A 51962-nucleotide genomic window follows, 5' to 3' on the forward strand; every position below is an offset into this window, starting at 1 on the left:
CGTACCTCTGGGCACCGTCCGGGTCCGCAGGTTGTTCGTGGCTGGTCGCGCAGTTCCCCGCGCCCCTTGCGGGGGCGCGGGGAACTGCGCGAGGTCAGCTGGTCGCGTCGACCAGTGCCAGGTCGTGCAGCCGGTCCGGGGGGCCAGGCCGGGCGTAGTACCAGCCCTGGGCCGTGTCACAGCCCAGTATCCGCAGCTGCTCGGCCTGGGCGCCGGTTTCCACCCCCTCGACCGTGACCGCGAGGTCGAGGCTGTGGGCCAGGGTGACGATGCCCTCGACGATCTTCAGGTCGGTCGGGTCCGCGGGGAACTGCTGCATGCTCTGGGTGAAGGACCGGTCCAGCTTGAGGACACTGACCGGCAGACGGCGCAGGTTGGCGAGGTTGGAGTAGCCCGTGCCGAAGTCGTCGAGGGCGATGTCGACACCCATCTCGGCCAGCCGGCGCAGCGGCTTGAGGAGATCGTCGTCCGCGCCGATCAGCGCGGACTCGGTCACCTCCAGGCACAGCCCGTCGGGGTCCAGCCCGGAGCGCTCCAGGATGTCGACCGTGTCCTGGACCAGGCCCGGGTGGGTCAGCTGGCACGGCGACAGGTTGACGTTGATGCGCAACGAGCCCGCGTCGGCGTGCCGTTCCTGCCAGAGCCGGGCCTGCCGGACCGACTGCTCCAGGACCCAGCGGCCGAGCGGCACGATCAGGCCGGTGTGCTCGGCGAGCGGGATGAACTGGTCGGGGCCGAGGACGCCGTGCTGCGGGTGCAGCCAGCGGACCAGCGCCTCGGCGCCCCGCACGCTGCCGTCGCCGAGGTGGACCAGGGGTTGGTACTCGATGAAGAACTCGCCCCGTTCCAGGGCGGTCGGAAGGGCCGTGGTGAGCCCGTGCCGCGTGATGGCGCGGGCGTCGGCCTCGGGGTCGGCGAGCTCGAAGCGGTTGCCGCCCGCGGACTTGGCCCGGTACATGGTGATGTCCGCGCTGCGCAGCACCTCCGCGGGGCCGCGTTCGCCTGCGGGGCCCTCGACGACGCCGATGCTGCCGCGCACGGTCAGGTCACGCCCGTCGATGCTGATCGGGGTGACCAGCGCGTTCATGATGCGTCCGGCGAGTTCGTCCACCTCGCGCTCGGTGTCGGGTCCGGTGGTCAGCGCCACGAACTCGTCGCCGCCGAGCCGGGCGACCATCTCGCCCGAGGCCGTCGCGCAGGACTGCAGGCGGTCGGCGACCTCGACGAGCAGCCGGTCGCCGGCCGCGTGCCCGAGGCTGTCGTTGATGGTCTTGAAACCGTCGAGGTCGAGATAGCAGAGCCCGAAGCGCTGACCCTCGCCCGCGGACAGCGCCTTCTCCAGGCGCTCGAAGAACAGGGTCCGGTTGGGCAACCCGGTGAGCGCGTCATGGGTGGCCTCGTAGCGCAGCCGCAGATTGAGCAGCCGCCGCTCGGTGGTGTCCTCCATGAGCGCGAGCTGGTACTGCGGTGTGCCGTCCGCGTCACGCAGCAAGGAGACCGTCAGGTTGGTCCACAGAGCCGTGCCGTCGGGGCGGTAGAAGGCCTTTTCGACGTGGTAGTGCTCGCGCTCACCACGGACCAACTCCTCATACAGCGGCCACACTTGAGGAGCGTCGTCGGGGTGCGTCCACTCCTGGACCCGGCGGCCGCGCATCGACTGCTCGGAGCCGCCGAACATGCGCAGCAGCGCTCCGTTGACCTGGAGGATGTTGCCTTCGAGGTCGGCGATGCCGATCCCTATGGCCGCGCCCTCGAACACCGCGCGGAAACGGGCCTCGCTCGCGTGCAGCGCCTCCGCCACCAGGCTGCGAGCGTTCAGGGCGGCCCGGGAGATGGCTTCCTGCTCGGCCAGCGTCCGCTCCCGCAGCGCCTGCGCGAACCCGGCGGCCATGGCGTGCTGCAACCGCGCCGAGCGGGTCCGCAGCGCCTCCTGGGGCCCGTCCTCGCCGCAGTAGAGCACCAGATAGGCGTCGACACAGTCGAGGGCGCGGCTGAGTGCCTCCGGGTCGGTGCAGTGCGCCTCGACAAGCGCGGCGCCCACCGCCTGGCCCTCGGCGGCCTCGAAGGTCCTTGCCAGCAGCGCGTCGCTCAACCGCCTGGCGAGCGGCAGCAGTTGGACCTCGAACTCGAGCCTGGTCAGCGACGTCGAGGTGACCGGAAAGACCGCCCGACTCCAGATCGTCGCGAATCTGCGGAGCCTGTCCTCCGGCCCGTCCGATTCGGCGGTCACGCTGTGCGCCCCACGCCGGCGAAACCGGCGAAGGAGTACGGATCCTCGTCCTCTGGTGCCGTGTCGGGCCGCCAGTCCGGCATCGGCACCAGTCCCGGTTCCACCATGTCGTACCCCTCGAAGAACCGCGCGATGTCCTCGCGCGAGCGCATGATCAGCGGGTTGCGGATGTTCTTGTACACATCGACCGTGCCCTCGGCCTGCTCCTGAAAAAGTGGGATTCCCTCGTACGAGGCGTGCGTGACGACGAGCAGGCTGCCTGGCGCGAGCGCGTCGCGCAGCTCGGCCACCGCTTTGTAAGGGTCGTCCGCGTCCTCCACGAAGTGAAGTATGGCAACGAGCAGGAGGGCGACCGGCCGGTTCAGGTCGATCAGACGCTGAACCTGGGAACTCGCCAGGATTTCCCCGGGTTTGAGCAGATCGGCGGCGAGGACGTCCGCGTCCTCGTTGCCCTCCAGTACGGCCTGGCTGTGCGCGACGGCCACGGGGTCGTTGTCGACGTACACGACGTGCGCGCCGGGTCTGGACTCCTGAGCGATCTCATGGACGTTGCCGAAGGTCGGGATGCCGGAACCGATGTCGAGGAACTGGGTGATGCCCTCGCCGGTCGCGAAGCGCACCGCGCGGCGCATGAACGCCCGGTTCGCCTGCATGATCTTGGGAAGTCCCGGCATGAACTCCATCGCCCTGCGGGCCGCGTCCCGGTCGACTTCGAAGTTGTGCGAACCGCCCAGGTAGTAGTCGTATATGCGGGACACGCTCGGCACTGAGATGTCAATGCTGCGGGGGGCCCAGGCGGGACGCTCCATCTATCTCTCCAAGGCGTAGTCGACGGCGTAGGCGCTCCGGTGTTCGAGCTGAGGCTACTGATCGCCCGCCAAAGGAGCGAGCCAAAACGGAAATTGACCGTCCGTTCCCGGTCACTGCCTCCGGCAAGTGCCGAATTGGCGCCCTGTGAACAGCCTTCGAACACGCCCCCGCCGTAACCGTGAAATCGCTCCGAAGCATTCCAAAAGGCCCCGGGGAGTTACGAAGAGTGGCCAGGGATTACCTCACCCGGGCACGCCAAGTGGCCCGCTCCCTCCGTGCGGTACGGAGGGAGCGGACCTGGGTCGCGGGCGCTTTTCTTCTCTTCCGGCACTCCAGCCTGTCGGTGTGCACTCCCTTCCACGTTCCTCGGGTGCCCGGGTGAGGCGATCGAACCCCTGGGAGGTGATCTACTGCGCGGGCGCGCCGACCAGCTTTCCTTCGGGCGACACGGCGTACCAAGTGCCGCCTACGCCCTGGCCGTTGGTGTCTCCGGGAGCCTCGTCACCGGAGAAGGTGTAGATGGGCCAGCAGTCGAGGGCCATCTGCTTGGCGCCGTCCGACCGGGTGAAGGGCATCAGGCCGTCCGAGTCGATGTCGAGGCCCTCGGTGTCGGCCTCCTCGACGGGCGCAACCGCCGGCCACTTCTCCAGGCAGGCGCCGGTGCACGCCGAGATCGAGTCGGGCCATGCCGTGTCCTTGGTGAAGCGGTAGACCGTCAGGCCGTTCTTGTCGACGACGATCTCGCCGAGCTTGGCGTCCTTACGGGTCGACAGGCCGGGCAGGTCGGCCAGGGTCGCCTTCTTGCCGGTGGGCGCCGACGCGAACCAAGTGCCGCCCACGGCCTGGCCGAGGGTGTCACCTGCTTTCGTGTCCTTGGCGTACCGGTACATCGGCCAGCCGCCCACGGTCAGCTGCTTGCTGCCGTCGGGCCGGGTGACCTCGCCGAGAAGCGCCGCGTCCACACCGGTGGCGGCAGTGGCACCGTCCGCCGGAACCGGCGGCCAAGCGGTGGCGCAGTCGCCCTCACAGGTCGACTTCGGCGGCTCGGCAGTGTCCTTGTCGAAGCGGTAAAGGGTGAGCCCGGCACTGTCGGTGAGGACCTCGCCGAGCGTCGCGTTCTCCGCAATGGTGAGCGCACCCGCGGACTTCGCCTGGGTAGCGGCTGCGCCGACTCCCGCCGGGCTCGGGCTGGACAGTCCGTAGTCGCCCGCGGCCGCGGTGGCGCCAACGTTCTGGCCCACGGTCGACTGGGTGCCCTGTTCCTGACCGCACGCCGTCGTGAGCGCCAGCATGGCCGCAGCTGTCGCTACGAGCGAGGCGCTCCGCCAGGAGGTCTTCATTTGGTAACTCCCGCTGTTGGCATAGATGTTGCGGCGCACTGCAGCGCCGCGCATGGCCATAGGTACGGGCCGGAGTGGCGGGTATGTTCAACCACCTCTCAAATTTCTTTCCGAACCCTGTGCCCCGGCCGCCTCTCGCCCCGAGATCGCACACGCGTTCCTCTCCGGTGGCGTTTCCCGCTCAGTCCGTCAAACCGCATGGACCGGGACGTCCTCCATTCGGGGTAACCCTTCTCGGCCAGCTCCTGCGCGGCCCCGGAGCGATCGATGATCGCCGTCGTGCATGGACCCAAGCGGACATGGTCCGCCCTCGTCATACGGGCATCGGCGCTGCTGACGCTCGCCTGGATGCTCAGCGGAACCGCGGGGAGCCCCGCGGTCGCCGACTCCTGTGCGTACGCGTCCGTCGGCCCCGACGGCACCGGAGCGGTGGCAGTCGCCGGCAGCAACACCTGCCCGACCCCGACGCCTCCCCCGCCGTGCCCCACCCCCACCCCGACCCCGCCCCCGACCCCCGAACTTCCGCCACCTCCCGAACCACCACCACCCCCCGAACCCACGCCCACGCGGACACCCACACTCACACCAGCGCCCGAACCGCCACCGCCACCACCACCGCCACCCACACCGCCTCCTCCGACGCCACGACCCGCCGCGCCGGAGCCGGTACCGGCACCCACGCCCACGCCCACGCCGACGCCCACGCCCACGCCGAAGCCAACACCCACTACGAGCGCCCGCCCCAAGCCCTCACCGACTCCGGTGAGTTACCCGGCGTACCACGCCCAGACGCGGCGGCACCTGCCCCGCGGCGGACCGTCCCTGGTCTCGCTCACCCTGCTGATCACCGCGCCCGCGGTGCTCGCCGTCGCGGCGCTGCGCCCGCGCTGATTTCTGGAGGCATTCTTGTCGGAATGGCTTGTTCTCGCCCTCGCGATGGGCGCCGCATGTGTCGTCGTCCTCATCGTGGCCCTCGTACGCCATCGCACGGCCCGCGAGGACGAGGATCCGTCCGAGACCCCGGACGTCATCGAGTACATGACGATGATGATCGGCGTGGTTTACGCCATCGTCCTCGGTCTGGCCATCGCCGGTGTCTGGGAGGCCCGTGGCATCGCCCAGGACCATGTGCAGACGGAGGCCCAGGCGCTGCACGAGATCTCGGAGAGGGTCCGCGTCTACCCGCCCGACGTGCGTGACCGCATCCGCGGCGACGTCGACTCGTATGTCGGCCATGTGGTCACCACCGAGTGGAAGACCATGGCGGACCAGGGCCGGGTGACCGAGCAGGGCGGCCGGCTCTTCGATCGCATCCGTGCCGACGTCACCGACTACCAGCCGGAGACCGACTTCGAGGCCCAGGCCTACCAGCCCCTCGTCGACCAGGTCACCGTGGCCGCCGCCGCACGGAACTCCCGCGCCGACTCGACGGGGGCGACCATGCCGGGCGTGGTGTGGTTCGGGCTGATCACCGGCGGCGTGGTCACCGTGGGGATGGTCTTCGCGCTGCAGATCCGGCGCACCCTGCGCGAGCTGATCCTCGCCGGGCTGTTCTCCTCGCTGATCGCCTTCCTGCTCTTCCTGATCTGGGACTTCGACGCGCCCTACAGCAGGGGCATCACGGCCTCGGCCGAACCGTTCGCCCAGCTGTTCCCGAACCTTCCCGGTTGACGGACCCTCAACAAGGGCTCCGGAACCTGGTCGCCGGGCGGGGGGACGGACGCCACGCCGCGACCGTCCCCCTGTCGCGCGCACCGCGTCCCCTGTGCGGCCCACACGGTTGCCCCATTCGCGCGACAGCGATCGCGCGCAGGCTCGGCCTTTCCTAGCGTTTCGATCATCGAGGTGCATTTCTGGCGCAAGCGGAAAAGGTCCGCAGCAAGGCTCCTCGGGGACCTGGAGGCTCACCATGCGCGCGATACGCGTCGCTTCGGCCGCACTGCTGGGCGTCACCGCCCTGACCTTCACCGCACCCGCCGCCTTCGCGGGCGACGAGAACAACAACATCACCCCGTTCGGATTCAGCGTGCAGCCCTCGACCGTCGCCGCCGGCGGCCAGGTCTCACTGCTCCTGAAGAGAGACGGGGGCTGCCGCGGACGCGCCACGGTCACCTCGGGTGTCTTCGACACCGTCACCATCCCGCAGGGTCAGTCCTCGGCCACGGCCAAGGTCGACTGGGACGCCAAACCCGGTGCCGTGTACGAGGTCACCTTCACCTGTGACGGCGTCAGCGGTCACACCGATCTCACCATCGCCACCGGCCGTTCCGGCGACTCGACCCACTACCCGGTCCCGGTGCAACGCGGCGTCAGGGCCGGCGTCGGCGGCACTGTCGGCGGCTTCGACCTGAAGGAGGTCGGCCTGGGAGCCGCGCTCATCGCCGGTTCTGTCGGCGCGGCGTGGTACATGTCGCGCCGCCGCACCTCGGCCGACGACTCCTGACGGAACGGCACAGCACAGCCCTTCGCCCCGGACCCTTGAGAGGGTCCGGGGCGAAGGGCTGCCACGTGCGGTTGCTGCCACGTGCGGATTCCGAGACGGCGATCTGGTCAGATCCTCTTCTCTGACCTGCGGCGCATCCAGAACACCCCGCCGCCGACGGCAGCAGCGGCCACGAGGGCGCCACCGATCGCCATGTCGGTGGGCGTGGCACCGCTGGAGTTGCTGCCACCGAGACCGCCGCGGACGCCGCCGATGACGGTGAAGGCCGCGGGACGGGTCAGGGTGCCCGTCCCGATGCAGTTGACCGAGATGTCGTACGAGCCGGGGCGTGCGTTCCGGTCGATGGTCGCCGTTCCGCTCGACGTCTCGTTGCTGCCGTTGATGCTGGAGAGCGTCGCCTGCCGGAAGGCGGGCGAGGTCATGGTGCCCCCCTTGGGGCACCCGTCGACGGTCACGGTCAGCTGGCCGCCGCTGGCGATGACGCTGGGCATGGCGACGATGTTGCTCGGGTTGTTCCACGCCGCGGCCATCGGAGCGGCGAGCCCCACCGCGGCGACCGCGGCGGCACTGACCGCCAGGGCACGAGTAGTACGCATGTGATCCTCCGCGGAAGACGCCCCGGGAACCGTCCCCGGTCGATCGGCGAGAAAGCGCCTCCCAGACAGACCCTCAGATGCCGTGCACAGAGCCGCATTTCGAGAATGGTCCGTCCTGGTGAGAGGACACGCCGAGAGAATTCCACACAATCGGATATTGCCGCAGGTCACGGACCGTCAGAAAATTCCTGGCCACGGCAACTCGGATGGCTCACGAAGTGCGTACTCCACCACCCGTTCGCCTTTGCCCCGTCGCCCGCCGGGCGTGCAGCACTTAGCGTTCTCATATGCGCGACGGACGCGGCGACGGCCGCGTCGAGAGGGGATTGCAAATGTCTGCGTCCGAGCTGGTCGAAGAGGAGGAGCAGCGGCAGAAGAAGCGCGCCCCGTGGGGCGTGATAGCGCTTGTTCTGCTGACCGGCCTCGCTCTGATTCGCAATGGTTCCGGTGAGTTCGACGTGGGCCCGCCGCAGCCCGCTTCCGCGGCGGCGGCGAACAGCAACCGCACCCCGGGCGGCACCTTCTCGAATCAGCCTGCCCCGCTGCCGTACTCCGTGGTCGACCGGGTCAGGATCCCGTCGATCCGGGTGGACGCGCCGGTCATGCCGGTGGGCCTGGACCTGGACGGGTGGGTCGACGCGCCGCCGCCCGACGACCCGAACCTCGCGGGCTGGTTCACCGGCGCGGTCTCGCCCGGCGAGAAGGGCACGGCCGTGATCGACGGCCATGTGGACAACATGCGCGGACCCGCCGTCTTCTACGGGCTCGGGGCGCTCAAAAAGGGGAACCGGATCGAGGTGCAGCGCAAGGACGGGAAGACCGCCGTATTCGAGATCTACGGCATCGAGGTCTTCGAGAAGAACAACTTCCCGGGTGACCGTGTGTACGGAAGCAAGGGTGCCCCCGAATTGCGGGTCATCACCTGCGGGGGCGGTTTCTCCAAGCAGCACGGCTACGACGGAAACGTCGTCGTGTTCGCCCGCCTGGCCGAGGTTCGCTGAGCTTCCCCGGCCGGGCGGGCGAAAGCCCGTGGAGGGGGTGGGGGGCTAGGCGTACTGCCGTCTCGGCACGGTGATGTGGTAGCCGGAATCCAGCAGGTGCGGCAGATAGTCGCGCAGCGCCCGTACGCTCTGCGAGCGGTCGCCGCCCGCGTCGTGCGAGAGCACCACGACGCCCGGGGCGGCACCGCGCTCGACCCGGCCGACGATGGTGCGGGTGCCGGGGGACGTCCAGTCGAGTGTGTCGACCGTCCAGGCCAGCGGCTCCATACCCAGGTCGGCGCCGAGCTGGAAGGCCGCCCGGTTCCAGGCCCCGTAGGGCGCGCGGAACCAGGTGGGCGGTTCACCGCAGGTGTCGTCGATGACCTCGCAGGTGCGCTCCATCTCGGAGCGGATCCCCGAGCGGGAGAGCTTGGTCAGCAGCGGATGGGACCAGGTGTGGTTGCCGACGGTGTGTCCGTCGTCGGCCATCTCGCGCAGCAGGTCCTTGTTGTCGGCGGCCATCTCCCCGCACACGAAGAACATCGCCCGCACGTCGTAGTCGCGCAGAGTGCTGAGGATGTCCGGGGTGTAGCGCGGATCAGGGCCGTCGTCGAAGGTCAGCACCATGCTGCGGCCGCGCCCGGACATGCGCAGGAACGGCTCGTGGCGGACCTGGGTCCGCCCGGCCGTGGCGCGCGGCGGGCCGTGGCCGGTCATGGGCTGGAGCCGGTAGGCGGAGGGCTTGAGGGCACGGCGTGCCTGCGGGCCCGGGGCGGGCGGGGCACTGCCTGCCGGGTGCGTGGCCGGTTCGGCGGTAAGGACGTGGGCCGTGCCCGCCGCACCGGCCGCTCCCAGGACGGCGGCACCGGCGATCAACGCACGACGCCGGGTAAGCAGCTGATCCTTTTTCATGACTCATCAGTCACCCAGTTGAGGGGCGCCGCTGTTCAGCAACACCGGTGCGGGCCCACGAAAGCACCCGCCTGGACCATTTCGGCGGCGGCGCCACCGACGTCGCCAAGAATTCGGGTTCGCCCTGGCCACATGTGCCCGTGTGCGCTACGGAGCTGGGGGTTCCGATAACCTCACAGCCGTGACGGAACAGCAGCCCTCGCAGCGGTTCGAACGGGGCACGGACGGTCCCAAGGTCATCGTCGTCGGAGTGGACGGCTCCGACTCCTCGCTGCGCGCGGCGTCGTACGCGGGAGGCCTGGCCCGGCGACAGCACGCGCTGCTCGCCGTCGTCTATGTCCAGCCCGTGATGGCGGCGGGCGCGGCGCTCGGGGTGCCGATCGCCGACACGACCGACGAGATCGCCGAGAGTCTCGTCGCGCAGATCCGGTACGCCGCGGAGCAGGTCAAGGGCATATTCGATGTGCGCTGGGAGTTCCACACCTTCCGCGGCGACCCGTACAACGGCCTGGTGAGCGCGGCGGACCAGCTCAAGGCGGACGCCGTGGTGGTGGGTGCCTCCGAGCAGGCGGGGCACCGGATCGTCGGGTCCGTGGCAATCCGGCTGGTCAAGGCGGGGCGCTGGCCTGTCACTGTCGTGCCGTAACAGCCCGTCGGCACCGGTCACCGCCCCCGATGAACCGCTCACCGCACCGTTCACCGACTGCTTCGACCGCCCACCGCACAACCGTGTGCCGACCCTGTCCTCACGGAGCGGCACCGGCTGGCATACACGCCATGACGGCCGGACCCACCACCATCACCCGCGGAACAACCGCCGAGCACGAGCTGGCCGAACTCCAGCGCGAGCACGGCCGGCCCCTCTTCGCGCTGCTCCTGCGACTCTCCGACGGCGACCGGCAGCGCGCCGAGGACCTGGTGCAGGAGACCTTCGTACGGGCCTGGCAGAACCCCGAGGCGTTGCGTGCCGACGCCTTCGACTCCGTACGCCCCTGGCTGCTCACCGTCGCGAGGCGGCTGGCGATCGACGCGCGGCGGGCCCGCCAGGCGCGGCCCGCCGAGGTCGGGGACGCGGTGCTGGAGAGTGCGCGCGTCTGTGCCGATCACGCCGAAAGGTCCGCGGCGATGCTCGATGTACGGGAGGCTGTGAAGACACTCACTCCCGAGCACCGTGAAGTCCTGGTGCAGGTGTACTTCCAGGGGGCGAGTGTGGCGGAGGCCGCCGCGGCGCTCGGAATTCCGCCCGGTACGGTGAAGTCCCGCGCTTACTACGCGCTTCGCGCCCTGCGCCGGGTACTTCCGGGATACGCGGCCGACCTGCGGTGAAACCAAAGGTCGAGTCAAGCCTCGGTAAAGCGCCTGCCGAGGACCATGGTTGAGCAATCTGCTGTCTTCATCCGTGTTCCGCACTGGGGCCCGGGCTCGGGCCACGCGCACGCACCGGAGGAAGGCAGGAAGGGATGCTGCACAGAGGTCAAGAGAGTACGGACGGCACCGGAGGCGGCGAACTCACCGTCCCCATGGCGTGGTTGTACGCCGAGTACATCGCTGACGAGCTGCTGCGGACCGGCGACCTGATGCCGCCCACATCCTTCGAGTTCCGCGCGGGGCGGGATGCCCTGGCGCTGACCATCTTCCTGTCCGACGCCGGTGGTGAGCTCTCCGGCATCAGGGTCATCACGCAGCTGGAGACCTGGCTTTCGCTGACGGCGTACGACCAGCCGTGGCGGGACTGGGTGCGTGAGCACATGGCTCGGCTCGCGGCCCGGGCCGTCGACTCGGGCGCGCCGGACCCCGACCTGGAGCTGGCCTCGGCGGCCTGGCGGTGGCTGGAGGAGACCGAACTGCTCGCTCCCGACCTGGACGCCGTGCCCGGTGGCGGGCCTGTCCCGGGCGAGGACGACGGTCCGAAGGTGTGGACGCCGGCCTGGCGGCTGGGGCTGCCACTGGGGCATCTGGCGATCCATCTCTTCTGACCCTCCGCTCCGTTCGCCGAACTTTTCCGTCCCGCACCAATCCGCGGGCCCTCTCGCTCCGAACGTCCTGGTCGCCATTCCGAACGAGTCTTGAGTGATTCGGCGGTCCGGTGCGTACCGGTGGGCAACAGCAACACCACCCCACCCCGCGCCATCACCACCATCGCCACGAGGATTCGGTAATCGGTATGAGGTCCCTGGAACGGCATCGCGACGTCGGCGCATACGCGCTCGGCGTGCTGAACGAGGCGGACGCCTTCCGCTTCGAGGATCACCTCATGGAGTGCCCTCAGTGCGCCGCCCATGTGAGTGAATTCCGGCCCGCGGCACGGCAGTTGATGCTGTACCGGCGTGCCACCCCGCGCTCGGTCCACCCCTTCGCCGCCCCTGGCCCCCGGCTTCTGGACCGGCTGCTCGGCGAGGTGGCGAACCGTCACAAGGCCGGGCGCCGACGGTGGCTGTACGCCGTGGCCGCCTCCGTGGTGTTCGCGGCGGGCGGGCCCGCGATCGCGATCGTCACGGCGGACGGCGCCCCGACCGCCCAGGTCGCCGCGACGGACGCGGAGACCGGTGTGTGGGCCCAGGTCACCTCCGAGGACCGGGCGTGGGGCAGCCAGGTCGATGTGCTGGTCAAGGACTCGGCCGGACCGCGCCCCTGTCAGCTCGTCGCGATCGGCAAGGACGGCTCCGAACAGACGGTGACGAGCTGGATGGGGCAGGGGGAGAGCGGCCGGACCACCAGCATGCAGGGCGGCGCCGCGTTGCAGTCCAAGGAGATCAGTCGGTTCGAGGTGCGCACGACGGACGGCGAGCACCTGGTGACACTCGATGCGGGCACCGGCAGTTGACGTCGGGACCGGCCGGTGCGGGGCTACTTCAGGAGCCTTGACATCCGGCGGTCCGCGAGCGGCTTCCCGCCCGTCTGGCAGGTCGGGCAGTACTGCAGCGAGGAGTCGCTGAAGGACACCTCACGGATGGTGTCGCCGCACACCGGGCAGGGCTCACCCGTTCTGCCGTGCACCCGCAGCCCGCTTTTCTTCTCCTTCTTCAAGCGGCCGGCGGCCAGGCCGCGGGAACGCTCCACGGCCTCGGTGAGCGTGGCGCGCAGCGCCTCGTACAGCCGGCCGGTCTCCTCGGCGTTCAGCGTGGCGGCGAGCTTGAAGGGCGACATCCTGGCGGCGTGCAGGATCTCGTCGCTGTACGCGTTCCCCACGCCCGCGATCAGGCTCTGGTCGCGCAGCGCGCCCTTCAACTGGCGCCGCTCGCCCGACAGCAGCTCGGCGAACCGCACCTCGTCGAAGTCGTCGGCGAGCGGGTCGGGGCCCAGGCGCGCGACACCGGGGATCTCCGCCGGGTCCCGTACGACGTACACGGCGAGCTTCTTCTGGGTACCGGCCTCGGTGAGGTCGAAGCCCTCGCCGGTCTCCAGGGCGACCCGCAGCGCGAGAGGGCCCTTGCCGGGGCGCGGCGGACCGTCCGGCAGCGTGTCCTTCCAGTGCAGCCAGCCCGCGCGGGCCAGGTGGGTCACGAAGTGCAGCCCCCCGGCCTCGATGTCGAGGAACTTGCCGTGCCGGTGCACGGCGGTGACCTCGCGGCCCTCGAAGGCACTGACCGGAGGGTCGTACGTCTTCAGGACACTGATGGCGACGGGCAGCACGCGCACGACCGCACGGCCGACGAGGTGGTCGGCCAGGAAGTCCTTCAGCGCTTCGACCTCGGGCAGTTCCGGCATACGTCCAGAATGCCACCCGGCACCGACATCACGATGTGGACCGTTGGTCAGTCCCGTTCCTCAACGGTGAACTCGCACCACACGCACTTGCCGCCGCCGCGGGCCTCCACGCCCCAGACGTCGGTGAGCCGGTCGACGAGGAGGAGGCCGCGGCCCGAGACGCCGGACTCGCCGGCCTCGCGGCGGCGTGGCAGGGCGCTGGAGGAGTCCTCGATCTCGACGCGCAGTCGGTGTTCGGTGCCCGCCAGGGCGCGCAGAGTGACGATCGCCGGGCCCTCGGTGTGGATCAGGGCGTTGGTGATCAGTTCGTCGGCGACCAGCTCGATCTCGTCGGCGCGCTCGGCCGCGCCCCAGGAGGTGACGGCGGCCCGGATCATGTGCCGGGCCCCGGCGAGCGCCTCGGGGTCACCTGCCGCGACATGCTGCTGAACGCGCCCGCCGGCCTGCTGGGCGGTGAGGGTGCGGCGGCGCAGGAGCAGCAACGCGACATCGTCGTCGCCGCCGCGGTCCTCGGCGACGTCGATGAGCCGGTCCGCGAGGTCGTGGACGTCGGCCGGGCCCGTGCGGACGAGCCTCTGGAGGGTGCGCATTCCTTCGCCGAGGTCGATCCCCGGCTGCTCGACCAGGCCGTCGGTGTACATCAGCAGGGTCTGGCCCGGGTCCAGCTCGAAGGTGCCGACCGGGTATTCGAGGCGCCCGAACTCGGCGGACAGGCCGAGCGGCAGGCCTCCTGCCACGGGCAGCCGGTAGCAGCTGCCGTCGAGCTGCCGGACCAGCGGGTCGATGTGGCCGGCCCGGACCAGCTGGACGACACCGGTGGACGGGTCGGCCTCCGCGTACAGGCAGGTCGCGAAGCGCTGGGTGTCGAGTTCCTTCAGGAAGACCGAGGCGCGGGCCATCACGGTGGCCGGTGTGTGGCCCTCGGCGGCGTAGGCGCGCAGCACGATGCGGAGCTGGCCCATGACGGCGGCGGCGTGCGTGTCGTGGCCCTGGACGTCGCCGATGACGGCGCCGACGCGACCGCCGGGCAGCGGAATCACGTCGTACCAGTCGCCGCCGATGTCCCTGCCGAGGGAGGCGGAGCGGTAGCGGACGGCGATGTCGGCGCCGGGCACGCCCGGGATGGAGCGCGGCAGCATGGCCTGCTGGAGGCCCTGGGCGAGGTCCTTCTCCTGCTCGTAGAACATGGCCCGCTGGAGGCTCTGCGCGATGCTGCTGCCGAGCGCGAGGAGGACATTGCGGTCCTCCTCCGAGAAGCCGTGCCGGTCGTCGTAGAGCAGGCCGATCGCGCCGATGGGCCTGGCCTGCACGATGAGCGGCAGATAGGCGGCCGAGGTGATCTTCAGATCGGTGATGTGCGGCCACAGCAGCGGGTACGCCTCGGCGAACTCCTCCGGTGACTCGATGAAGTGCGGTACGAGGGTCCGTACGACCTCGTTCATCGGGTACTGCGCGTCCATGCGCGTGATCCGGGTGCCCTGCACGTAGCTGTCCTCGGGGCCCGCGGCGACCATGTTGATGCGGCCCGCCTCCACCAGGCCCATGACCAGGCTCGTCGCCCCGAGGTGGGTGATGCCGTGGGTGTCGTCCAGCACGTCGATGACGTCCTGGACGGTGCGGGCGTGGGCCAGTGCCGCCGTGGTGATCTGCACGACGCTCGTCTGCTGGCGGCGGAACCGGTCCTGGGCGGCCTGCTCACGGCGCGCCGCGCGCTCGCTCAGCTCCTGTGTGGCGTCCCGGAGGATGCCGATGATCCGGCGGGGTCTGCCGGTCTGGTCGCGGCGGATGTAGCCCTGGGTGTGGGTCCAGCGCAGGCTGCCGTCCCGGGTGCGGATGCGGAAGTAGACGCCGTAGTTCTCGCTGCCGTCCTTGAGCGCCTGGGAGACCAGGGTGTCCAGGCGTATGCCCTCGGCCGGAGGCACGCGTACGGACAGGGTCTCCGGGTTCCCGTCGAATTCCTCGGGAAGCACGTCGAAGACCTCGTGCGCCTGGGCGTCCATCTGGAGCAGACCCGTGTCCAGGTCCCAGTCGAAGCTGCCCATGCGGTTGAGCGCCAGGATCGGATCCGGGTGGGCGGGCCAGTCGTCCGGGAGTGACTGGGCGCTCGCTCCCCGATCAACCATGTGGCCACTTTGCCAGGATTTACCAGATTATTCGACCTCTGCATACAAAGTCCGGCTCGGGCACGCAAGCGGAGGCAGTCACCCAGCGTCACACTGAGAGGGAGAGGAGCGCGCGTCGTGGAGTGGTTCGTCGCACCCGAGTACTGGCTGAGCCGGCTGGTCTTCCAGCGGGCGCTCGCCGTGCTGTACCTCGTCGCGTTCCTGGGCGCGGCGCTGCAGTTCCGCGCGCTGATCGGGGAGCGCGGGATGCTGCCGGTCCCCCGCTTCGTGGCACGGACGCCGTTTGGCCGGGCGCCCAGTGTGTTCCAACTGCGCTACTCGGACCGCTTCTTCGCGGCCTGGTGCTGGACGGGCTGCGCGGTCTCGGTGGCGCTGATCGCGGGCCTGGACTCACACCTTCCGCTCTGGGGCGGCATGTTGCTGTGGCTGGTCCCGTGGGTGCTGTACCTGTCCGTCGTCAACGTCGGTCAGACCTGGTACGCGTTCGGCTGGGAGTCGCTGCTCCTGGAGGTGGGATTCCTCGCCGTCTTCCTCGGCAACGACGAGGTGGCTCCGCCCGTCGTCGTCCTCTTCCTGCTGCGCTGGGTGCTGTTCCGTGTCGAGTTCGGCGCCGGGCTGATCAAGATGCGGGGCGACGAGTGCTGGCGGAAGCTGACCTGCCTCGACCACCACCACGAGACCCAGCCGATGCCGGGCCCGCTGAGCTGGTTCTTCCACCACCTCCCCAAGGCGTTCCACCGGGTCGAGGTGGCGGCCAACCACGTCACCCAACTGGTCGTGCCCGTGCTGCTGTTCACCCCGCAGCCGATCGCCACGGCCGCCGCCTCGCTGATGATCCTCACCCAGTTGTGGCTGATCCTGTCCGGCAACTTCTCCTGGCTGAACTGGATCACGATCGTGCTGGCCCTGGCGGCCGTCGAGTTCCCGAGCACCGCACCGGACGTTTCCGGGACCCCGCTCTGGTACGAGGTCGTGGTCCTCGCCGTGGCCGCCGCGCTGCTGGCGCTCAGCTACCGCCCGGTCCGCAACATGCTGTCCCGGCGCCAGGTCATGAACCGCTCCTTCGACCCGCTCCATCTGGTCAACACCTACGGAGCGTTCGGCAGTGTCAGCAGAGTGCGCCACGAGGTGATCGTCGAGGGCACGGCGGACGAGCTGCCACGGAAGGACTCGGACTGGCGGGAGTACGAGTTCAGGGGCAAGCCGGGCGATCCTCGCCACTGGCCGCGCCAGTTCGCGCCGTACCATCTGCGGCTCGACTGGATGATGTGGTTCGCGGCGCTCTCCCCCGCGTACGCGGACGCCTGGTTCGGCGGTCTCGTGGAGCGGCTTCTGGAGAACGACCGGGACACGCTACGGCTGCTGCGCCGCTCCCCGTTCCCCGCCGACGCCCCGCCCCGCCATGTCCGCGCGAGCCTCTACCGTTACCGCTACACGACCTGGCACGAACTGCGCGAGTCGGGTGCGTGCTGGCACCGGACGTACGTACGCGAGTTCCTGCCGCCGACCCGGCTCGATTCGGTGGCTCAGAGGCGGTAGACGCGGGTGGCGGTGTCCGTGAAGACCTGCGCACGCTCGGCAGCGCTCAGACCGGTGGTCAACTCCTGTGCGGTGTCGGCCACTTGTTCGTAGGTCGCCGCCAGGATGCACACCGGCCAGTCGGAGCCGAACATCAGGCGGTGGGGTCCGAAGGCGTCCAGGACGGTGTCCGCGTACGGGCGCAGGTCCTCGGTCGTCCACTTCGCGTGGTCCGCCTCCGTCACCATGCCCGAGAGCTTGCACACCGTGTTGGGCCGGGCGGCGAGGGCGCGGACGTCGGATGACCACGGTTCGAACTCGCCCGCGGCGATGGGCGGCTTGCCCACGTGGTCCAGTACGAAGGTGAGTTCGGGCAGCAGCGCCGCCACCTCCGCGCAGGAGGGCAGCTGGTGGGGCTGGACGATCAGGTCATAGACGAGCCCCGCCTCCGCGATGGCCGAAAGTCCGCGCCGCACGTCCGGGCGCAGCAGCCACTGGGGGTCCGGCTCCCCCTGGACCTGATGGCGGATGCCCTTGAGATACCGGCCGCCCGGCAACTCCCGCAGCCGCGCGAGCTCGTCGGCGACATCGGGGGCGGTCAGGTCGGTCCAGCCGACCACTCCCCCGATCAGCTCGCTCTGCGCCGCGAGGGCGAGGAACTCCGGGGTCTCCGCCGCAACGGTGATCGTCTGCACGAGAACGGTGCGGTCGACTCCGGCGGCCCGCGCTTGAGGTTCGAGGTCGGCGATGGTGAAGTTCCGCCGCAGGGGCTGGAGTTCGGGTCCGGTGATCCAGTCCTGGTCCCGTACGGAGAGGTCCCAGACGTGGTGGTGGGCGTCGACGGTCATGGCAGCTCCCATACGACGGGCAGGGCTGCCTCCGCGCCCTGGCCCGAGTAGTCGTGTACGGCGTCGAGAAGTTGCGTCATTCTCGCCTGCCAGGCGATGTTGACGGGCAGCTTCTCCAGTTCGGCGAGCATCTTGCCGTAGTCCTCGCACTCCACGAGGTGGAAGAGGTCGGTGCCGCTGCGCCAGATGGTCCAGGAGGTGGCCCCCGCGGCCCGGATCGCCCTGGTCAGTTCGGCCGGGACCTTGAGATGGGCGGCTTCGTACTCGGCAATGCGGTCCGCGCGGACCTTGGTGTGCAGCGCGACTCTCATGACGGCTCCTGTACGGGTACGGGGGCATCGGAGGGCAGCAGGTTCTCGGCGCGCAGTTCCTGCCAGAAGGCCGCGGGTACCGGCGCAGCGAACTGCTCGGCACAGTCGCGGACTTCGTACGGTGAGCGGGCGCCGACGAGGACGCTGGCCACCGTCGGGTGGGCGGCCGGGAAAGCCAGGGCGGCGGCGCGCAGGGTCGTGCCGTGCCGTTCGGCGATCTCCTTCAGCCGCAGGGCGCGGTCCAGCAACTCGGGTGACGCTGCGGCGTAGTTGTATGTCGCCCCCGGTCGCGGGTCGGCCAGCAGGCCGGAGTTGAAGGCGCCGCCGATGACGACGGAGGTGCCGCGCTCCTCGGCGGCAGGCAGCAGGTCGGTGAGCGCGCGGTGGTCGAGCAGGGTGTACCGGCCCGCGCACAGGACCACGTCGACGTCCGTGTCGCGTACGAAGCGGGTCAGCATCTCGGTCTGGTTCATGCCGGCGCCGATCGCGCCCAGCACGCCTTCCGCGCGCAGCTTCTCCAGGGCCGGGTAGGCCTCGCGGAATGCCTGCTCGGCGTGGTCGTCCGGGTCGTGGAGGTAGACGGCGTCCACGTGGTCGAGGCCGAGCCGTTCGAGGCTGGCGTCCAGGCTCCGCCTGATGCCGTCCGCGCTGAAGTCCCAGACACGACGGTGGGTGGCGGGCACGGCGAAGCCGTTGTCCAGGTCGTCGCCGCCGGAACCCGCGGACGCGGGTTCCAGGCGGCGGCCCACCTTGGTGGAGACGGTGTACTCGGAGCGCGGCCGGTCGCGCAGGGCCCCGCCGAGACGCCGCTCTGCGAGGCCGAGGCCGTAGTGCGGGGCCGTGTCGAAGTAGCGGATGCCGCCCGACCAGGCGGCGTCCACAGCCTCGTACGCCTGCTCGTCGCTCACGGCGGTGAACAGGTTGCCGATGGCCGCGGCACCGAAGGACAGGGGGCTGACCTCGACGCCGCTCTTCCCGAGCATGCTCACTGGCCCGCCGGGCGCAGCCGCAGGCCCTGCATACCGCCGTCGACGGCCAGTGACGTACCCGTGGTGGAGCCGGCCAGCGGGCTCGCCAAGTAGGCGATGGCGCCCGCGACTTCGGCTGCCGAGACGAGGCGGCCGGAGGGCTGGCGGGCCTCCAGGGCGGCGCGTTCGGCGGCGGGGTCGGGGGCCGCGTCCAGGAGGCGGCTGACCCAAGGCGTGTCCGCCGTGCCGGGGTTGACGCAGTTGACGCGAATGCCTTCGCGGAGGTGGTCGGCGGCCATCGCGAGGGTGAGGGAGAGGACGGCGCCCTTGCTGGCGGAGTACAGGGCGCGCTGCGGGAGTCCCGCGGTGGCCGCGATGGAGCAGGTGTTCACGATCGCGGCGTGCGCGGAGGCACGCAGGTGGGGCAGGGCCGCGCGGGTCGTGCGGACGATGCCGAGGACGTTGACGTCCAGGACCCGGTGCCACTGCTCGTCGTCGTTGTCCTCCACGGTGCCCGCGGCGCCGATGCCCGCGTTGTTGACCAGAATGTCGAGTCCGCCCAGCTCCGCGACGGCGGCGGCAACCGCCTCGCGCACGGACGCGTCGACGGAGACGTCGGCGCGGTAGCCGAGGAGCGGCTTCTCGACGGACGACGGGTCCAGGTCGAGGACGGCGACCTGGGCGCCGCGGTCGGCGAGGAGGTCGGCGGCGGCCCGGCCGATTCCGGAGGCGCCACCTGTGACGAGTGCCTTGAGTCCTTCGAAGTCGGTCATGCCGCTGCTCCCTTCGGGTCGGTGAGTGACTGCTGGGCGAGGTCGGCGGCCCAGAAGGTGCCGTGGGGGAAGGTGAACTCCGCGATGGACTCGGGCCGCATGGTGGCCGAGAAGCCGGGTGCGGCGGGCGCCGCGTAGTGACCTTCGCGTATCACCACCGGGTCCAGGAAGTGACCGTGCAGGTGGTCGACGTACTCGATGACCCGGTCCTCGGTGGTCCCGGAGAGGGCCACGAAGTCGAACATCGAGAGGTGCTGGACGAGTTCACACAGGCCGACCCCGCCCGCGTGCGGGCAGACCGGCACGCCGAACTTGGCGGCGAGCAGCATGATGGCGAGGTTCTCGTTGACGCCGCCGACGCGGGCGGCGTCGATCTGCAGGACGTCGATGGCGCCGGCCTGGAGGAGCTGCTTGAAGATGATGCGGTTCTGGACGTGCTCGCCGGTGGCGATCTTGACCGGTGCGACGGCCTTGCGGATGGCGGCGTGGCCGAGGACGTCGTCGGGGCTGGTGGGCTCCTCGACCCAGTAGGGCTCGTACTCGGCGAGGGCCTTGGTCCAGGCGATGGCCTCGTCCACGTTCCAGCGCTGGTTGGCGTCGACCGCGATGCGGATGTCCGGGCCGACCACGGAGCGGGCGACCCGGCAGCGGCGTACGTCGTCCGCCAGGTCGGCGCCCACCTTCAGCTTGATCTGGGTGAAGCCGTCGGCGACGGCCTGGGCGGCGAGGCGGGTGAGCTTCTCGTCGCTGTAGCCGAGCCAGCCGGGTGAGGTGGTGTAGGCGGGGAAGCCGCGCTCGACGAGCCGGGCCTGCCGGTCCTGGGCGCCTTGTTTGCCGCGCCGCAGCAGGTCCAGCGCCTCGTCGGGGGTGAGCGCGTCCGTGATGTAGCGGAAGTCGACCTGCCCCACCAGCCACTCGGGTTCGGCGTCGGCGAGCAGCTGCCACAGCGGTTTGCCCGCGCGCTTGGCCACCAGATCCCATACGGCGTTGACGACGGCGCCGATCGCCATGTGCATCACGCCCTTCTCGGGACCGAGCCAGCGCAGCTGGCTGTCGCCGATCAGGTCGCGGCCCAGGGAGCCCGGGTCGGCGCACAGCTCGTCGACGGACCGCCCGACCACATGCCCGCGCAGCGCGTCGATCGCGGCGACCTGGACATCGTTGCCCCGCCCGATGGTGAAGGTGAAACCGTGCCCCTCGATGCCGTCGGCAGCGTCGGTGCGCAGGACGACGTACGCCGCCGAATAGTCGGGGTCCGGGTTCATCGCGTCGGAGCCGTCGAGCTCGCGCGAGGTGGGGAAGCGGATGTCGTAGGTGTCGACCGCGGTGACGCGGGCGGGGATCGGGGACACGGAAGGCCTTTCGATCGGTGACAGGGGATCCTCGGTGACCGTGCGGCGGCGAGGCGTCAGTCCTGGGCGCGGCCGGTGGTCACGCGGGCGATCATCAGGGCGACGAGGATGATTCCGCCGTAGATGGCCTGGATCCAGAAGGACGGCACCTGGGCGAGCGTGAGCAGGTTCTGTACGACGCCGAGGAGCAGGACGCCGGTCAGGGCGCCGAACATGGTGCCCTTGCCGCCGTCGAGGCTGATGCCGCCGATGACCGCGGCCGCGAACACGGTGAAGATCATGTTGTTGCCCTGGTTGGCGCTGATCGCCCCCACGTACCCGGTCTGCATGATTCCGCCGACGGCGGCGAGGACGCCCGCGACGACGAAGACGCCGAGCATCACGCTCTCGACGCGGATACCGGCCGCCCGGGCCGCGTCCGCGTTGCCGCCGATGGCGTACAGGGCGCGGCCGATGCGGTGGTACCTGAGGATCAGGCCCGTGACGCCGAAGGCCACGGCGGCCAGCCACACCGACATCGGGATGCTCAGGAAGGTGGTGGTGGCCAGCGAGAAGAACGAGTCGGGCATCCCGAACAGCGTCTTGCCCTCCGTGGCGCCGACCAGCAGCCCGCGCAGGACGATCAGCATCGCGAGGGTGACGATGAACGCGTTGAGCTTGAGCTTCACGACCAGGATGCCGTTGAAGGCGCCGACGACACCGCCCACGACGAGCATCGCGAGGATGGCGAGCGCCACGGGGAACTCCGTGCCCCAGCCGGACTGGGCGACGGGCAGCACGAGCAGCGCGCCGACGGCCGGTGCGATGCCGACGACCGACTCCAGCGACAGGTCGAACTTGCCGGTGATGAGGACGAGCGACTCGGCGAGCACCACCATCGCGAGTGCCGCCGAGGCGCCCAGGATGGAGATCAGATTGCGCTCGGTGAGAAAGGAGTCGTTGACGAACGCACCGAGCACCAGAAGCAGCAACAGGGCTGGTACGAGGGCGAGTTCGCGAGCCCGGCGGAGCAGTACCGCCTTGGCCGCGCGCGGGTCGGGGACTCGTACGGGGGTGGCGGTAGAGGCCGACGGGGCCTTCGTGTCAGCCATGGTCCACTCCTTCGATGGAGGCGATGAGCTCGTGGTCGCGCCAGCCGGCGGGGTGTTCGGCGACGACGCGGCCGTGGAAGAGGACGAGGACCCGGTCGCAGCGGCGCAGGTCGTCGAGTTCGTCGGAGACGACGAGGACCGCGGTGCCGTCCTCGCTGGCGGAGTCCACACGGGACAACAGGGACTCCTTCGACTTCACGTCGACGCCCGCGGTGGGGTTGATGAGGACGAGAAGGCGCGGGTCGGAGGCGAGGGCGCGGGCCATGACGACCTTCTGCGCGTTGCCTCCGGAGAGGTCGGAGACGGGCTGCTCGGGGCCTTCGGTGTGGATGTCGAGGCGTTCGATCAGCTCGGTGGCGAAGCCGCGTTTGCGGTCGGTGCCGATGAAACCGTAGCGGCCCAGGCGGTTCAGGACGGTCATGGTGGCGTTGTCGCCGATGGTCATCCCGGAGACGAGGCCCTGGTCGTGCCGGTCGCGCGGGACGAAGCCGACGCCCGCCTTGAGCGTGGCCTGTACGTCGCCGAACGGGAGCCGCTCGCCGTCGAGTTGAACGGTGCCGCCGGTCGGCGTGTGCAGCCCGGCGAACGACTCGGCCAGCTCGATCTTCCCGCTCCCGCTGGAGCCGGCCAGGCCGACGACCTCGCCGCGGCGGACGGTGAGATCGACGTTCTCGTAGGCGTCCGAGGTGAGCCCCTTGGCGTCGAGGATGACCGGCGCCTCCTGGTCCGTCTTCCTGATCTGAACGGACCTTTCGGCGATCACCTCTCCCGCCATGGCCTCCACCAGCGCCGCGCGCGGCAGTTCGGCGACCGGCGCGGTGGTGATCCAGCGGGCGTCACGCAGGACCGTGACCGTCTGGCACACCTCGTACACCTCCTGGAGGTGGTGCGAGATGAACAGGAAGGTGACGCCGGAGTCCTGGAGTGCGCGCATGCGGGTGAAGAGCCGCTCGATCTCGCGGTTGTCGAGCTGCGCGGTCGGCTCGTCAAGCACGATGAAGCGGGCGCCGAAGCTCAACGCCCGTGCGATCTCCACCATTTGGCGGTCCTCGACCTTGAGGTCGGCGGTCCGCGCGTCCGGGTCGACGTGCACGTCCCAGGTGTCCAGGACCTCCGCGGCCTCGGATTTCAGCCTGCGCCAGCTGATGAGGCCCCCGCGCCCGGTCGGCTGCCGGTTGATGAAGAGGTTCTCGGCGACCGTCAACTCCGGCACGACGGTGGGTTTCTGGTAGACGCAGGCCACCTTGCGGCGCCAGGCGTCGCGGTCGGCGAGCGGGGGTGCCGGCTCGCCGTCGAAGCGAACCGTGCCCTCGTCGGCGGCCTGGAGGCCGGTGAGGATGGTGACGAGAGTGGACTTGCCCGCGCCGTTGCGGCCGACGAGGGCGTGCGACTCACCGGGAAGAACGGTGAGCCGCCCGTCTTGGAGGGCGACGGTGGGGCCGTACCGCTTGGCCACCCCCCGTGCCTCCACCAATGGTGTAGTCATCAGACCGTGTTGCCCCAGAGTGAGGCGTCGTCCACGTTGTCCTTGGTCACCAGCGGCGCGGGCAGCTGGTCCTCGAGGATGCCGCTGGGCAGCTTGACGATCTCGGAGTCGTGGTCGGTCGGGCCGGGCTTGAAGGTCTTCCCCTGCATGGCCGCCTTGATGTAGTACATGCCGTACTTGGCGTAGAGGTCGGCGGGCTGCGAGACGGTGGCGTCTATCTCGCCCTTGCGGATGGCGTCGTACTCCTGCGGGATGCCGTCGTTCGAGACGATGGTGATGTGGCCCGCCTGACCGACCGTCTTCAGCATTCCCTTGGACTTGAGGGTCTGCAGGGTGGGCGCGAGGTAGACGCCGCCCGCCTGCATGTAGATGCCCTTGATGTCCGGGTTGGCGTTCAGAAGGGTGTCCAGCTTGGAGGCCGCGGTGTCGGACTCCCACTTGGCCGGGATCTCCAGGACCGACAGCTTCGGGTACTTCTCCTTGACGCAGGAGCGGAAGGCCTCCGAGCGCTCACGTCCGTTGACGGACGCCAGGTCGCCCATGATCTGCACGACCTTGCCGGACTTGACCTGCGCCCCGAGGTACTCGCAGGCCTTCTCGCCGTACGCCACGTTGTTGGCGCGTACGACCATGGCGACCTTGCCCTTCTCGGGCGCCACGTCGACGGCGACCACGGGGACGCCCTTGCGCTCGGCCTGGTCGAGGCCGGCGGCGATCGCGGCGCTGTCCAGGGGGGCCACGACGATGCCCTCGACGCCCTGGTTGAGCTGGTTGTTGATGTCGGTGATCTGCTGCGACGGGTCGCTGTTGGAGTTGACGGTCTTGAGCGCGTCCACGCCTTCGGACTCCGCCATCTTCGGCACGTAGTCGTTGTACGACTGCCAGAACGGCGAGGTCAGCAGGGGCAGGATCACCCCGACCTTGCCGTTTCCGTCGCCTCCTGCGCCGCTCGAGGCGACGTCGTCCTTGGTGCTTCCGCAAGCCGCGAGCACGAGGGTGGCGCACGCGGCCGTAGCCGCCGCACGCACCGCTCGCGACGATATTCGCCTGTTCCGCACGGTTCTGCCGGGCATCTGACGGCTCCTCATTGAGCGAGTTCGAGCAGGACGCGTGGCCGGAGAGTCCCTCTTCCAGCCGCCGCGACGAATATTTATCAGACCACTTCGGGGTCACGACACCCCTCGACGCCAATTTTTCCTTGTTTTCGGCCGTAGTGGTCGGACCACTTGGCTGGTTAGACTGCGGCGCACCCCGGCATCAGGAGGAACAGGCGTGGACGAGCCCGCCCCGCAGAAGGGCACCGTGACGCAGCGCGCCATCGAGCGGATCAAGGCGATGATCGGCGAGGGCCGGCTGGAGCCGGGACAGCGACTGCCGACCGAGCGCGATCTGGCCGCCCAGCTGGGCATGTCCCGCAGCTCGATGCGCGAGGCGATCCGCGCGCTCACCGTCCTCGGGGTGCTGGAGGCGCGGCACGGATCGGGTATCTACGTCACGCAGCTGGAGGCCGGGGACCTCCTGGAGACCTTCGGCGTGGTGGCCGACCTGTCCCGGGGGCCTCGCCTGGTCGAGCTGCTGGAGATCCGCCGGATCCTGGAGTCGACGGCGACCGCGCTGGCCGCGGCGCGGATCACCGCGGACCAGCTCGCCGACGTGGAGAAACACCTCGCCGCGATGAACGCGACGGACGATCCGGAGGAGATCCTCTCGCACGACCTCGCCTTCCACCGCGCCATCGCCGGAGCGGCCGGAAACGAGACGATGGCGGCCATCCTGGAGGGCCTCTCCTCCCGCACCTTCCGCGCCCGGGTCTGGCGCGGCTATGAGGAGGAGGGCGCCTTCGAGCGCACCCGACGCGAGCACGCGGCGATCCACCGGGCGCTCGTCGCGCACGACCCGGAGGCGGCCAGGGCGGCCGCCGCCGCGCACGTGGGCGAGGTGGAACAGTGGCTGCGGTCCCAGCTCACGTCGAAGCCGGAACCGCCCACATCGGCCGAGCCGCGATAACCACGCCCGCACGGGGCGAGCCGCTACCACCACGGCCGGCGCCGGATGCCAAGAGCACGTCAGGCTCGCACCCGACGCACCCGACGCACCCCGGCCCGCACCGGACGCCGGGAGTTCCTCAGGCTCGCGACAGCCGTAGCGTCACCAGCTCGAAGGCACGCAGCCGCAGGGTGATCCGGTCGCCGTCCAGCTCGGGCACGGCGGCGTCCGCCAGCGGGCGCTCCAGCAGATCGGTCACCGTGACGCCGGCGGCCTCGAACCCCGTCGTCAGCGTGGCGCGCGTACGAGCACCGCGTGACTCGTGGAAGCGGACGATCACGTCACCGCTGCCGTCGTCGGCCAGCTTGAGCGCCGTCACGACGACGGCGTCCTGCTCGACGGCAACCAGCGGCGCGACCTCCCGGGAGCCGGTCACCCGGCGCTCCGGCAGGTTGATCCGCCATCCCTCACGCACCGCGTCCCCGATCGCCGCGCCCGCCACCAGCGCGTGCCGGAAACGGTGCACGCCCTGGTCCGTCTCGGGGTCGGGGAAGCGCGGGGCACGGAGCAGCGACACGCGCACGGTGGTGGTCGTCCCGGAGTCGGTGTCACGGACGGTCCGGGTCACGTCGTGCCCGTACGTCGAGTCGTTGACCAGGGCGACGCCCCAGCCGGGCTCCTCGATGTGCACGAACCGGTGGTTGCACGCCTCGAACTTGGCTGCTTCCCAACTGGTGTTGGTGTGCGTGGGCCGATGGAAGTGCCCGAACTGTGTCTCGGACGCATACCGTTCGGCGTGCACGTCGAGCGGGAAGGCGAGCTTGAGGAACTTCTCGGTCTCGTGCCAGTCGACCTCGGTGTCGATGCCGAGCCGCCGCTCCCCGGGCGCGAGCGACAGCACCTGGGTGACCCGCGACGCGCTGAAGGACCGGACGATCCGGACCGACACGCCGTCAGCGCCGGGCACGACCTCGTCGGCGTCGACCAGGTCGGTGACGGTGTTGCGGTAGAACTCGTCGACGTCCCAGGCGTCCCACATGTTCGGGAAGTCGGGGTGCAGTTGGAGCAGGTTCGCGGCCTGACCCGGCGCGACCGTCTCCCGGTCGGCCTCGATGTCGTACGCCGACACGACGAGCCCCCGCGCGTCGATACCGACCCGCAGCAGCCCGTTGTCGAGCAGGAACCCGCCGTTGACGCGGGGCGCGAGTGCGACGCCGCCCTCGACGGCCGGGGTCCGCGCGCCGCCCGCCGGGACGCCCTCGCGCAGGTGCGGCGCCGAGTTGAAGACGAGGTCCGTGGAGCCCTCGCCGGCCAGGGCGCGCTGGGCCGCGTCGATGATGCCGTTCAGCTCGGCCGCGAGACGCTCGTAGGTGGCGCGCGCCTCGCGGTGCACCCAGGCGATGGAGGAGCCGGGCAGGATGTCGTGGAACTGGTGCAGCAGCACCGTCTTCCAGATGCGGTCCAACTCCTCGTGCGGATAGGGGAATCCGGTCCGTACGGCCGCGGTCGCCGCCCACAGTTCGGCCTCGCGCAGGAGGTGTTCGCTGCGCCGGTTGCCCTGCTTGGTCCTGGCCTGGCTGGTGAGTGTGGCGCGGTGCAGTTCGAGGTACAGCTCGCCGACCCATACGGGGGCGCCCGGGTATTCGGCCTCCGCCTTCTTGAAGAAGTCCTCGGGCGTCTCCCACACCACCGTGGCGGAACCTTCGAGGTCCTTCAGGCGGGCGGCCTTCGCGATCATCTCCCGCGTCGTGCCGCCGCCTCCGTCGCCCCAGCCGGTCGGGGCGAGGGAGTGCCGGGCGACGCCCTTGTCCTTGAAGTTGCTCGCCGCGTGGGCGATCTCGCTGCCCTTCATGGAGCAGTTGTAGGTGTCGACGGGCGGGAAGTGCGTGAAGATGCGGGTGCCGTCGATGCCCTCCCACTGGAAGGTGTGGTGCGGGAACTTGTTCGTCTGCGACCAGGAGATCTTCTGAGTCAGCAGCCACTTGGAGCCGGCCGCCTTGATGATCTGGGGCAGCCCGGCCGCGAAGCCAAAGGTGTCGGGCAGCCAGGCCTCGTCGTTCTCGATGCCGAACTCTTCGAGGAAGAACCGCTTGCCGTGCACGAACTGACGGGCCATCGCCTCCGAGCCCGGCATGTTCGTGTCCGACTCGACCCACATGCCGCCCGCGGGCACGAACCGCCCGTCGGCGACGGCCTTCTTGACCTTCGCCCACACCTCCGGCCGGTGCTCCTTCACCCAGGCCCACTGCTGGGCCTGGGACATGGCGAAGATGAACTCGGGCTCGTCCTCGATCAGCGCGGTCATGTTGGAGGTCGTCCGGGCGACCTTGCGGACCGTCTCGCGCAGCGGCCACAGCCACGCCGAGTCGATGTGCGCGTGCCCGACGGCGCTGATCCGGTGCGCGGAGGGCACGGCGGGCTCGGCCAGCACCCCGGCCAGCCGTGAACGCGCCGCTTCCGCCGTGCCGTTGACGTCCTGGAGGTCGACGGCGTCCAGCGCCCGTTCCACGGCCCGCAGGATGTCCCAGCGCCGCGCGGAGTCCACCGGCAGCTCGGCCATCAGCTCGCCGAGCACCTCCAGGTCGAGGACGAGCTGCCACACGTTCTCGTCGAAGACCGCGAGGTCCATCCGCTCCAGCTTGTACTGCGGCTCAGTGCCCGCCGTCTCCTTGTCGCCCAACTGCGTGGGCAGGAAGGGGTGGTAGTCGAGAATGACCGGGTTGGAGGCGGCCTCGATGTGCAGCCGGACCTCCTCGCCGCCCTCGACGGGGGCGCCGATTCTGACCCACTGGTTGCGCGGGTTGAGCCCCTTCACCGGTGTCCCGTCGGGCCGGTAGACGAGCCCCTCGCACTGGAAGCCGGGCATGTTCTCGTCGAAGCCGAGGTCCAGCAGGGCCTCGACGGTCCTGCCGGCCCACGCCGCCGGGACGGTCCCGGTGACCCGGAACCAGCTGGTGCCCCACGGAACACCCCAGCGCGCGCCCACCTCGATCGGCTCCGTTGCGGCGGCCAGCCCTTCGGCCACCGGCACCGGCTCGCCCGGCGCGTGCCACACCGCGACCTCCAGCGGTACGGACTCTGGGTACACGGCGGGACGTATGCGCTCGTCGAGAACGCGCTTGAGGCGGGCTTCGACCAGGGTGCGGTCGTCATGCATGAGAGTGCTCCGTGGGTGAGGTGGTGCCTGTTACCAGGTGTGCGTGGTCGTGCTGGGGTTCGAGACGGTGAACAACTCCCCCACCGCACGCAGTTCGAACCGTGCCGCCGTCTCTCCCTGCTCAGGGACGAGACCGCCGACATAGAACGCGCGCTGGCAGGTGCCACCGAGGAAGCGGCGGGTGCCGTCGGGAAGCGTCCGGTAGAGCTCGTAGTGGCGTACGGGCCCGGGGGCGCCGTCCCAGGCGAAGCGCAGGTTGCCCGTGTCGGCGTCGGTGACCCGCAGGCCGGTCGGCTCGGCGGGGGTCACCACCTCGTCGCGCACCGCGAGCCCGCCCAGCCGCCAGCGCACCGGACCGCTCGTGGCGGTGAGCCGGACGCCGAGAGCACGTATCTCCCCCGTCAGTCCCGTCAGCCGCACGGTCGAGGTCTCCCAGCCGTCGCCCGTGCTCACGGGGAAGTACGTGTACGGGGGCTCCCCTCCCGCCGTCTCCGGCTCGGCGGTGGCGACGGCCAGCTCGACCTGCACGCTTCCGGAGTCGGCTCGGTGGGTCAGCTCGACCACCGTGTCCGCGCAGAGCGGCAGCCGGGTCCCGTACAGGTCCAGCGTGGTCGGGGCGTCGAGGGCGCCGTCGACCAGGACACTGTTCCCGCCGCGCCAGGCGTCCGCGAAGTCGAAGGTGACGGTGGGGCGTTGGCCCTCGGTGCGCACAACCCAGCGGCGGGACGGCAGCCGGTCCTGGAGGCCGAGGTGGTTCCATGCCGCGTCCGAGGTCGCCGCGCCGTCCTCGTACCACTTCAGACCGTGGCCGGTGTTGAAGGCGGTCGCGAAGGGGACGGAGGTGACAGTCGATCGGTCGGCGACGGAGACGGCCGGGGCTCGCCAGGTGGCCGTCAGGTTGGGCTTGGAGGGGTCGAGGGTGGCGCCGGTCCAGAACAGGTCGTCGGAGGCGTGGAAATCGCCGGGGGTACGGCTCGCGGGCAGGTGGTTGCGGGTCCACTCGGGCCGGTAGAAGCCGATGGAGGTGACGTGGGCCGCGGTGGTCGGCACGATGGCGTTCCAGTTGACCGACTTGCTCGTGCCGCTGGCCTCCACATCGACGCCCGTCCACAACTCGTAGCGGCTGCGCCCGAGTTGCTGCGCCAGCGTGCCGGAGGAGGCCAGGGTGGTCGCCGACCAGCGGAAGTCGATGAACATCGAGTCGGCGGACTGGAAGAAGGGCTGGTTCTGGCTGTTCAGTGCGCCCTGCCAGCTCACCGAGCCGCCGACGGTCATCGAGTCGTACCAGGTGACCCGCTGCCCCTTCGCCGTGCCCAGCGCCTTGAGCTCCTTCAGGAAGCCGACCATGTCGGTGGCGAGCGCGGCGTTTCCACCACTCGTCTCGGCGTTGACGAACCAGCCGTCGAAGCCGTACGCCTCGGCGACGGCGACGAGTTGCGCGGCCAGCGGGTAGTGCCCGGTGGCGTCCTTCTGGACCAGGTCGCGGGTCCACTGGAGCTGTCCCCCGTACGCGACGGGGGGCAGGAAGACGTTGCCGAGGACGGGCACACCGTGGCGGTGGGCCGCGTCGACGACGGGTGCGTTCGGGGCGAGGATCAGGCCCTCGCCCGACGAGCCGCCCCAGAAGATGAGTTCGTCGACGTACGCCCAGTGGGTGAGCGCGTAGTAGTCGGCGGTGGCCGCGCCCTGCGAGGGGTTGCTCGCCGTGGGGCCGAAGGAGACCAGGGACTGGATGCGGGCCTGGTCGGCGCGGGCGGTGGTGTTCGCCGGGGTGGGCGTGATGCGCGCGGCGAGCGGCACGGACGCGGCGTTGAACGCCAGGTCGGCGTCGGTCGCGGCGCTCCAGGTCTTGAGGCTGCGCCAGGTGATGCCGGTACCCGGGGTGCCGGCGGGCAGCGAGTCGGGGTACCAGTAGGAGGCGTACGGCTGGAGGTCGCGGGTGGCGGCGACGGCCCTCCCGGCGAGGCCGGGGACCAGTCCGGCGGCGACGCCGGCTCCGGCGAGCAGAACGGTGCGTCTGCTGAGGTTCACGGTGTGCTCCGCATGAGTCGTGGGGACGGGCTACTCGGTGACCTGATCGGGCGTGACGACTTCGGTGATGCCACGGGCCGCGAGGTGTTCCTTGTCGTCGGCGCGGCTCGCGAGAACGGTGGTGGGGCGGGCCCCGCCGGCGGTCAGCCGGGCGAAGGCCTCGAAGACCTGCCCACCCGGAGCACAGACCGAACGGCCACCCGAAGTGGTCTCGACCACTAGGGCCGTGGTCCGGGGTGCGGGTGCGTACTCGCGCCGCTCCTCGATGATCCGCGCGATGGTCTCGCCGGCGGGCTTGGTCTTCCGGTCGTTGGTCAACAGGCCGAGGCTGTACTCGAGTTCGGGGAAGTCGGCGAGGTCGCGGCTCACGTCGTGCGAGCACCACCAGGTGACGCCCCAGACGTCGGGGCAGTCGAGGGCGTTCTCGACGGTCGCCTCGGTGAACGCCGCCGCGTGCTCGGCCGGGATCAGCGGGGCGGGCGCGCCGACCTCCTGGAGCCACACCGGACGGTGCGGGTCCTGCGCCCACGCCTTGGACAGCTCGATGAGGTACGCGGCGTGGTGTTCGGTGGCGACGCCGGTCCGGCCGTGGCGCTGAGCCGTACCGTTGAACACCCAGGAGTGCACGGCGGTGACCGCGCCGAGCCGCGCCGAGTGCTCGGGGGTGAACGGCTGGTCGTCCTGGTACCAGGCGGCGTCGTACGAGGCGTGCAGATGCAGTTTGCCGGGCGCGCCTTCCTCGCAGGCGTCGAGCAGCCGCCGCAGCCAGGCCCCTGCCTGGTCCGGCGTGATGCGGTCCGGGTCGGGATGCGGACCGGCCGCGAACTGGTTGACCTCGTTGCCGATGGTCATGCCGATGAAGTTCGGCCGGTCGGCGAGCGCGGCGGCGAGCACCCGCAGGTACTCGGCTTCTCCCTCGACCACCGCCGGGTCGCTGAAGATGTTCCGCCGGTGCCAGGTCTGGGTCCACGCGGGCAGGAAGTCGAAACTCGACAGGTGCCCCTGCAGACCGTCGACGTTGACGTCGAGCCCGCGTTCGGCGGCGGCGTCGGCGAGCGCGACGAGCTGCTCGACGGCGCGCGGGCGGATCAGGGTGCGGTTGGGCTGGAAGTAGGGCCACAGCGGGAAGACCCGGATGTGGTCCAGGCCGAGCGCGGCGATCGAGTCGAGATCGGCGCGTACGGCGTCGAGGTCGAAGTCGAGCCAGTGGTGGAACCACCCGACGGTCGGGGTGTAGTTGACGCCGAAGCGCACGGCAGCAGGCATGCAGAGTCCTGATTCATGAGCGGGAACACGGGAGGTCAGCCCTTGACCGCGCCCTCGCCGACTCCGCGGAAGAAGTACCGCTGGAGACAGGCGAAGAGGGCGATCAGCGGTGCCACGGCGATGATCGTGCCGGCGGCGACGAGCCGTTCGTCGTTGGCGAAGGTGCCGTGCAGATAGTTGAGGCCGATGGTCAGGGTGAACTTCGAAGGATCGCTGAGCACGATGAGCGGCCACAGGAAGTCGTCCCAGGCGCCCATGAAGGCGAAGATCGCGACGACGGCGAGGGTCCCCTTCACCGACGGCAGCGCGATCCGCAGGAACCGCTGCCAGGCGTTCGCCCCGTCGACGAAGGCCGCCTCCTCGATCTCGTACGGCAGGTTGAGGAAGGCGTTGCGCATCAGCAGGACGTTCATGGAGCTGACACAGGCGGGCAGCAGCACCCCGATGAGGGTGTTGTTCAGGCCGAGTTCCCGCATGGTGGTGAACTGGGCGATGATGATGCTCTCTGTGGGGACCAGCATCGCGAGGATGAAGACGAGGGTGGCCACGCGCCGGCCCCGGTAACGCATCCGGGCCAGTGCGTAGCCTGCGAGGGCCGAACCGATGCAGTTCGTCACGACGTTGGCGCCCGCGACCTTCAACGAGTTGAAGGCGTAGTCCCAGACCGGGATGGTCTCGGCGACCCGGTCGTAGTTGTGGAGGGTCGGGTGGCTCGGCAGGAACTTGGGCGTCGAGCTGTAGATGTCCTCGGTCGGGCCCTTGAGCGAGGTGGACAGCTGCCACAGGAAGGGCCCGACGGTGAGGGCGAGCACGGCGAGCAACAGCAGGTAGCGCAGGGCGAGTTCCCAGGCGCGTACGCGGCGGCCCTGCTCGTCGGTGACACGTCGGCGGGGCTTGCGCGGGGCTTTTGGCCGCTCGGCCGGGGGTGCCTTCTCCAGCACACTCACGCGTCCTCCTTCCGGTCGGCGCGCAGCACGAGCAGCATCAGCGCGACGGTGACGACGAAGACGACGACGGAGATGGCGGAGGCGTAGCCGACGCGGCCGGTCAGACCGGTGCCGGTGCGCTGGACGAGCATGACGAGGGTGGTGTCCTCGCCCGCCGGGCCGCCGTCCGGACCGGCCATCAGATAGACCTCGGAGAACACCTTGAAGGCGGCCACCGACGACAACGCGCCGACCAGCACCATCGTGGAGCGGACGGCGGGCACGGTGACCGTGAGGAAGCGGCGTACCGCGCCGGCGCCGTCCACCGAAGCGGCCTCGTGCAGCTCGCGCGGCACATTGGCGAGCGCGGCCAGATAAATGATCATGTAGTAGCCGAGGCCCTTCCAGACCGTGACGGCCATGGCGCTCAGCAGAAGCAGCCACTGGTCGCTGAGGAAGCCGACCTTGCCGACCCCTATCGCCTCCAACAGGGAGTTCACCAGGCCGCGTTCGTCCAGAAGCCACACCCAGATGAGCCCGACCACGACGATCGACGCGACCACCGGGGTGTAGAACGCCGACCGGAAGAAGGCGATGCCGGGGATGTTCTTCTGGACCAGCAGGGCGAGCAGCAGCGGCAGCAGGACGAGCGCGGGGACCACCCCGAGGACGTACAGCGTGCTGTTGCGCAGACCGATCCAGAACATGTCGTCGTGCAGCAGCTCCCGGAAGTTGGCCAGGCCCACGAACTCGCCGGGGATCAGGGTCCGGCGGTCGGTGAAGGAGTTGACCAGGGTGGAGACGAAGGGGTACAGGATGAAGACGCCGATGATCAGCATGCCGGGGGCGGCGAACAGCCAGGGGCTGGTAGGCAGTTGGCGCCTCACCCGGGTACTGCGGCGCCGGGCTCCGTCGGAGACGGTGGAAGAGCTCGCCATATCTCGTCAGCCCTGCTGTTCGAGCAGTTTGTCGCAGGCCTCGACAGCGTTGTCAAGAGCTTCCTTGGGGCTCTGCTTGCCCTGGAGCGCCTTGGCGACCTCGTTGCGCAGCTCGGTCTTCATCTGCTCGCTGAACAGGACCGGCGTGTAATTCACCGCGTTCTTCAGGGACTTGGCGGCGGCCACCCGCACCCGCGTCACGTCGGTCCCGTCCTCCTTGGTGAAGTACGGGTCGTCCAGCGAACCCGCGGTGCTCGGGAAGATCGCGACCTGCTTCGCGAACGACATCTGGTTCTGCGCGTCGGTGACGAAGTGCGCGAAGGCGACCGCGGCCGGGGTGTGCTTGGTCTGCGAGTTGACCATCACGCCCATCACGTACATGTTCACCTTGCCGGTGCTGGTGATCTGGTCCGTGATACCGATGTTCTTGTAGAGGTTCGGCGCCTGCGTCTTGAAGTTCTCGAGGTCCAGGGCGCTGCCCGGGTTCATGGCGACGGCCCCGGTGAGGAACTTCTTGCCGGACGACTCCGGGGTCGCGGTCAGCGCCTGCGAGTCCAGCGCCTTGGCGTCGTACAACTCCTTGTATTTGCTGAGGAGTTCGACCCCCTTGGCGTCGTTGAAGGCGAAGCCGGTGCCCTCCTTGTTCATCAGTTCGACGCCGTAGCGGCCGAAGTCCTCGATGGTGGGCACATTGGCGAGCGTGGCCACCTTGCCGTCGCTCTTCTCGGCCAGCTCCAGCGCGTCGCTGAAGAGTTCGTCGTACGTCGTCGGAGGCTTGTCGGGATCGAGCCCGGCCTCCTCGAAGAGCGACTTGTTGTAGAAGAGCGGGCCGGTGTTGAGGTACCAGGGGAAGGCGTACGTTCCGGTCATGCCCGGTATCTGGTGGCTGGCCCAGGCGCCTGCCAGGTACTCCTTCTTGTACGTCGGGGCGGCCTTGTCGAGGTCGAGCGCGAGCCCGGCCTTGGCGAGCGGTGCGACAAGATCGGGCGAGACGTTCACGACGTCGGGCAGCGTGCCGCCGGCCGCGTCCGCGCTGATCTTGTCGGCATAGCCCTCGGCGGGCTGGTCGATCCACTTCACGTTCGTGTCCGGGTACTTCTTCTCGAAGTCGGCGATCACGCCTTCGAAGTACGACTTGAAGTTGGCCTGGAGGTTCCAGGTCTGGAAGGTGATGTCGCCCTCGACCTTGCCGGAGGCGTCCGTGGAGCCGCTCCCGTCGTCCCCGGAACCGCAGGCGCTCAGCGGCAGGACGAGGGCGAGGGCGGCAGCGGCAAGTGCTCTGCGAGAAGTGCGCACGGTGACCGGGCTCCTTTGCGGCAGGATGGGCGAACAGTGCCGGGGCAGACCTTGCAGGCAACTCGCCTGGCAAGTCAATGGATTGACACGAGCTAAATTCATTAGTAGCGCAACTGGGCAGGTCAGAGCCGTGAGACCAGCCTCTTGCAATCGATCACTAATGCGCTTTAGATTGCATCAGCTCAAGCGCATTAGTACACGGCTCTGATGACTCCGGAAGAAGGCCCGAAAGAACGGGGAGCAAGGGTGCCAGCCAAGCGGTCTCCGGCACGTCGGCCGACGATGAAGGACATCGCGCGCCGCGCCGGAGTCTCCGAGAGCGCGGTCTCCTTCGCGCTCAACGACCGGCCCGGAGTCTCCGAGATCACCCGCGACCGGGTCCGCCGGGTCGCCGAACAGCTCGGCTGGCGGCCGAGCACAGCGGCACGCGCGCTGTCCGGGGAGGGCGCGGCCACGGTCGGCTTCGTGCTGGCGCGGCCCGCGGACACCCTCGGCGTGGACTCCTTCTTCCTCCAGCTCGTCTCCGGCATCCAGGAAGTGCTGGCGGAGCGTCATCTCGGCCTGCTCTTCCAGGTGGTGGAGGACGTGACCGCCGAGTGCGCGGTCTACCGGCGCTGGTGGGCCGAGCATCGCGTGGACGGGGTGCTGGTCGTCGACCCGCGCGTCGATGATCCGCGTCCGGACCTCCTCGACGAACTGGGCCTGCCCGCCGTGGTCATCGGCGGGGTGCCGGACGCCGGGCACCCCGGGCTTTCCATCGTCTGGGCCGACGACGCGGCCGCGATGGCCGCGGTCGTGGACGAGCTGTACGCGCTCGGCCACCGCCGGATCGTGCACATCGCGGGGCTGCCCGGACTCGCCCACACCGAGCGCCGGATCCGTACCCTGCGCGCCGAGGCCGAGCGCCGGGGGCTGTCCGAGGTCCGCTCCGTGCCCACGGACTACTCGGACACGGAGAGCACCGCCGTCACCCGCCGTGTCCTGGAGTGCGGCACCCCGCCGACCGCGCTGGTCTACGACAACGACGTGATGGCCGTCGCCGGGGTCGCCGCCGCCACCGAACTGGGCTTCTCCGTACCGGGCGACGTCTCCGTCGTGGCCTGGGAGGACTCCGCGCTGTGCCGCATGGTCAAGCCATGGCTCTCCGCGCTCTCCCGCGACACCGTGGAGTTCGGCCGCACGGCCGCGCAGGAGCTGACCGCGCTGTTGGACGGCGGTCCGGCGCGGACGGTGCAGGTGCCGGTGCCTCGGTTGATCGAGCGGGACAGCACGGGACCCCGCGGGAGATGAACGGGACAGACAGCCGGGGCCCCCGCGGGAGATGAAGGGGGCGGACGTCACCCAGGGCCGCGCGAAGTCCTCATGGTGTTCCGAAGTCAGCACGTAATACTCCGCGCCGGCGTCCCGGAACCGTTCCACCCACGCCTGGTCGCGGGTCGGCAAGCGGTAAGCGGCTCCCGGAGTTTCCAGTCCCCGGGCTCTCGACGGGACGCCGCCCCGCGGGCAGAGTGCACCTCGTACTACTCACCGGTACGCAAGGAGCTCCCGTGACCATTTGGGTCGGCCGGACAGCCGCCGAGATCGCCGCTGCCGTACGGGAGAAGCGGGTCACGCCCCGCGAGGTGGTCGCCGAGCACCTGGCCCGGATCGAACTGCTGGACGCCCGCGTCGGGGCGTTCCGCACGCTGCGGACGGAAGCGGCACTCGCCGAGGCCGACGAACTGGCCACCCGGGATCTCGGCCGGCTCCCGCTCGCGGGCGTACCCGTGGCCGTCAAGGACAACCTCCCAGTCCGTGGCGAGTCCAACCGCCTCGGCTCGGCCGCCTCCCCGGACACGCCCGCCGACCACGACCATGTCACCGTGGCCCGGCTCCGCGCCGCGGGCGCCGTCGTCGTGGGTCTGACGAATGTGCCCGAACTCTGCGTGTTCGGCACCACCGACGGTGTGCACGGCATCGCGCGCAACCCGTGGGACACCTCGCGCACGGCGGGCGGCTCCTCGGGCGGCAGCGCGGCCGCGGTCGCCGCCGGGATGGTGCCGATCGCACTCGGCAACGACGGCATGGGATCGCTGCGCATCCCGGCCGCCAACTGCGGCCTGGTCGGCCTGAAACCGGGCCATGGCACGGTCCCGGCGGGAATCGGTCAGGGCGACTGGTTCGGCATGTCGGAGAACGGCCCGCTCGCGACCACGGTCGAGGACGCGCGCCTGATGTTCGCGGTGCTGGCCGGCACCGAGGCCGTACCTCCGCCGGGGAAGCAAGCGCTGAAGGTTGCCGTCTCCGTTCGCAGTCCGCTGGTCGGCGTGAAGGTCACCCGGCCGTACCGGGCCGCGGCCCGGGAGGCGGCCGAACTGCTGTCCACAGCGGGGCACCTGGTACGGCCCGCCGACCCGCCCTACCCCCTCTGGCTGAGCACGACCGCACTCGCGCACTGGACGGCGGGCACCGCCGTGGACGCCGAGGAGCTCGACCCGCGTCTGCTCACCCGGCGCACCCGGGTGCACGCCGCGGTGGGGCGCCGCTTCCTCAACGGCGTCCGCAAGGGTGACCGCCGCGAGCAGCTGCGCAGGCGTCTGGAACCGTTCTTCGCCGAGCACGACGTCCTGATCACTCCCGCGCTGGCCCGGCGGGGTCCGGCGGCCGCGGCCTGGCACGAGCGGGGCTGGCTGCGCAATCTGCTGGTCAACACCAACTACTCGCCGCTGACGCCGCCGTGGAACCTCACCGGCCTGCCGGCGATGTCGGTGCCGTTCGGTACGCTGCCGGGCGGCGCCCCGTGCGCCGTACAACTGGTCGGGCGTCCGGGTTCCGAGCTCGATCTCCTCGCCCTGGCAGGGCAGTTGGAGGAACTCCACCCGTGGCGGCGTACGGCATCACTGGATTGACCTACAGCGCCCGGTACATGATGTGCAGCCCCACCCGTCCGTGCCGGGGGTGTTCAAAGGCGTCCGGCACCGTTCCCAGGATGCTGAAACCGAGCGAAGTCCACAGCTTGACGGCCGGGTTGGTCTCCACGACGGCGTTGAACACCATGCCCCGGTAGCCCTCGGCCTTCGCCACGACGAGGACGTGCTCGGCGAGGGCGCGGCCGATGCCCCGCCCGCCGTGCTGGGGGTCGACCATGAATCCGGCGTTGGCGATCCGGGCGGCGGGACCGGCGTAGTTGGCGGTGACGAAGGCCGAGCCGACGACGGCTCCGGCCGGGTCCTCGGCGACGTACACCCGCTTGCCCGGCGCCAGCCACAGGGCGCGGGCCGATTCCTCGGAGGTGTCCGGGTCCCAGGTGTAGGTCTCGCCGGCGGAGACGATCCGGTGCCAGAAAGGCCAGATCCGTGGCCAGTCGTCGGCTTCTCGGATCTCCCTGATCAGCATGGGCGTGAGTCTGACACGCCCATGCTGTCAGGGTTCGCGATGGGTCCTGCCGGGGGGGATCGCGAGGGGTTCTGCCAAGGTCAGTCGACGCTGGGCAGGATGTGCGGCTCGGCGAGGTCGTCCTCGTAACCCGCCAGGCGGATCGGGGCCGACCTGGCCCACACGTCGAGGCTGCCGAGCTTCTTCTCGGGCCGACGGCCCGAGACCTCAGTGAGTTCACTGGGGCGTTGATCGCGATTCTTCTCCGGTGTCACCGCGCACTCCTTATGTGTCGGGTCACCCTTGGGACGCACAAGGCCAGTCAACTGCCGGTAGCCTGACGTCCGCTCGGGTCTGAGTCGAAAGCAGTTAGGGACGCGGTGGCGCCGGTAACTCGTGTGAGAGCAGGCCGTGATGACCGGCTTGTCCCGTGACGGACGTGGGTGTGGGTGGAACCCAGTATGGCTGCCCGTCCGGTACAGACTAACCAAATGAGCGGGTGCCCGCTCTATGGGGCTGAAAACACTAGGTAACCGTCTCGCGTCATCCAGTGTCCGCCCGGCCCCGTTCTGCGGCGATCTGAAATATTACGACCTCTTCGTCTCCACCCATTCGGCTCACTACCGAAACTTCAGGTCGGGGCCTGGTTCACGTCATCGGACGTCTGCTCAGACCGGGTGAGGACGCGGGCAAGGTCGTCGGCCTCGACGCCGCCTCCGCCCTCAGCCACGAGTGCTGCGTCGCCACCAGCTCCAGGACCGTACGCCAGTCCGCCATGACACCACGCGGGGCTGGTGACCGCCCGGCAGGACAAAGACCGTGACCGCGCGTTGAATGGTGACCATGGGTGTTCGGCGACAGACGAGACCCCACGGAAGGACGCCGCTGATCGCAGCGGCTGTGGCCTCCCTGCTTTCGGTGAGCTACGCGTCCTCCGGATCCGCCGCGGCAGCGGATGCACCGCCGCCGCAGCCGCCCCCACAGCTCACCCAGGCGAAGGTGGACGGCGCCATCGACACTCTCGACCGCGTCATCCAGGACGGCATGAAGAAGACCGGGGTCCCCGGCGTCGCCGTGGCCGTCGTCCACAAGGACAAGGTCGTCTATCTGAAGGGCTTCGGCGAGCGGCAGGTCGGGAAGTCCGCAGCCGTCGGCCCCGACACCGTCTTCGAGGTGGCGTCGCTGTCCAAGCCGCTGGCCTCGACCGTGGTCGCGGGCGCCGTCGACGACGAGTCCATCGGCTGGGACGACCCGGTGGCCGGACAACTGCCGCGCTTCGCGCTCAAGGACCCCTGGGTCACCGAGCACGTCACCGTCGCGGACCTCTTCTCGCACCGCAGCGGCCTGCCGGACCACTCCGGAGACCTCCTCGAAGACCTCGGCTTCGACCGGACGTACATCCTGGAGCATCTGAAGTACGAACCGCTCTCCCCCTTCCGCGCGAGTTACGCGTACACCAACTTCGGAGTCACCGCAGCGGGTCAGGCCGTCGCGAACGCGAACGACACCACCTGGGAGAAGCTCGCCGAGGACACCCTCTACGACCCTGCCGGCATGAACTCCAGCAGCTCCCGCTTCAGCGACTACGACAAGGCCAAGAACAAGGCGGTCATCCACGTGAAGGGCTCGGACGGCGCCTGGGAGGCCAAGTACGTCCGTGACGCCGATGCCCAGTCGCCTGCGGGCGGTGCGAGTTCCACGGCCCGCGACATGGCCACCTGGATGCGGTTGCAACTCGCGAACGGAAAGCTCGGCGGCGAGCAGATCATCCCCGCGGACCCGCTGGAGCGCACCCACCTCCCCGAGATCGTCAGCAACCCGCCCCAGGCCCCGGCGGGCCGCACCGGCTTCTACGGGCTCGGCTGGAACGTCAGCTACGACGACCAGGGCCGACTGCGCCTGGGCCACTCCGGCGCCTTCGCACTCGGCACGAACACCAACGTGTCGCTGCTGCCGGGCGAGCAGCTCGGCATCGTGGTGCTCACCAACGGAGCGCCCGTGGGGCTGGCCGACTCGGTGGCGCTCGACTTCTTCGACACCGCCCAGTACGGCAGGCCCACGACCGACTGGCTCACCCTGGCCGCACAGCAGTACCAACACCTGGAGGAGGCGGGCCGCTCCCCCACCGACTACACCAAGCCCCCCGCGGACGCCGCCGACGCCCAACCCGACGACACGTACACGGGCACCTACGACAACGACTTCTACGGCCCGCTCACCGTCACAGCCGGGCAGAACGGTGAACTGACGATGAGCCTGGGCCCCGAGCCGATGACGTTCCGGCTCACGCACTTCGACGGCGACACGTTCTCCTTCGAAACAGCCGGCGAGAACGCGACCGGTCTGTCCGGGGTCACCTTCAAGGGCGCCTCGAACGGCGCGAAGGCGGGGAAGGTGACCGTCGAGGCCTTCGACGAGAGCGGCCTGGGCACCTTCACCCGCCCCTAGAAGTCCCGCGGGGTCACCACTTGCCGGGCGCGTAGTCCTTCATGAAGACGCCGTACAGGTCCTCGCCCTGCTCGCCGCGGACGATCGGGTCGTACACCCGGGCCGCGCCGTCGATCAGGTCGAGCGGAGCGTGGAAGCCGGCGTCGGCGAGGCGCATCTTGTCGGGGTGCGGGCGCTCGTCGGTGATCCAGCCGGTGTCGACGGCGGTCATCAGGATGCGGTCCTTCTCGAACATCTCCTGGGCGCTGGTGCGCGTGAGCATGTTCAGGGCGGCCTTGGCCATGTTGGTGTGCGGGTGCCCCGCGCCCTTGTAGCCGCGGTTGAAGACGCCTTCCATGGCGGAGACGTTCACGATGTACGTGCGATTGGCGTCGGCCGCGGACATCGCCCCGCGCAGGCGGCTGATGAGGATGAACGGCGCGGTGGAGTTGCAGAGCTGGACCTCCAGGAGCTCGACCGGCGTGACCTCCTCGACGGACTGGATCCAGCTGTTGGTGTCGTGCAGGTCGGGGACGAGTCCGCCCGCGTCGATCGCCGTACCGGCCGCGATCCGCTCCAGCGACGCCGAGCCGGACACCAGCGCCAGGTCGGTGACCTCCTTCGCGGTCAGCGCGCCGCCCCCGGCGACCGGGAGCGCGGCCACGGCGCCCGAGCCGAAGGTGCCGATCACCTCGGCGGGCGGCAGCTCACCGGCGGGCAGCGGGCCTGACTCGGCGGCGAGCAGCTCGCTGTAGGCGCCCGGTGAGCGGCGTACGGTCTGGGCCGCGTTGTTGATCAGGATGTCGAGCGGGCCCTCGGCGGCGACCGACTCGGCGAGTGCGACGACCTGGGCGGGGTCGCGCAGGTCGAGGCCGACGATCTTCAGCCGGCCGATCCACTCGTCGCTGTCGGGCATGGCCTTGAAGCGGCGGATCGCGTCGTTCGGGAAGCGCGTGGTGATGGTGGTGTGCGCGCCGTCCCGAAGCAGCCGCAGCGCGATGTACATGCCGATCTTGGCGCGGCCGCCGGTGAGCAGCGCGCGCTTGCCGCTGAGGTCGGTGCGGGCGTCGCGGCGGGAGCGGTTCTCGGCCGCGCAGTCCTGGCAGAGCTGGTGGTAGAAGTAGTCGACCTCGACGTACCGCTTCTTGCAGATGTAGCAGGAGCGCGGGCGCTGGAGTATCCCCGCGATCTCACCGGCGTCGGTCACGGACGAGGGCAGGATGCCTTCCGTCTCGTCGTCGATGCGCTGGGCGGAGCCGGTGGCCGTGGACTCCGTGACCGCCTTGTCGTGGGCGGTCTTGGCGGCCCGGCGGTCCTGGCGGCGGCGCTGCTTGACCGTGCGGTAGACGCCCGCGGTGGCGCGGCGGACGGCGATGGCGTCGGGGTGGTCGACGTCGATCTTGTCGAGCTCGTCGAGCACGCTGAGACAGACGGCCAGCCGCTCCGGGTCGATGCCGGGCCCGTATGACGCCTCCGCGACCTCTGCCGTGTCCACGGCGGGGGTCGCCGGGCTGTCCTCTGTCACCGTCATCGCCGTTGCCGTTCCTCGGGTTCCGCGCCGCGCTCGAACCGCGTTCGCTTTCGAAGGCGGAATTTTACGGAGCAATCGTGCGTGGACCAAACCCGCGATGATCACCGGCGTCCCCAGGGGGCGCGGGCGACGCCCTCAGGAGGCGCAGGCGGCGTTCAGTGCCGCCACCTCCTCGGTCAGCGCACGGGCCAGCACATCGAGGTCCGGCACGGCCTCCGCGTCGGCCACAAGCCCGTAGTGGACCTGTCCGCGGTACGTCGAGACGGCCACGGCGAGTGCCTGGCCACGGGCCAGCGGGGCGAGGGGGAACACCTCGTTGAGGGGGCAGCCGCCGAGCTTCAGGCCGAGGCTGGGCAGCGGCACGCTGGTGACGAGGATGTCGAAGAGCAGCCGGGCCGCCTGGCCGACGACGGGTCCGCCGATCCGGTGCCCGAGCGGCGGCACATGGTCGGCGAGCAGCGCGACGGCGCCCGCGCCCCGGTTGGGCCCGGCGTCCTTGTTGCGGTCCATGGCCGTGCGGACCGCGCGCAGCCGTCCGAGCGGGTCCGGGTCGTCGACCGGAAGCCGCATCAGGTAGCCGGAGAGCCGGTTGCCCTGCGGGTGGGCGGTGCGTGGGCGGCGCTTGGAGACGGGGATCAGGGCCCGTGGCGCGACGCCCTCGCTGCCGTCACCGCGCTCGTCGAGCCAGCGGCGCAGGGCGCCCGCGACGACGGCGATCAGTACGTCGTTGACGGTGCCGCCCACGGTCTTGCGGACGCGGTGCACGTCGTCGAGGTCGACGACCACGCCCGCGGTGCGTCGGGTGCCGGTGGGCTCCGAGGTGAGGGCGGGTGAGGACCGTACGTCCAGGGTCGCGCGGGCGACACAGGCGCCGATGTCGAGGGCCCGGCCCACGTCGGAGAGGGCGCCGCGGACCCGGCCGGGCAGCTTGCGGATGTCCGGGAAGAGCCCGCGGGGCGGCTCGGCGGGGCGCGGGCGGGGCTCCGGCAGGTCCATCGGGTCCATGATCGCGGCCGCGAGCATCAGCGCCCGCAGACCGTCGGCGAGCGCGTGGTGGAACTTGAACAGCACGGCGAACGACACACCGTCCTCGCCGGGCAGCACATGTGCCTCCCATGGCGGCCGGCCACGCTCCAGCGGGCGTTCCATGAGGCGGCCGGCGTCGGCGTGGAAGTCGGCGGTCGGCGCGTGCAGCGTGACGTGGTCGAACGGCTCGAAGTCGGGCGCCGGCTCACGGGTCGCGCCGCCGAAGGCCGGCGGAAAGGTGAGCGGGAAGGCGAGCGGCTGCCACACGTCACGGATCCGCATGCGCAGCCCGGGGACTCCGGCCGCGCGGGCCGCGAGCAGGTCGGCGGCGTGCGCGCCCGCGGTGGGTGAGTGGGCCGCGAAGACCCCCAGGGCGCCGAGATGCATGGGGTGCTCGGCGGACTCGATGTTCCAGAACGCCAGGTCGAGTGGGGCGAGCAGGTCGGAGGTCAAAGGCTTGCTCTCGCGTCGACGACGGGTGAACAAGCAGTCAAACCCGGACAGGCGATTACGGTCAAGTACGATCAAGCTACGCACAGTTAACTTCAGATTAAGTCCAGCCCTCTGGTCCCGCCCCTGCGGGAGGGGCGGGACTCCTGTGACTTCGGTCGGGCGACGACTCCTGGACCACTACGACACGTGCTGGCCCTTGCCCAGCGCGATCACTCCGCCCTTGGAAACCGTGTAGAGCGCGGAATCCCGGTCCGGGTTGACGCCGATCGTCGCGCCCGGCGGCACCTCGACGTTCTTGTCGAGGACCGCGCCTCGCACGACGGCGCCCCGCCCTATGTGGACGTTGTCGTGCAGGACCGAGCCCTGGACGACGGCTCCCGGGTCGACCACGACACCCGGCGAGAGCACGGACCTCGTGACCTGCCCGCGGATCAGGCAACCCGCGCTGATGATCGACTCACTGGCGATGCCACCGGCGTTGAATCTCGCCGGCGACAACTGCCCCGAGTGGGTGTAGATGGGCCAGCTGCGGTTGAAGAGGTTGAAGGCGGGGCGCTCGGCGATCAGGTCCATGTGGGCGTCGAAGTACGCGTCGAGGGTGCCGACATCGCGCCAGTAGCCCTGGTCCCGGGAGGTCTCGCCGGGCACGTGGTTGTCGCTGAAGTCGTACAGCTGCGCCTCACCCCGGTCGGTGAGCATGGGCAGGATCGAACCGCCCATGTCGTGCACGGAGTGCTCGTCCTCGGCGTCCCGCTGGAGCGCCTCGATCAGGGCCTTGGTGGTGAAGATGTAGTTGCCCATCGAGGCGAAGACGCACTCGGGGTCGTCGGACAGGCCGGGCGGGTCGGCGGGCTTCTCCAGGAAGCCCTGCACCGTCTGGCCGTCCGAGCCCGGAGTGATGATCCCGAACGACGAGGACTCGGCGCGCGGCACCCGGATACCCGCCACGGTCACACCCGCGCCGCCCTCGATGTGCTGGGCGAGCATCTGCCGCGGGTCCATCCGGTAGACGTGGTCGGCGCCGAACACCGCTATGTAGTCGGGCCGTTCGTCGTGCACCAGGTTCAGGGACTGCAGGATCGCGTCCGCGCTGCCCAGGTACCAGCGCGGGCCGAGCCGCTGCTGGGCGGGGACAGGGGTGACGTAGTTGCCGAGCAGGCTCGACATCCGCCAGGTCGTGGTCACATGGCGGTCCAGCGAGTGCGACTTGTACTGCGTCAGGACGCAGATGCGCAGCACGTCGGCGTTGACCAGGTTGGACAGGACGAAGTCGACGAGACGGTACGTGCCGCCGAAGGTGACCGCGGGTTTCGCGCGGTCCGCGGTGAGGGGCATGAGCCGTTTGCCCTCTCCACCAGCAAGTACGATTCCCAGCACCGAAGGTCCACCGCGCCGCATGCCGCCGCCCCTCTGAACACGGTCGGGCCACACTCTCCTCGCGGAGCCTGGCCCCTGTTGCTGAACTACGCCTGTCAGATGGTTACCCCGGTTTGAGGACTTCTTCGTACAACTGGACGGTTCGCCGGGCAACGGCGTCCCAGCCGAACTCCCGCACCGCGCGTTCCCGGCCGGCCTCACCCATCCGCCGGGCGGCCTCGGGATCGGCGAGCACCGAGTCGAGGGCAAGGGCCAGATCGGCTTCGAAGTCCCCCTCGACCTGCACCAGGACTCCGGTCACGCCGTCCTCGACCACCTCGGGAATCCCGCCGACCCGGGACGCCACCACGGCCGTCCCGCAGGCCATCGCCTCCAGGTTGACGATGCCGAGCGGCTCGTAGACCGAGGGGCAGGCGAAGACGGCGGCGTGTGTGAGGAGCTGGATCACCTCCGCGCGCGGCAGCATCTGCGGGATCCAGTGCACTCCTTCGCGTACGCCGCTCAGCTCCTGGAAGAGGTCGCGGAACTCACGGTCGATCTCCGGGGTGTCGGGGGCGCCCGCGCACAGCACCACCTGCACGGCGGGGTCGATGTCCCGGACCGCGCGCAGCAGGTGGGGCACGCCCTTCTGGCGGGTGATGCGGCCGACGAAGAGGACGTACGGGCGGGAGGTGTCGATGCCGATGCGGTCCAGGACGTCCGTGCCGTGGTCCGCCCGGTAGAGGGAGGTGTCGATGCCGTTGTGCACGACGCGCACCTTGGCCGGATCCAGCGCGGGATAGCAGCTGAGGATGTCCTCGCGCATGGCGCCGGAGACGGCGACGACGGCGTCCGCGGCCTCGATGGCGGTGCGCTCGGCCCAGCTGGAGAGGGCGTAGCCGCCGCCGAGCTGTTCGGCCTTCCAGGGGCGCAGGGGCTCCAGCGAGTGGGCGGTCACGACGTGCGGGATGCCGTACAGGAGCTTGGCGAAGTGGCCCGCGAGGTTGGCGTACCAGGTGTGCGAGTGGACCAGTTCGCGGCCTTCGAGGGCGGCCGCGATGGAGAGGTCCACGGAGAAGGTGCGCAGGGCGTCGTTGGCGCCGTCCAGCGTGGGCCAGGGGCGGTGGCGTACGACTCCGTTCGCGCCACCCTCGCCCCAGCAGTGCACGTCCAGCTCGGTGAGGGCGCGCAGCTCCCGGGCGAGGAACTCCACATGGACGCCCGCACCGCCGTACACGTCCGGCGGGTACTCCCTGGTCAGCAGTCCGACTCGCACACAGAACCCCCGTCATAGCGGCTGGTGCCCTCATGGTCACTCACCTGGGGCGGTTGGGGAAGAGCTGAGCTTCCCCAACGAGGCTTTCCCGCTCGGGGGTTTCATGAACGCGACCGCCGTCAGTGCTTTGACGGCTTCGGCGGTCGGGTGAAGCAGCAGTCGCCGCAGAGTCCCCCTCCGGGGACGCGGTAGTAGAGGCAGCAGCTACGACGTCGGAGCGTGCTGGGATCGAGAGTGCCGGAGAGGTCGGAGTGGGCGAAGAGTTCGGCGGCGAGGACACGGGCCCTGTCACCCACCTCTGCACGGCCGTTGACCTGCGCCCAGCGGTCGAGCCCGCGTACGGCGCCGGCCAGGGCCGAGCCCGCGTTACCCCGCAACAGGCCCGCGGAAATACGGCAGCGGGAGCGCAGGGCCGCCGCCAGCGGGACGAGGTGACCGGCTCCCACGACCTCGCCGATCGCCGCTGCGGGCAAGGGGCGCACCTCGGAAAGCCACAGGTCGTCCGGAGCACTGCCGTCCGGATCCCAGTGCAGCAGGCGGGGTTCGAGGTCGGGCAGGTGCCCGTACAGGGCGACGGTACCCAGCGCCACGGCCCACAGGCGGGCGGCGAGGGCCTGGTGCGCCACGGAGGCGGCGACCCGCGGCTCGGGCGCCTGAATACTTTTCGTCACTTTTTGAATACGGAAAGTTATCGGATCCGTGTAAACATCTGCGCGGGCGTCGAGTTGGGGTGCCGCGTAGGCCTGCGCGAGCGTGGGCAGCGGCCCTCGGGGCGGTACGCCGGTGCGTAGTACGAAGAAGCCGCCGAGGGGGCCGAGCGCCGCGAGTTGGGGGTCGAGGTCCACGAAGAGCAGTAGTACCAAGGCCTCTAGGGGGTTCCACCAGGGGACCCGCCAACTCTGTCGCCCACCTTGGGTATGACGCAGGGCGATTCGTACTCCATCGGCAGTAGGACCCAATGACTGCTCAGGTACGACGACGCGCACAGTTTCGCGAGGCATCGTAGTCACCATGGAAGCCGACCGTTCGTTGCATCGGGCACATCGCCCCCGCCGTACGCAGAGGAGGGACTCATGAGCGCCCTCGCTTTGTCCGTGCTGCTCTCATTCGTCTCCGCCGTCGCGTATGCCGGCGGAGCGATCGTGCAGGAGCAGGTCGCGGTGACCTCCCCGGAGCAGACGTACGCGCCGCTGCGCAGGCCGATCTGGTGGGCCGCGGTGGCGCTGAACGGCCTCGGCGGGGTGCTGCACGTGGCGGCCCTCGCCTACGGCCCGCTGAGCCTCGTACAGCCGCTGGGCGCGCTGACCATCGTGTTCGCCCTTCCCATGGCGGCCCTGTTCGTCGGCCGCAAGGCCGGGGCGACCGCCTGGCGCGGCGCGATCATGGCCACGGTGGGTCTCGCGGGCCTGCTGTCGCTGGTCGGCTCCTCCGATTCACAGTCTCTGGGCAGCACCCAGCGCGTGGTGCTGGCCCTGGTGACCGGTGGCGCGGTGGTGGCGTTGATGGTGGCGGGACGCGCCGCGCACCGGCATCCGGCCGTGCGCAGTGTGCTGCTCGCGGTCGCGGCGGGCATCGCCTTCGGCATGTCCTCGGTGTTCACGAAGACGGTCGCGGTGGACTGGACGAACCAGGTCTCACTGGCCGACCTCCCCAGCCTCGCCGTGATCGGTGTCTTCGCGACGGCCGGAATGCTGCTGTCGCAGGCTTCGTACAAGGACGCCGGTCTCGCGGCGCCGCTGGCCACGCTGACGGTCGTGAACCCCGTCATGGCGGCCGCCGTCGGCATCACGATGTTCGGCGAAACCTTCCGCTACGGCACGACGGGCACCGTTCTCGCGCTGGGCTGCGGGGTCGTCGCGGCGGGTGGCCTGATCCTGCTCACGACGGAGCGCATCGGCGGTACGCGGCGCGCGCCGGTATCAGCCGAGCTCGCGAACGGCTCGGCTGCTGTACCGACTGGGTCGATCCAGGTTTCACCCGCCGCACTGACGGCTGCCGAAGCCACCGGCGGGCCGAGCGCCGAGACCGCGGTCCAGGGGCTGCTGGGGGCGCTTCCCGGCCAGTCCGTGGGCCCGGCCGGCGCGACCCGCGAGGACGTTTTCCTACCGGGTCCGCTACCGGTCCGGACGCCGGAGAGCACACCCGAGGACGCGGAGCCGGCGGACGAACTGCCCTACTACACCGCCCCGGACGGCACGACCTACGTACCCCTGCCGTTCGTCGGCCACCACCGCACCCGGGTCAGATCCTGACCCCGCCGGCCCTCAAGTAGGTGACCGGGTCGATATCAGTACCGAAGCCGGGCCCCGTGCGCACCTCGAAGTGCAGATGCGGGCCCGTGCTGTTGCCGGTGGATCCGGAGCGCCCGATGCGCTGGCCGCCACTCACGCTCTGCCCGGCCTTCACGGAGATCGCGGACAGGTGGGCGTACTGCGTGTACCGGCCGTCGGCGTGCCGGACGACCACCTGGTAGCCGAAGGAGCCGCCCCAGCCGGCGCTGACGACACTGCCGGCCGCGACGGACTTCACGGAGGTGCCGGTGGGCGCGGGGAAGTCGACGCCCGTGTGGTAGCCCTTCGACCAGGAGGATCCGGCGGCGTGGTAGGGCGTGCCGGTGGCGGCGTTCACGGGGGCGACAAGGGTGGGGGCCTTCTTGACGGTCTCGCCGGAGGAAGCCTTGTCCGTCGAGGACCTCGAGGTCGCCGAGGACTCGGAAGTCGTCGACGGCTTCGGGGTCGCCGTGGACTTCGGGGTCGCCGTGGACTTCGGCGCCGCTGTGGACTTCGGCTTCGTCGCGGGCTTCCTGGGCTCGGTAGCCGTCGAGGCGGAGGCGCCGTCGGTGCCCGTGGCGGCGGCCGCTTCACTCAGGCTCAGCCGCTGCCCGGGCAGGATCAGATCGGGGTCGGAGCCCACGGTCGTACGGTTCGCGGTGTAGAGCCGCTGCCAGCCGCCCTGGACGTCCCGGGAGTCGGCGATGGCGGAGAGTGTGTCTCCGTGGACGACCGTGTACATCTCGGCGGTGCCCGCCTGCGACTGGGGCGTGGTCTGCGGCTGCACGTCCTGCACGGAGCGCTTGGCGCCCTGCGCACTCTTCGTGCTCGGGGAACTGGCCGGGGAGGGGCTGATGTCGGGGGTGTCGCCGCCCCGGGTCAGACCGGCGCGGACGGAGCACACCGGCCAGGCGCCGGGCCCCTGACCCTTGAGCACCTTCTCCGCGATGGCTATCTGCTGGTCCTTGGTGGCCTGATCCGCACGTTGCGCGTAGACGTTCCCGCCGTACGCCTCCCAGGTGGACTGACTGAACTGCAGCCCGCCGTAGTAGCCATTGCCGGTGTTGATGCTCCAGTTGCCACTGGACTCGCAGGCCGCGACCTTGTTCCAGGTGCTCACGTCGGCCGCGTGGGCGACACTGGTTCCGACGAGCGGGAGCGCGATACCCGCGCCGCCTGCCGTGACCGTGAGGGAGGCGCGGTTGATCCTGTTCGGCTGATACCGGCGGTGCCGGCCGCGTACGGCCATGAAGAAGCCCCCCTCGACATGCTCAGGAGCGGCAAAAGTAAGCGCTGCGAACAGGCCATGACAAGAGGGCAATCAGCCGTCCCGTCACCTCAAGTGACCAGGAATCCACTTTGGTTGGGCGGCCGATGAGGCGAGTGGGCCCTTCGCCGCGTACAGAACACTGCCAAGACTTCGCCGCCTACAGAACGCTGCCAAGTCAGCGTGGGCTGACGGCGAACCGGTGAATCGCGCACTCGTCGCTCCGGTGACCGGTGTCTCGCCGATCGGGCGGGACGGCGTGACCCGGCCACGGCGGCGTAATACTGACGGGCAGCACGGCATTACCGATACAGCAGCTATGGGAGCCAACCGTATGAGCACTTCAGCCCAGATCGGCGTCACGGGTCTCGCGGTCATGGGGCGCAATCTCGCCCGCAACTTCGCGCGCAACGGCTATGCCGTCGCGTTGCACAACCGCACCGTGGCAAAGACGAACGCGCTGGTGGAGGAGTTCGGTCACGAGGGCGAGTTCGTGGCGGCCGAGACCGCGAAGGAGTTCGTGGCGGCGCTGGAGCGACCGCGCCGCCTGGTGATCATGGTGAAGGCGGGCGAGCCGACCGACGCGGTGATCCAGGAGTTCGCCCCGCTCCTGGAGCCCGGCGACATGATCATCGACGGTGGCAACGCCCACTTCGCGGACACCCGGCGCCGGGAGCGCGACCTGCGCGAGCAGGGCATCCACTTCGTCGGCATGGGGGTCTCGGGCGGCGAGGAGGGCGCGCTGCACGGGCCGAGCATCATGCCGGGCGGGCCCGTCGAGTCGTACGACTCCCTCGGTCCGATGCTGGAGAAGATCTCCGCGAAAGCGGCCGACGGGGCGCCGTGTGTGACGCACGTGGGTCCGGACGGCGCCGGGCACTTCGTGAAGATGGTGCACAACGGCATCGAGTACGCGGACATGCAGCTGATCGGCGAGGCGTACCAGCTGCTGCGTGATGTGGCCGGCTACTCCCCCGCGCAGATCGCGGACATCTTCCGCACCTGGAACACGGGCCGGCTCGACTCCTACCTCATCGAGATCACCGCCGAGGTCCTGTCGCACGTGGACGCGGCGACGGGCAAGCCGTTCGTCGACGTGGTGGTGGACCAGGCGGAGCAGAAGGGTACGGGCCGCTGGACCGTGCAGATCGCGCTTGACCTGGGCGTTCCGGTGTCCGGCATCGCGGAGGCGGTGTTCGCCCGCTCGATCTCGGGCCACGCGGCGCTGCGCGAGGCCTCGCGGGGTCTCGCCGGGCCCAAGGCGACGGCGCTCAGCGAGTCCGAGGCCGCCGCCTTCGCCGACCGCGTGGAACAGGCGCTGTACGCGTCGAAGATCGTTTCGTACACGCAGGGCTTCCACGAGATCGCCGCGGGCAGCGACGAGTACGACTGGAACATCGACCTCGGCGCGGTCTCCGCGATCTGGCGGGGTGGCTGCATCATCCGCGCGGCCTTCCTGGACCGGATCCGCGCCGCGTACGACACCCGGCCCGATCTGCCGAGCCTGCTGTCCGACGAGACCTTCGCGCAGGAGATCGCCGCCGCGCAGGACGACTGGCGCGAGGTGCTGGTGGCCGCGACCCGGCAGGGCGTTCCCACGCCCGGCTTCGGCGCGGCCCTCGCCTACTACGACGCCCTGCGTGCCGAGCGCCTGCCCGCCGCCCTCACGCAGGGGCAGCGGGACTTCTTCGGCGCGCACACCTACCGGCGCACGGACCGCGAGGGCTCGTTCCACACGCTGTGGGGCGGCGACCGGTCCGAGGTGGCCGGCTGAGCAAGGTCCAGGACGACAGACCGGTGGGGGGGGGGGGGGGGGGGGCCCCCGGCCCCCCGGGGCGGCGAAAAAACCCGGGGGCCCGGGGGTGGGGCGATCGGGGTGGGGGGGGGGGCGGGCCGGGGGGGGGGGTGCGGGG

The 51962-nt window shown here is 70.1% G+C and carries 44 protein-coding genes; 15 read left to right on the top strand and 29 right to left on the bottom strand.

Going from position 1 to position 51962, the window contains the following annotated elements:
- Positions 1–94 precede the first annotated feature (94 nt).
- The 3 genes from ACFYPC_RS30185 to ACFYPC_RS30195 form a co-directional block, all read right to left on the bottom strand.
- Positions 95–2230, bottom strand: coding sequence for a putative bifunctional diguanylate cyclase/phosphodiesterase (locus ACFYPC_RS30185; protein ID WP_391888980.1), 2136 nt, complete (start codon positions 2228–2230; stop codon positions 95–97).
- A complete protein-coding gene (locus ACFYPC_RS30190) occupies positions 2227–3039 on the bottom strand; it encodes an SAM-dependent methyltransferase (RefSeq protein ID WP_391888982.1) in 813 nt (270 codons plus the stop codon). Before ACFYPC_RS30190 ends, ACFYPC_RS30185 begins: the two co-directional genes overlap by 4 nt.
- Before the next feature lie 408 nt (positions 3040–3447).
- Positions 3448–4380, bottom strand: a complete 933-nt coding sequence (locus ACFYPC_RS30195; RefSeq protein ID WP_391888984.1) for an SCO0930 family lipoprotein — start codon at positions 4378–4380, stop codon at positions 3448–3450.
- A 762-nt stretch (positions 4381–5142) separates the two neighbouring features.
- Here ACFYPC_RS30195 and ACFYPC_RS30200 point away from each other — a divergent pair.
- The 3 genes from ACFYPC_RS30200 (at position 5143) to ACFYPC_RS30210 (ending at position 6823) form a co-directional block, all read left to right on the top strand.
- Positions 5143–5271, top strand: a complete 129-nt coding sequence (locus tag ACFYPC_RS30200; RefSeq protein ID WP_391888987.1) for a hypothetical protein — start codon at positions 5143–5145, stop codon at positions 5269–5271.
- 15 nt (positions 5272–5286) lie between these two features.
- Entirely contained in the window at positions 5287–6051 is a 765-nt protein-coding gene (locus ACFYPC_RS30205; protein WP_391888989.1) for a hypothetical protein, read from the top strand.
- A 238-nt stretch (positions 6052–6289) separates the two neighbouring features.
- Complete coding sequence (locus ACFYPC_RS30210) at positions 6290–6823, top strand: hypothetical protein (RefSeq protein WP_391888992.1); 534 nt, start codon at positions 6290–6292, stop codon at positions 6821–6823.
- A 107-nt stretch (positions 6824–6930) separates the two neighbouring features.
- On the opposite strand, the gene ACFYPC_RS30215 is transcribed toward ACFYPC_RS30210, so the two are convergent.
- Positions 6931–7419, bottom strand: a complete 489-nt coding sequence (locus tag ACFYPC_RS30215; RefSeq protein WP_391888995.1) for a hypothetical protein — start codon at positions 7417–7419, stop codon at positions 6931–6933.
- A 332-nt stretch (positions 7420–7751) separates the two neighbouring features.
- On the opposite strand from ACFYPC_RS30215, the gene ACFYPC_RS30220 reads away from it, so the two are divergent.
- The gene (locus tag ACFYPC_RS30220) at positions 7752–8420 is read left to right on the top strand and encodes a class F sortase (protein ID WP_391888998.1); all 669 of its coding nucleotides are present in this window, start codon (positions 7752–7754) and stop codon (positions 8418–8420) included.
- A gap of 45 nt (positions 8421–8465) precedes the next feature.
- On the opposite strand, the gene ACFYPC_RS30225 is transcribed toward ACFYPC_RS30220, so the two are convergent.
- Positions 8466–9311 carry a polysaccharide deacetylase family protein gene (locus tag ACFYPC_RS30225; RefSeq protein ID WP_391889000.1) on the bottom strand — a complete coding sequence of 282 codons (846 nt, stop codon included), beginning with the start codon at positions 9309–9311 and terminating at the stop codon, positions 8466–8468.
- A gap of 181 nt (positions 9312–9492) precedes the next feature.
- On the opposite strand from ACFYPC_RS30225, the gene ACFYPC_RS30230 reads away from it, so the two are divergent.
- The 4 genes from ACFYPC_RS30230 to ACFYPC_RS30245 all read left to right on the top strand — a co-directional run bounded on the left by ACFYPC_RS30230 (position 9493) and on the right by ACFYPC_RS30245 (position 12135).
- Positions 9493–9957 carry a universal stress protein gene (locus ACFYPC_RS30230; RefSeq protein ID WP_391889002.1) on the top strand — a complete coding sequence of 155 codons (465 nt, stop codon included), beginning with the start codon at positions 9493–9495 and terminating at the stop codon, positions 9955–9957.
- Positions 9958–10088: 131 nt separating this feature from the next.
- Complete coding sequence (locus tag ACFYPC_RS30235) at positions 10089–10637, top strand: sigma-70 family RNA polymerase sigma factor (protein WP_391889004.1); 549 nt, start codon at positions 10089–10091, stop codon at positions 10635–10637.
- A gap of 134 nt (positions 10638–10771) precedes the next feature.
- The gene (locus ACFYPC_RS30240) at positions 10772–11287 is read left to right on the top strand and encodes a hypothetical protein (protein WP_391889006.1); all 516 of its coding nucleotides are present in this window, start codon (positions 10772–10774) and stop codon (positions 11285–11287) included.
- A 188-nt stretch (positions 11288–11475) separates the two neighbouring features.
- Positions 11476–12135: an anti-sigma factor family protein gene (locus ACFYPC_RS30245; RefSeq protein WP_391889008.1), complete on the top strand. Its 660-nt coding sequence runs from the start codon at positions 11476–11478 to the stop codon at positions 12133–12135.
- A 23-nt stretch (positions 12136–12158) separates the two neighbouring features.
- Here ACFYPC_RS30245 and ACFYPC_RS30250 read toward each other — a convergent pair whose 3' ends face one another.
- Together ACFYPC_RS30250 and ACFYPC_RS30255 are read right to left on the bottom strand one after the other, a co-directional pair.
- On the bottom strand, positions 12159–13019 hold the full coding sequence (locus tag ACFYPC_RS30250) for an Fpg/Nei family DNA glycosylase (RefSeq protein WP_391889010.1): 861 nt from the start codon (positions 13017–13019) through the stop codon (positions 12159–12161).
- 47 nt (positions 13020–13066) lie between these two features.
- On the bottom strand, positions 13067–15142 hold the full coding sequence (locus ACFYPC_RS30255) for a SpoIIE family protein phosphatase (protein ID WP_391889013.1): 2076 nt from the start codon (positions 15140–15142) through the stop codon (positions 13067–13069).
- 117 nt (positions 15143–15259) lie between these two features.
- On the opposite strand from ACFYPC_RS30255, the gene ACFYPC_RS30260 reads away from it, so the two are divergent.
- Complete coding sequence (locus tag ACFYPC_RS30260) at positions 15260–16681, top strand: lipase maturation factor family protein (protein WP_391889015.1); 1422 nt, start codon at positions 15260–15262, stop codon at positions 16679–16681.
- On the opposite strand, the gene ACFYPC_RS30265 is transcribed toward ACFYPC_RS30260, so the two are convergent.
- From ACFYPC_RS30265 to ACFYPC_RS30300, 8 genes are read right to left on the bottom strand one after another with little or no spacing between them, the layout of a single operon-like run.
- Positions 16669–17508 carry an amidohydrolase family protein gene (locus ACFYPC_RS30265; protein WP_391889018.1) on the bottom strand — a complete coding sequence of 280 codons (840 nt, stop codon included), beginning with the start codon at positions 17506–17508 and terminating at the stop codon, positions 16669–16671. The genes ACFYPC_RS30260 and ACFYPC_RS30265 overlap by 13 nt on opposite strands.
- A complete protein-coding gene (locus ACFYPC_RS30270) occupies positions 17505–17819 on the bottom strand; it encodes an L-rhamnose mutarotase (protein WP_391889020.1) in 315 nt (104 codons plus the stop codon). Before ACFYPC_RS30270 ends, ACFYPC_RS30265 begins: the two co-directional genes overlap by 4 nt.
- The gene (locus ACFYPC_RS30275; protein WP_391889022.1) at positions 17816–18808 is read right to left on the bottom strand and encodes an aldo/keto reductase; all 993 of its coding nucleotides are present in this window, start codon (positions 18806–18808) and stop codon (positions 17816–17818) included. The genes ACFYPC_RS30270 and ACFYPC_RS30275 overlap by 4 nt, the downstream gene beginning before the upstream one ends.
- Positions 18805–19560, bottom strand: coding sequence for an SDR family NAD(P)-dependent oxidoreductase (locus ACFYPC_RS30280; protein WP_391889025.1), 756 nt, complete (start codon positions 19558–19560; stop codon positions 18805–18807). The genes ACFYPC_RS30275 and ACFYPC_RS30280 overlap by 4 nt, the downstream gene beginning before the upstream one ends.
- Positions 19557–20912 (bottom strand): L-fuconate dehydratase, encoded by a 1356-nt coding sequence (locus ACFYPC_RS30285; protein ID WP_391889028.1) that lies wholly within the window; start codon positions 20910–20912, stop codon positions 19557–19559. Before ACFYPC_RS30285 ends, ACFYPC_RS30280 begins: the two co-directional genes overlap by 4 nt.
- 56 nt (positions 20913–20968) lie before the next feature.
- Positions 20969–22003 (bottom strand): ABC transporter permease, encoded by a 1035-nt coding sequence (locus ACFYPC_RS30290; RefSeq protein WP_391889031.1) that lies wholly within the window; start codon positions 22001–22003, stop codon positions 20969–20971.
- Positions 21996–23489: a sugar ABC transporter ATP-binding protein gene (locus ACFYPC_RS30295; RefSeq protein ID WP_391889033.1), complete on the bottom strand. Its 1494-nt coding sequence runs from the start codon at positions 23487–23489 to the stop codon at positions 21996–21998. The genes ACFYPC_RS30290 and ACFYPC_RS30295 overlap by 8 nt, the downstream gene beginning before the upstream one ends.
- A complete protein-coding gene (locus ACFYPC_RS30300) occupies positions 23489–24562 on the bottom strand; it encodes a sugar ABC transporter substrate-binding protein (RefSeq protein WP_391889036.1) in 1074 nt (357 codons plus the stop codon). The genes ACFYPC_RS30295 and ACFYPC_RS30300 overlap by 1 nt, the downstream gene beginning before the upstream one ends.
- A gap of 199 nt (positions 24563–24761) precedes the next feature.
- Between ACFYPC_RS30300 and ACFYPC_RS30305 the strand changes: the two genes are divergently transcribed.
- Entirely contained in the window at positions 24762–25496 is a 735-nt protein-coding gene (locus ACFYPC_RS30305) for a FadR/GntR family transcriptional regulator (protein ID WP_391889038.1), read from the top strand.
- A gap of 118 nt (positions 25497–25614) precedes the next feature.
- Here the strand turns inward: ACFYPC_RS30305 and ACFYPC_RS30310 are convergent, their stop codons facing one another.
- The 6 genes from ACFYPC_RS30310 to ACFYPC_RS30335 are packed head-to-tail and all read right to left on the bottom strand — an operon-like array spanning position 25615 to position 35089.
- The gene (locus ACFYPC_RS30310) at positions 25615–28632 is read right to left on the bottom strand and encodes an alpha-mannosidase (RefSeq protein WP_391889040.1); all 3018 of its coding nucleotides are present in this window, start codon (positions 28630–28632) and stop codon (positions 25615–25617) included.
- Between the two features lie 30 nt (positions 28633–28662).
- Positions 28663–30663 carry an endo-beta-N-acetylglucosaminidase gene (locus tag ACFYPC_RS30315; protein WP_391889042.1) on the bottom strand — a complete coding sequence of 667 codons (2001 nt, stop codon included), beginning with the start codon at positions 30661–30663 and terminating at the stop codon, positions 28663–28665.
- Between the two features lie 30 nt (positions 30664–30693).
- Positions 30694–31929: a glycosyl hydrolase gene (locus ACFYPC_RS30320; protein ID WP_391889045.1), complete on the bottom strand. Its 1236-nt coding sequence runs from the start codon at positions 31927–31929 to the stop codon at positions 30694–30696.
- Between the two features lie 35 nt (positions 31930–31964).
- A complete protein-coding gene (locus ACFYPC_RS30325) occupies positions 31965–32876 on the bottom strand; it encodes a carbohydrate ABC transporter permease (RefSeq protein ID WP_391889047.1) in 912 nt (303 codons plus the stop codon).
- Entirely contained in the window at positions 32873–33793 is a 921-nt protein-coding gene (locus tag ACFYPC_RS30330) for a carbohydrate ABC transporter permease (RefSeq protein WP_391889049.1), read from the bottom strand. Before ACFYPC_RS30330 ends, ACFYPC_RS30325 begins: the two co-directional genes overlap by 4 nt.
- A 6-nt stretch (positions 33794–33799) precedes the next feature.
- On the bottom strand, positions 33800–35089 hold the full coding sequence (locus ACFYPC_RS30335) for an ABC transporter substrate-binding protein (RefSeq protein ID WP_391889052.1): 1290 nt from the start codon (positions 35087–35089) through the stop codon (positions 33800–33802).
- 246 nt (positions 35090–35335) lie between these two features.
- Between ACFYPC_RS30335 and ACFYPC_RS30340 the strand changes: the two genes are divergently transcribed.
- Together ACFYPC_RS30340 and ACFYPC_RS30345 are read left to right on the top strand one after the other, a co-directional pair.
- Positions 35336–36379: a LacI family DNA-binding transcriptional regulator gene (locus tag ACFYPC_RS30340; protein WP_391889054.1), complete on the top strand. Its 1044-nt coding sequence runs from the start codon at positions 35336–35338 to the stop codon at positions 36377–36379.
- 257 nt (positions 36380–36636) lie between these two features.
- Positions 36637–37977, top strand: a complete 1341-nt coding sequence (locus tag ACFYPC_RS30345; RefSeq protein WP_391889056.1) for an amidase — start codon at positions 36637–36639, stop codon at positions 37975–37977.
- Position 37978: 1 nt separating this feature from the next.
- Here ACFYPC_RS30345 and ACFYPC_RS30350 read toward each other — a convergent pair whose 3' ends face one another.
- Entirely contained in the window at positions 37979–38464 is a 486-nt protein-coding gene (locus ACFYPC_RS30350) for a GNAT family N-acetyltransferase (protein ID WP_391889057.1), read from the bottom strand.
- Between the two features lie 80 nt (positions 38465–38544).
- Complete coding sequence (locus ACFYPC_RS30355; RefSeq protein WP_391889059.1) at positions 38545–38718, bottom strand: hypothetical protein; 174 nt, start codon at positions 38716–38718, stop codon at positions 38545–38547.
- A gap of 559 nt (positions 38719–39277) precedes the next feature.
- On the opposite strand from ACFYPC_RS30355, the gene ACFYPC_RS30360 reads away from it, so the two are divergent.
- Entirely contained in the window at positions 39278–40891 is a 1614-nt protein-coding gene (locus ACFYPC_RS30360; protein WP_391889061.1) for a serine hydrolase, read from the top strand.
- 13 nt (positions 40892–40904) lie between these two features.
- Here the strand turns inward: ACFYPC_RS30360 and ACFYPC_RS30365 are convergent, their stop codons facing one another.
- The 5 genes from ACFYPC_RS30365 to ACFYPC_RS30385 all read right to left on the bottom strand — a co-directional run bounded on the left by ACFYPC_RS30365 (position 40905) and on the right by ACFYPC_RS30385 (position 47375).
- Entirely contained in the window at positions 40905–42401 is a 1497-nt protein-coding gene (locus ACFYPC_RS30365) for an SDR family NAD(P)-dependent oxidoreductase (RefSeq protein ID WP_391889064.1), read from the bottom strand.
- 135 nt (positions 42402–42536) lie between these two features.
- A complete protein-coding gene (locus ACFYPC_RS30370; RefSeq protein ID WP_391889066.1) occupies positions 42537–43880 on the bottom strand; it encodes a wax ester/triacylglycerol synthase family O-acyltransferase in 1344 nt (447 codons plus the stop codon).
- 177 nt (positions 43881–44057) lie between these two features.
- Positions 44058–45278, bottom strand: a complete 1221-nt coding sequence (glgC, locus tag ACFYPC_RS30375) for a glucose-1-phosphate adenylyltransferase (protein ID WP_391889069.1) — start codon at positions 45276–45278, stop codon at positions 44058–44060.
- A gap of 82 nt (positions 45279–45360) precedes the next feature.
- Complete coding sequence (gene glgA, locus ACFYPC_RS30380; RefSeq protein ID WP_391889072.1) at positions 45361–46512, bottom strand: glycogen synthase; 1152 nt, start codon at positions 46510–46512, stop codon at positions 45361–45363.
- A 119-nt stretch (positions 46513–46631) separates the two neighbouring features.
- Entirely contained in the window at positions 46632–47375 is a 744-nt protein-coding gene (locus tag ACFYPC_RS30385; protein WP_391889075.1) for a (2Fe-2S)-binding protein, read from the bottom strand.
- Positions 47376–47585: 210 nt separating this feature from the next.
- Between ACFYPC_RS30385 and ACFYPC_RS30390 the strand changes: the two genes are divergently transcribed.
- Complete coding sequence (locus tag ACFYPC_RS30390) at positions 47586–48764, top strand: DMT family transporter (RefSeq protein WP_391889078.1); 1179 nt, start codon at positions 47586–47588, stop codon at positions 48762–48764.
- Here ACFYPC_RS30390 and ACFYPC_RS30395 read toward each other — a convergent pair.
- Positions 48754–50031 carry a transglycosylase family protein gene (locus ACFYPC_RS30395; RefSeq protein ID WP_391889080.1) on the bottom strand — a complete coding sequence of 426 codons (1278 nt, stop codon included), beginning with the start codon at positions 50029–50031 and terminating at the stop codon, positions 48754–48756. The genes ACFYPC_RS30390 and ACFYPC_RS30395 overlap by 11 nt on opposite strands.
- A gap of 352 nt (positions 50032–50383) precedes the next feature.
- On the opposite strand from ACFYPC_RS30395, the gene gndA reads away from it, so the two are divergent.
- Entirely contained in the window at positions 50384–51823 is a 1440-nt protein-coding gene (gene gndA / locus ACFYPC_RS30400) for an NADP-dependent phosphogluconate dehydrogenase (protein WP_391889083.1), read from the top strand.
- Positions 51824–51962: the final 139 nt, after the last annotated feature.

This window comes from Streptomyces sp. NPDC005808 (assembly GCF_042871385.1).
Taxonomy (GTDB): domain Bacteria; phylum Actinomycetota; class Actinomycetes; order Streptomycetales; family Streptomycetaceae; genus Streptomyces.

Excerpts from the sequence above, each read along its gene's own strand:
- ACFYPC_RS30190 (WP_391888982.1), bottom strand. The coding sequence starts at position 3,039 with ATGGAGCGTCCCGCCTGGGCCCCCCGCAGCATTGACATCTCAGTGCCG.
- ACFYPC_RS30195 (WP_391888984.1), bottom strand. The coding sequence starts at position 4,380 with ATGAAGACCTCCTGGCGGAGCGCCTCGCTCGTAGCGACAGCTGCGGCC.
- ACFYPC_RS30210 (WP_391888992.1), top strand. The coding sequence starts at position 6,290 with ATGCGCGCGATACGCGTCGCTTCGGCCGCACTGCTGGGCGTCACCGCC.
- ACFYPC_RS30215 (WP_391888995.1), bottom strand. The coding sequence starts at position 7,419 with ATGCGTACTACTCGTGCCCTGGCGGTCAGTGCCGCCGCGGTCGCCGCG.
- ACFYPC_RS30220 (WP_391888998.1), top strand. The coding sequence starts at position 7,752 with ATGTCTGCGTCCGAGCTGGTCGAAGAGGAGGAGCAGCGGCAGAAGAAG.
- ACFYPC_RS30225 (WP_391889000.1), bottom strand. The coding sequence starts at position 9,311 with ATGAAAAAGGATCAGCTGCTTACCCGGCGTCGTGCGTTGATCGCCGGT.
- ACFYPC_RS30235 (WP_391889004.1), top strand. The coding sequence starts at position 10,089 with ATGACGGCCGGACCCACCACCATCACCCGCGGAACAACCGCCGAGCAC.
- ACFYPC_RS30240 (WP_391889006.1), top strand. The coding sequence starts at position 10,772 with ATGCTGCACAGAGGTCAAGAGAGTACGGACGGCACCGGAGGCGGCGAA.
- ACFYPC_RS30245 (WP_391889008.1), top strand. The coding sequence starts at position 11,476 with ATGAGGTCCCTGGAACGGCATCGCGACGTCGGCGCATACGCGCTCGGC.
- ACFYPC_RS30250 (WP_391889010.1), bottom strand. The coding sequence starts at position 13,019 with ATGCCGGAACTGCCCGAGGTCGAAGCGCTGAAGGACTTCCTGGCCGAC.
- ACFYPC_RS30255 (WP_391889013.1), bottom strand. The coding sequence starts at position 15,142 with ATGGTTGATCGGGGAGCGAGCGCCCAGTCACTCCCGGACGACTGGCCC.
- ACFYPC_RS30265 (WP_391889018.1), bottom strand. The coding sequence starts at position 17,508 with ATGACCGTCGACGCCCACCACCACGTCTGGGACCTCTCCGTACGGGAC.
- ACFYPC_RS30270 (WP_391889020.1), bottom strand. The coding sequence starts at position 17,819 with ATGAGAGTCGCGCTGCACACCAAGGTCCGCGCGGACCGCATTGCCGAG.
- ACFYPC_RS30280 (WP_391889025.1), bottom strand. The coding sequence starts at position 19,560 with ATGACCGACTTCGAAGGACTCAAGGCACTCGTCACAGGTGGCGCCTCC.
- ACFYPC_RS30290 (WP_391889031.1), bottom strand. The coding sequence starts at position 22,003 with ATGGCTGACACGAAGGCCCCGTCGGCCTCTACCGCCACCCCCGTACGA.
- ACFYPC_RS30295 (WP_391889033.1), bottom strand. The coding sequence starts at position 23,489 with ATGACTACACCATTGGTGGAGGCACGGGGGGTGGCCAAGCGGTACGGC.
- ACFYPC_RS30300 (WP_391889036.1), bottom strand. The coding sequence starts at position 24,562 with ATGCCCGGCAGAACCGTGCGGAACAGGCGAATATCGTCGCGAGCGGTG.
- ACFYPC_RS30310 (WP_391889040.1), bottom strand. The coding sequence starts at position 28,632 with ATGCATGACGACCGCACCCTGGTCGAAGCCCGCCTCAAGCGCGTTCTC.
- ACFYPC_RS30320 (WP_391889045.1), bottom strand. The coding sequence starts at position 31,929 with ATGCCTGCTGCCGTGCGCTTCGGCGTCAACTACACCCCGACCGTCGGG.
- ACFYPC_RS30330 (WP_391889049.1), bottom strand. The coding sequence starts at position 33,793 with ATGGCGAGCTCTTCCACCGTCTCCGACGGAGCCCGGCGCCGCAGTACC.
- ACFYPC_RS30350 (WP_391889057.1), bottom strand. The coding sequence starts at position 38,464 with ATGCTGATCAGGGAGATCCGAGAAGCCGACGACTGGCCACGGATCTGG.
- ACFYPC_RS30360 (WP_391889061.1), top strand. The coding sequence starts at position 39,278 with ATGGTGACCATGGGTGTTCGGCGACAGACGAGACCCCACGGAAGGACG.
- ACFYPC_RS30365 (WP_391889064.1), bottom strand. The coding sequence starts at position 42,401 with ATGACGGTGACAGAGGACAGCCCGGCGACCCCCGCCGTGGACACGGCA.
- glgC (WP_391889069.1), bottom strand. The coding sequence starts at position 45,278 with ATGCGGCGCGGTGGACCTTCGGTGCTGGGAATCGTACTTGCTGGTGGA.
- ACFYPC_RS30390 (WP_391889078.1), top strand. The coding sequence starts at position 47,586 with ATGAGCGCCCTCGCTTTGTCCGTGCTGCTCTCATTCGTCTCCGCCGTC.
- ACFYPC_RS30395 (WP_391889080.1), bottom strand. The coding sequence starts at position 50,031 with ATGGCCGTACGCGGCCGGCACCGCCGGTATCAGCCGAACAGGATCAAC.
- gndA (WP_391889083.1), top strand. The coding sequence starts at position 50,384 with ATGAGCACTTCAGCCCAGATCGGCGTCACGGGTCTCGCGGTCATGGGG.